Here is a 51,959-nt window from a genome sequence, read left to right as displayed (position 1 = left end):
CGTCTCGGCGTGCCGCTGTCCGAACTGTTCGGCGGCCGCAGGACCGATGCGGTGGACGTCGCATGGACGCTCGCGAGCGGCGCGCACAGGTCGGCGAGCAGTGCCGCGCGGATCACGGCCGGCACGGCCGGGTCGGCCGCGTCGCCGAGCCATTCCGTTTCCGCGATCGGATCGATCCATAGCGTGCCGGTGGCCGGGCCGACGACGAAGCGATAGGCGTGCGCATCCGCGGCCGGCTCGGCATCGATGCGCCAGCGCACCTCGTACGCATGCTCGCCGAGCGTGACCGGAACGGCGCCGGTCGCGCAGTACGCGTGCGACAGCCCGCGCGCGGCGGCGGCGGACAGGCGCGGCAGGTAGGGCGACGCGTCGAGCGCGACCGCGGCCGGCGCAGCGGCGGGCGGCACGGAAGCGGCGGGCATGGCCCGGTTCGCGGCGTCGCCGGCGTCGGCATTCGTCAGGAACTGCGCAGGCACGGCGGGATCGGGGCGGATTCGGCGTCGGTTCGACGGGTTGTTATGGGGCCGGTGGCGCGGACGGGCACGCGGCTGCTGCGTCGATTGTAGGGACGGCCATGGCCGCGTGCCGCGCCGGAATCCGTAGTCGCGTGCATCGCGCGGCGACGGCGAGCGCAGGGCGCTACGAAGCGTGACGCCGCGTGATGGAATGCCGCGCAGCGCGATGCGCGGCGGCGGGCGGCCAAAAGCAACCGCCGCCCGGAGGCGGCGGTCGGGTCGCGACTGGCTGGCGGGCCGGGCGGCGTGCAGGCCGCATCCGGCTGGCGGGACGCGAAGCGCTGCGAACCTGCACAGCGCGGTGGGGGGAGTGTTGCTGGCGCGCCGCGAGCGGGCGGCGCGCGGGTGAATCGTCAGGCGTAGTCGGCGGCCATCATGGCCGGCGGCGCGGCACGCAGGATCGGCGCCGCATCGTGGCGCTCGACGTGCGTCATTGCCGCACCGAACAGCACGAGGCGATAGCCCACCGCATAGATCGGGATGATCCGCAGGTTCTTGTCGTGCTCGAGCTGCAATTTCGATCGGATCCGCGAGATATGGGTATCGAGCGTGCGCGACGACACGGCGAGTTCACGGCCCCATACGGCTTCCTGGATTGCCTGCCGCGGCACGACCTTGTTCATGTTGTCGAGCAGGAATTCGACGACGTCGAATTCGCGCGGCGTAACGTCAATGACCTTGTTGTCGATTTCGATCGTGCGGCGCACGAAATTGATTTTTATGTTGTCGATGTACAGGTATTTGCAATCCATGGTGGCCCTCGCATGTCCATAAAGGAGTGTTTTGCGGGTCATGTACTGCAACTTCCGGGCCAAGGGGCGGAAGGTCAGGTGTCGACGGGGGGCGTGCCGGGTGCAGGCGGCGTGGAGCCTTGAATTTAAAAGAATTTTTAACGCGGGGCGCGGGGCGGGTGCTGAAGCGGGCGGAGCAATTTTGAAGAATTGTTACGTAGCATCGAGGGGCGACGTTACGGGCGTTACGTCTGGCGTAACGTGTGGGGAGGCGGGAAATGGCGGGGGTAATGCACTCGCCATCCGAATAAGGGGCGGACAAGACAAACCCTACATGGAACCCTACATTCAAATCTACATGGATCGATCAAAAGTCGATATAAATCAGTTAGATAAGTGGCTATAATTGCCGACATCAAACCCTACATGGAACCCGACAGCGAAGCATGACGACCGTCGCTACCTTCGAACCGTTGTTTCCCGAGGATCGCGTACTCGATCCGCTGCTTGAGCAGGCCGCCGAGCTCGTCGACTCTTCGCAGCGGTTGCTGGCCGTACGCGATACCCCGCTGGCCAGCGCGCTCGTGCCGCAGTTGCGCGCCATGAATTCGTACTACACGAACAAGATCGAAGGTCAGCATACGACGCCCGCAAAGATCGCGGCTGCGCTGCATCGGGATTATTCAACCGATATGGCCGAACGCAAGAAGCAACGCTTCGCGGTCGCGCATATCTCAACGGAAGCGGCGCTAGAGGAAGAGTGGCATGCGCTTCCGGTTGCCGCGCTATTCGAACCGGCACGAATTTCGGCCATTCACGATCGCTTCTTTTCCTGCTTGCCTGCCGAGGAGCGACTCGCCGGTGAGGGGGATGTCATCGTTCCAGGCGAATTTCGTCGGGCGGATGTCATGGTTGGGCGTCATCTGGCACCGGAGCCGGAGATGATCGACCCGTTGCTTCAGGCCTGGGCAGCACGTTATGCCCGCATTCGCGCCAAGGAATATCAACTGATCGGTATCGCCTGTTCGCATCATCGTCTGACCTGGGTGCACCCGTTCATGGACGGTAACGGCCGGGTGGCACGTCTGCATTCGCATCTCGGATTACGCGCTGCCGATCTGACTCATGGTCTCTGGTCGCCGCTTCGGGGGCTGGCGCGAGAGCATGAGCAGTATTACGCCCGGCTGAACGAGGCCGACCAGACGCGGCGTAACGATCTGGACGGTCGGGGCAATCTATCCCAGGAGGGGCTGGTCAAGTTCGCGCGGTTTTTTCTCGACTGCTGCCAGGACCAGGTTGGTTTCATGGTGCATATGACGGAGTTCGACGGGGTGACGGGGCGTTTGCTGGATTTGCTGCGATACCTGGAGGCCAATCCGTGGACCATCCGTTCGGAAAAATCGGTCATCAAACCGGAAGCCGCGGCGCTGGCCATGGAGTTTGTGGCACTGCGCCGAACCGTAACGCGGGCGGAATTTGCACAGATGCTGGGCGTAAGCGACGTACTGGCGCGCCGAATCGTTCGGTCGCTGCTGGATTGCGGGCTGCTGACTTCGCCTTCGCATCGAGGCGAGCTTTCCTTTGGATTGCCGCTGAGTGGCCTCCGGTTTCTCTTTCCGAGGCTTTGGCCAGAGGTCGAGCAGGAGTGAGTGCGGCTGGCGGGGCGTGCCGTGAGGCCTTGGCTCGAATGAGCATGATGTCTTCGGCGAGGCGCTGAAAAGCGCTGGCCGCAGGGCAACTTTCGCTCTGCGGCCAGCGTCGCTACCCACCCATCAAGCCTTCGCGCTATCCGCCGAATCGAACGGCAGCACGTAATGCCGCTTGCCCGTCGCCGCGAAGATCGCGTTCGCGACCGCCGGCCCGATCGGCGCGACGCCCGGCTCGCCGACCCCGGTCGGCGCTTCGGCCGACGGCACGATATACACCTCGACCTTCGGCATCTCGGCCATCCGCAGCACGTTGTAGCCGTCGAAGTTGCGCTGTTCGACCTGGCCGTCCTTCAGCGTGATCGCGCTGTGCAGCGCCGCACCGAGCCCGAAGCCGATGCCGCCTTCCATCTGCGCGGCGACGATGTCGGGATTGATCGCGATCCCGCAATCCACCGCGCACACCACGCGCTCGACCTTCACCTTGCCGTCCGCGTCGACCGACACCTCGGCCACCTGCGCGACATAGCTCTTGAACGCCTCGGCGACCGCGATCCCGCGCCCGCGGCCCTTCGGCAGCGGCTTGGCCGGATCCCAGCCGGCCTTCTGCGCGGCCAGTTCCAGCACCGCGCGCATGCGCGGCTCCTTCGCGAGCAGGTTGCGGCGGAACGCGTATGGATCCTTGCCGGCGGTGTGCGCGGCTTCGTCGATGAACGCCTCGACCGCGTAGGCCGTGTGCGAGCTGCCGACCACGCGCCACCACAGCACGGGCACGCCCGTCTTCGCGGTGGTGAGCTCGACCGACACGTTCGGCACTGCGTACGGCAGGTTCGCCGCGCCCTCGACCGACGTCGCGTCGATGCCGTTCTTGACCATGAACGCCTCGAACGGCGTGCCGGCAAGGATCGACTGGCCGACGATCCGGTGGCGCCAGCCGACCAGCTTGCCGTCCGCGGTCAGGCCCGCGTCGAGCTTGTGGAAGTACATCGGCCGATAGAGGCCGCCCTGGATGTCGTCCTCGCGGGTCCATTGCAGCTTGACGGGCTTGCCGTCCGCGCCGAGCGCCTTCGCGATCGACACGGCCTCGACCACATAGTCCGACCACGCGTTCGCGCGCCGGCCGAAGCTGCCGCCCGCGTACAACGTATGGATCTTCACCTGATCGGGCTTAAGGCCCGCGACCTTGGCGGCGTTCGCCTGGTCGATCGTCTGGAACTGGTCGCCGGCCCAGATCTCGCAGCCGTCGCGCGTCAGCTTGACGACCGCGTCGAGCGGCTCCATCGGCGCGTGCGCGAGATACGGGAATTCGTATGTCGCGCTGAGCTTGCGCGCGGCGCCGGCGATCGCCGCGTCGGCATCGCCGTCCTTGCGCGCCGACGTGCCCGGTTTCTCCGCGAGCTGCCGGTATTCGCGCATGATCTCGGCCGAGCCGCGCTTTTCGGCGTTGCTTTCGTCCCATTCGACCTTCAGCGCGTCGCGGCCCTGCTTCGCGGCCCAGAAGCCCGTCGCGACGACCGCGACGCCGCGCGGCACCTGCACGACCGACACGACGCCCGGCACCGCCTTCGCGGCCGTCGCGTCGAACGACTTGACCGTCGCGCCGAAGCGCGGCGGGCGCTGCAGCAGCGCGACGCGCATGCCGGGGAAGGTCGTGTCGAGCGTGAAAGGCGCGGTGCCGTTCGATTTCGCCGGTGCATCGACGCGCGGAATCCGCCGGCCGATCAGCTTGAAATCGGCTGGCTGCTTCAGCACGACCTTGTCCGGCACGGGCAGCTTCGATGCGTCGGCGACGAGCGTGCCGTAGGCGGCCGTCTTGCCGCTCTTCGCATGCGTGACGACGCCATCGGCCGTCGTCAGCTCGCCGGCGGGCACCTTCCAGCGGGCCGCGGCGGCCGACACGAGCATCGCGCGGGCCTTGCCGCCCGCTTCGCGCAGCTGCTGCCACGAGTTCGCCATCGCCGAGCTGCCGCCCGTGCCCTGCATCGTGCCGAACGCGAGGTTCGCATAGCGCTTCGCGTCGGCCGGTGCGCTTTCGACGCGCACGCTCGACCAGTCGGCGTCGAGCTCCTCGGCGACGATCGTCGCGATGCCCGTATACGCGCCCTGGCCCATTTCGACGTGCTTCGCGATGACGGTGACGGCGCCGTCGGGCGTGATACGCAGGAACGCGTTCGGCGCGAAATCGGCGGCCGGTGCGGTTGCGGCGAGCGCGCGGCGGCCGAGGCCGGCCCATTCGAAGCCGATGGTCAGGCTGACGGCTGCCGCGGCGCCCGCGGCCTTCAGGAACGTTCGGCGCGACGGACGCACCGAATCGCGGTTGTCGAGTTCGATCGTCATGGTCAGGCTCCCAGCGTCGCGGCCGCGTCGTGGATCGCGGCCCGGATGCGGGCGTAGGTCGCACAGCGGCACAGGTTGCCGTTCATCGCGGCGTCGATGTCCGCGTCGGTCGGCTTCGGGTTCTGTTCGAGAAGTGCGGTGGCCGACATGATCTGGCCGGACTGGCAATAGCCGCATTGCGGAACCTGCTGCTTGACCCACGCGGCCTGCACGGCCTGCGCGGGCTTGCTCTGCAGGCCCTCGATCGTCGTGACGTGCTTGCCGGCGATACCGGCGAGCGGCAGCACGCACGAGCGGACGGCCTGGCCTTCGAGATGCACCGTGCACGCGCCGCACTGCGCCATGCCGCAGCCGAACTTCGTGCCGGTCAGTCCCGCGTGTTCGCGAATCGCCCAGAGGACGGGCATCGACGGATCGGCGTCGAGCGTGACGTTCTTGCCGTTGAGGACAAACGAGGTAGGCATTTTGGTTGTCTCCGTGGGGAAAACCCGGCATGCGCCCGGTTAGCGGGCAGTGTGCGCGAGCAGTCGGTTTTTGCGTCTACCCAATCCTGCAAATTTATTGAACAATCCTGCAAATCCCGGGCGCGGCGCGGGCCGTTTCGCTATGCTCCCGCGACATGGGGAAATCAATCGAGGATTCGTCATGGACATGACCGATATCGCGGCGTCGCGCGAATCCGGGCGGCGCGAGCTGGCGTCGCTGATCGGCCGCTTCGCACCGGCGGATGGCTCGTATTCGACCGCTGTGCCAGGCCTGATGCTGCATCGGCATACGCGTCCGGTCGATCTCGGCTGCGCCGTGTCGTGTGCCGCGCTGGTGATCGCGGGGCAGGGCGCGAAGCGCGTAATCGTGGCCGGCCACGCTTACGAATACGACACGCAGAATTGCCTGATTACGTCGATCGACTTGCCGATCCTGTCGCGCGTGACGCGCGCGTCGCCGGAGGAACCCTACCTGTGCCTGTCGCTGAGGCTCGATCCGCAGCGGATCGTGGAGCTCTCGGCCGAGATGCGGCTGCCCGAGCCCGACGCGGGCCCCGAAGGCGAAGGGATCGCGCTCGCCGAGCTGACGCCGCCGCTGCTCGACGCCGCGCTGCGGCTGTTGCGGCTGCTCGATACGCCGGCCGACATTCCGGTCGTCGCGCCGCTGATCGAAAAGGAACTGCTGTACCGGTTGATGACGAGCGGGCAGGGCACGCGGCTGCGGCATATGGCGATCGCGGGCAGCCAGACGCACCGGATCGCGCGCGCGATCGAATGGATCCGCGATCACTACGCGGAGCCGATGCGCGTCGAGACGCTCGCGCAGGCGGTCAACATGAGCGTGTCGTCGCTGCACCACCATTTCAAGCACGTGACGACGCTAAGCCCGTTGCAGTACCAGAAGCAGCTGCGGCTGCACGAGGCGCGGCGGCTGTTGCTGCGCCAGGGCGGCGACGTCGGGTCGGTGGCTGCCGTGGTCGGCTACGAGAGCGCGTCGCAGTTCAGCCGTGAATACAGCCGGCTGTTCGGCGCGCCGCCGATGCGCGACGTCGTGCACCTGAGAAAGAAGGAACTGCTCGGCTGACGCGGCATCGGCCGGCCCGAATGCGCGGCCGGTGCGTCGCCGGGCCATGGCCGCGGGTCGTCGCTCGGCGGCCATCGGCAATTTCGCGACGACCGGCGCCTGCAGGAACGTCGCTGCCGACGCGCGGTGTGCCGCGGTCGACGTTGCGCGTGACGCGAGCGCCGCTCGATCGGTGGTGATCTTCATCGCCTTTTCCCCGACACGTCGTTTGACGAGCGGCCGCCATCCGCAATCCGTGTGCCGTGGCGTGCCGCTCGGTGAGAACCGGAAATCGGGCAATCGGCACGCCGTGAACGACGCAAACCCGCGGTGCGCGGGCGAGGGAGTGGAATTGCTGCGCGATATGCGCGCTTGTGTTTCACGCGTGAATGATGGGGACAGGAAAATACCTCGAGCGATAGCCGGATCGATGTGGTTCGATACGAATAAAATTGCGATAAATCAGGCGTTTGTGGGATTTTTTGACGCGAAATCGGGCGTTGAATCGGCGTGTTTCAACGATGAGAAAAGCGTAGGTGGCTGCTTGAAAAACGTTTCTTCGATGTATTGCCAGTCGGGTGGCCCAAGGTGTGAAGGGGGCGAATGAAAATGAAAAACTGTTGCGCCGGCTTCGGTCTGGATTGCGCGTTTTAATTTGTTTTAGCTATTACGCCGGTAATGGTCTAGATGACAAAATCATGTCGCATGATCGCGTCGGCATTTTCAAAGTTGAATCGAAATCATTTCGCCGGTCGAGACGAATGCGTGTCGCAGGCACATCGGAGGCGGCCGCACGGGCTTGCAGAACGGGGCGCCGCACGCTTCGATTCCCGTTCGTCCGGGCATTGGAGGCTGGCCGAACGCGTCGCGACGCACGGATCGCAAGCAAAAAAAACGGATGCAGCGGCGATGCGTGACAGCGCGCTTCTCAGGTTTGAAACACTCGTTCGCCTGACGGTTCGGCGAGGGCCGGCGTGCCGGATTCTTCCGTCTAATCGCGGCATTGCTTCGCGACGCTCAACGATCGCCGCGTGTGCCCGACTGTTGCCGCGATACATTCCTGAAACAAAAAATGACGTTTCCGACGATTCGTGCCGGCGCGGAGGCCGTTCGGCGCGCGCAATGAACGGTGGAATAACGCGTGGCATGCTGCTTGCGACATTGGATGCACCGGCGAGCGGTCGACACGATGCAACAACGATGTGGGGGCGGCCAACTCGTCAATAAGCCAGTCGGGGAAACGGCAATGAAGACTATAAGCAATGGCTTGATCGGCGCGTTCTTTGCGCACCATAGGGGGAGTCGGAAAGTTTGGGGTATCGCTTGCGACGCAGTGCCAGCGTCGCGGGTCGCGCCTTGCCGATTTCCCGCCCTCCGCACGCTCCGCGTGCTGGAGCGGTTGTCGCTCCGTGCGGCAACCAGGCGACAGCGGTGCTCGCCTTCATTCAGTTCACCCGGATGGGTCAGCCTGTTCGTGCCGGACAGCGTGACGCCGATTCGTCTTCATCCGTGCAAGGCAGTTTCGATCGCGCCGGGTCAATACCGGTGCCGGCCGGATTAGATCGAACGCCTGTCGGCCGGATTATCCGGAAACCTTTCGGCGCTCCCTCGGGGAGCAGACATGCCGTCTGGCTGCAATGCAGGCCATTTTTCGCTCGGCTAAAGAGCGCATTTTGAGCGGCGCTGCATTTTGCGGTGGTAAATGTATTCGCGCATTTTCGATTCAGGAAGCGGGTGCCGGTGCCGGCATTTGTTTTTGGCGGGGTGTCGAAAATCGCGGGACGGAAATGTATGTTCGTCATTCCGGTTCGTCGAATTAGGGTGTTTTCGTGAAGTATTGGATATTCGTAAAAATAATGTAAAGCACGCTATCATAAATTTTGGACAGCTTAAAAACACAAAACTAAACTTCGTCCGGCCAAAAAATCAAAAATATCTGGATTTAAAAGAAAGCAGGAATCTCGTAATTTGATAGTGATCCTTATTTTTTGGGATTGCTCAAGTCAGGAAGATTGATGGCGTGCAATCTTCCCGGCTCATTTCGTCCACGCCGTTATGGAGTCGACCATGAAGAAGCTTCTGATTGCAGTAGCAGTTCTGGCGGTCTCGGGTGCAGCGTTCGCAGGTAGCGGCACGGTGTCGAGCAGCAGCTCGACGAGTGGTGGTTCGACGATGGCCGTTGTTGCGGGGTTCGGCCACTTCATCGCGATCGATTCCGGCTCGGCACTCGGCCAGGCCGCTGCAGTTGCCGGCGGCCCGAGCAGCTCTTCGATGTCGTTCACCAACCACGAGCAATCGTCGTCGGTCAGCGGCTTTGGCTTCGGCGGTGCACAGGCTGGTGGCACGAGCGGCGCCAATGCCGGCTCGATCGGCTGGACGCTTCACTACTAAGCCGCGGCGCGTAGCGTTCGTCATTGGCTGGCGGTACGGATGCCGGGTTTCGCTCTACGCGGGCAGGCCCGGCTCCGCCACCGCCGAACTTCCTCACAGCAAAGGATTGCTATGAAAGCCAACGTCATATTAGCGACAGCGCTCACCGTCATCTCGTCGGCTGCATTGGCAGCCGGTTCGTCCACGACCAACCAGACGCAATCCGTTGCGGCGGGTGTTTCCGGTTCGGTACTGGTCGGCTCCGGCAGCTATACCAGCAATTCGACTTCGACGGCGGGCGCGAATGCAGGAAGTACCGTCACACCAGCTGGTTCCACCGGCACGGCATCCGCCTTCCACAACTCGACTTCGACGGCCAGCGGTTCGGGCATGAACGGGGGCGCGTTCGCGGCAGGCGGCGGTATCGGTGCCGCAGGCTCGTTCGGCGGAAACGGCAGTACGAACGAGAACGCGAATGCGCTGTCGGGAGGGGTGACCGCCACGATCGTACTCGGCGCGAACCACTACACCGCAACGGGTGCGAACGACCAGGGCATTGCCAACGCGGGTGCCGCCGGGCTCATGGGCAGTGGCGGGTCAGGCGCGATCGCGGGTTCGAATCACTACAACTCGTCGACCGTGTGGAGTACCGGTCCGGCCGGCTCGCCGTCCGCATCGGGCGGAAGCCTGGGCAGTTCCAGCGCGACCGGAAGCAGTCATTAGTCAGGTGTGGGGGGACCAGTTTCCCAGCGACGCTGGTCTCTTTTCCCGCACTGTTGCCACGTAAGGAGTTGGCATGAAGCAGAAACTGATTGCCGCCGCATTGATGCTCGCGTCTCTGACGGCGTATGGCGCTGACCGTGCTGCCGATGGTGTGCAATCGAATATGCAGACGTCAAACAACCCTGACCAGACAATCAAACCGTCAGAACGACAAACGCTTTCGTCGGGCAGTGCCATCGGCGGACCGGGAGCCCAGCAGTGGCAGGGCATGTCGGCCGGCTCGTGGTCCCAGCTGGGCAGCGGCTGGAAGCAGTTTGGGGAAGCAGGAAAAGCTGAAGGGATTCAGGGGAATTAGTACGGTTGCCTGGGTGGGAGGTCAAACCTCGTCCGGAGAGTGAAATGAACAGCAACAGGATCAAGGTGGCATGTGCGGCGATGTTCGCGATGACCACGATCGGCGCCCAGGCGCAAACCGCCGATTCGACTTCGAGCGCGCAGTCCTCGACGTCGTCGACGGCGATCGGCCAGGGCGGTGGCTCGAGCATCAGCACGAATACCAATACCACGAGCTCGCGCGGCGGCAATGCCGCCAGCAGCAGCGGGGTTCGCGGTAGCGGCAATTCGAGCGTGAATGTGAACGTGACGATGCCGTCCAGCACGAGCGGCGGCTCGAACGTGACGCCGCAGAGCGTGAGCTCGCTCCAGGCGCCCGGCTCGCCCGGCACCAACCCGTACAACACCCAGATATCGGAAAACGTCAACTACTCGGGTACGCAGACGATCAAGACGAACCCGGCCATCCAGGCGCCCGGTCTCACGACCACGCTGTCCGACACCTGCATGGGGTCGGTGAGCATCGGCATGTCGTTCCCGGGGTTCGGCATGACGGGCGGCACGACGCTGGTCGACCAGGCCTGCGTCCGTCGTCTCGATGCGCGCGAATTCCGCGCAATGGGCCTGACCGACGTGGCGCTCGCGCTGCTCTGCCAGAGCGACGCGAACCGGCGCGCGGTGGAAGCGACCGGGCACCTGTGCCCGGGCACGACCGCGCCGCTCGCACGTTCGAATGTCGCGCCCAGCGTCGAAGCGACCGTTGCCGATGACGTGAAGTATCACGATCCGATCGTGCGCAACCGCATGGGCCTGCCGCCGCTCGACGCAGCCGCGCAGGCGCAGGCGCAGGCGCAGGCGCAGGCGCGCCCGGTGGCGACGACCGCGGTGCAGGCAGCGCCGATTCCGGTCCCGGTGCCCGTGCCGGCGATCGCCGCTCCGACCGTCGCCAGCAAGGTGCCGGATGCTGCGCAGGCGGCTGCCGCGAAGGCGTCGCAAGCGGCGGCCGTCGTGCCCGCTGCTGCCGCACCGGTTGCCGCGACAGTGCCGGCGGTTGCCGCCGCGCCGGCTGTCGCCCCAGCTGTCGCACCGGCCGCTGCTGCGCCGGCCGCGATGAGTGCGATGCCCGCCGCGGCCATCGTCGCTGCACCGGCTATTGCCGACAAGGTCCCCGAGCCTGCACCGGCTGTCGCCGACAAGGCTCCCGAGCCTGCGCCGGCTATTGCCGACAAGGCCCCCGAGCCTGCGCCGGCTGTCGCCGACAAGGCCTCCGAGCCTGCGCCGGCTGTCGCCGACAAGGCCCCCGAGCCCGTGCAGCCCGTCGCCGACAAGGCGCCGGAGCCGATGCCGGCCGCGACCGACAACGCAGCGCAAGCCGCTGCCGTGCCGGCTGCTGCCGTCGTCGCGGCGCCCGCAGTCGATGCGAAGGTGGCGGACAGCGCGCAAGCCGCACCGGCCGCGGCCGACGCCGCGCCGCAGGCGGCGGATGCTGCGATGGCCGCACCGGCGGCCGACATGCCGGCTGCCGACGCGAAGGTGCCGGGCGCGGTCGAAGCCGCGGCCGCACCGGCGCAGCCTGCCGACATGTCGGCGTTGACCGATCCGGCGAAGGCGTTGCCGCCGGCCACGGTCGACCAGCAGGCCGCACCGGCTGCACCGGCCACGCCGGCGCCGGCGGTCATCTCGACGAGCACGACGTCGTAAGCACGCGGGTCGGGCAGCCGTGCAACTGGAACGCCGGACGCACGGCTGCCGTTCGGACCCGATGCGCGACTGTCGTTGCTGGTTTGACGGGTGTTGGTCAGATCCCCGAGGTCAACACCTCTTTTTGCCTGACGAGGATGCAAGGAGGCCTCAATCATGAGGATCTTTTTGGTCGCGTGGCTGCTGGTCAGCGTGCAAGCCGCTGCGCAGTCGGTTTTTCAGAATCCGGCGGTCTTCGTCATCCTGAGCGAGCAGACCCTCGCGAACGCCGCGAGCGTCCAGCAGGCGCTGACGACGCTCGGCCGACCCGACAACACGGCATGCGTGCCGATGATGATGGTCGGCGACCCGCAGATGATTTACATGATGCCCGAGGAAGGTCACGCGCCGTCGTGGCGATCGCCGGTGTACGGCCGCGGCGCGCCGTTCGAAGCGCAAAACGGGCCGACGCCGACGGGCAAGACGGTCGGCGCGACGCAGCACGCCGAGGACATGCAGACGCAGCCGTGGAGCGACGGCAGCGCGATCACGCAGAAGATCGCCGGCGAGTCGAGCATGTCGGCGGCGGGCAGGGTGAGCGAGTGGCAGCGCAACGAGCTCGACAGGATCGAGACGGCCCGCGCGACGGACGTGACGGTAAACGGCAAGACCTACCGCGCCTATCGCGACGATCTGAACCGGGCGGCGAAGCCGGTCGTCGAGCCGCAGATCTACATGCAGCGTGTCGTTTTCTGCCGATAACGAAACACGAAACATCAATCCGAGGACAGGCCGGCGCCGCGCCGCGGGACTACGAGACCCCGTCACACGCGAACCGGCAACGGCCGTCCCGACATACAACCCCAAGCGGCGAGGCCATCGTGAACTATAGCTGCCAGATCAGGGTGTCAGGCCCGCAGGATGTCGAACGCGAGGCCGGCACGATGCCGTTCCTCGCGATCCGGTGCAACCATGTCGTGCCGTCGCGGCCGCTCGTCTACCTGTCGCAGCGGCACGATGCAGCGCTCGCCGACTGTCTCGCGTTGCGCGGCTGGGACGTGTGGCGCGCGAAAACCGTTGCGGACGCACTGAATCTCGTCAAGGCGAACCGCCCGCACGCGGGCATCGTCGATTTCGGCAGCTTCGCGTCGCCCGACGTCGCGTCGTTCGAGGCGCTGCTGCGCGACCCGCGCGTCGGCTGGGTTGCGCTCGCCGACAGCGAGCGGCTGCGCGACATTTCCATCGCACGCCTGATCCGCCACTGCTGTTTCCACTACATGCGCAACACGACGGCCTACACGACGATCGGCTATCTCGCCGGCCATGCGTACGGGATGCTGAAGCTTGCGGACGGCGACCCGGCCGCGGAGGCGCCGCCGCCCGACGGCACGATGATCGGTTCGTGCGACGCGATGCGCCGGCTGTTCGCGACGATCCGCAAGGTCGCGAACACGGATACCACCGTGTTCATCGCCGGCGAATCGGGCACCGGCAAGGAACTGACGGCGGCGGCGATCCACCGGCAGTCGGCGCGCGCCGCGGCGCCGTTCGTCGCCGTGAACTGCGCGGCCATTCCGTCGACGCTGCTGCAGGCCGAACTGTTCGGTCACGAGCGCGGCGCGTTCACGGGTGCGCACCAGCGCAAGGTCGGCCGCATCGAGGCCGCGCATGGCGGCACGCTGTTTCTCGACGAAATCGGCGACATGCCGTTCGAGAGCCAGGCGAGCCTGCTGCGGTTCCTGCAGGAAGGCAGGATCGAGCGGCTCGGCGGGCACGCGTCGATCCCGGTGGACGTGCGGATCGTGTCGGCGACCCACGTCGATGTCGAGGCCGCGATGCAGGCGGGGCGGTTCCGCGCCGACCTGTACTACCGTCTGTGCGTGCTGCGCATCGACGAGCCGCCGCTGCGCGTGCGCGGCCGCGACATCATGCTGCTCGCCAATGACATGCTGCGCCGCTATCGCGGCGACAGTGCGTACCGGATTCGCGGCTTCATGCCGTGCGCGGTCGAGGCGATCCACAACTATTCGTGGCCCGGGAACGTGCGCGAGCTGATCAACCGGATCCGGTTCGCGGTCGTGATGACGAACGGCCCGATGATCTCGGCCGCCGATCTCGAACTGCACCAGTACACGTCGCGGCAGCTGCCGACGCTCGCCGAAGTGCGCCGGCAGGCCGAGCGGCGCGCGATCGAGGAAACGCTGCTGCGCCACCGCCACCAGCATGCGGACGTCGCGGCGGAACTGGGCATTTCGCGCGCGACGCTGTACCGCCTGATGACCGCGCACGGGCTGCACGGCTGACGCGCGGTGGCGCGCGTGAGCTCAAGACCGTGCGGCGGCGGCCGTTAAAACATGAAATGGCCCGTCCGGACCGCCGACGCATCGATGCGCGCGGCCGGCACGCGGCGTATCACGCTTATCCGGGGTTATCGTGGCAGAGTGCAGTCACTGCGGCAGGACGTTCCTGGTCGGCGGGCAGTCGATCGACGGCCGCCGCTATTGCAGTCCGGCGTGCGCGCACGCGCATCCGATCGTCGTCGAGGCCGAGCGGGTGCCCGACGCGAAGGTCCGGCAGTACGTCGACGACTGGCGGTACGGGCCGTGCCCGATTTGCCTGCGCGAAGGGCATCCGGTCGACGTCCACGCGTCGCATCGCGTCGTATCGCTGGTGTTCGTCACGCGCTGGGCGACGCGGCGCCACGTGTGCTGCCGCCGCTGCGGCCGCAAGAAGCAGGCGATCGCGCTGCTTGCATCGGTCACGCTCGGCTGGTGGGGGCTGCCGTGGGGCATCGTGCTGACGCCGATCCGGCTCGCGCGCAACGCGCTCGGGCTGGCCGCGCGCGATCCGGAGGTCGCGACGCAGCAGTTCGAGCAGCTCGTGCGGCGCAAGCTGGCGGAGCGCCGGCTGCAGCGCGCGCGGCAGGGCGCCGGCGCCTGATCGCGCACCGCCGCCCGGTCAGGCCGGCCGTTCGAAGCCCGATGCGACCCAACGCTCGGCGCTGGCCTTGCTGAGCTTGAACCCGGCCGATACCTTCGCGTCGGCCAGCAGCTCGCCGTACGGATCGAACGCCTTGAGTTGCGCGTACGGCTCGAACTCGTCCGGCACGATGTCGAGCGTCACCGATACATCCTGCCCGTCCTCGCCCTGAACCGTCACTTCCTTGTGCAGCATCGCGCGCCGCTGCTGCTCGTGCCGCATCAGCACCTCGGTCGCGGTCTTCACGAGCGTGCGGAACGCGTTCGCGTCCATCGGCTTCGGGTTCTTCTTGTCGCGGCCCATGGTCCACGGCCCGACGAGCGCGGGTTCGGACTCGCCGTCCTTGATCATCTCGACGGCCCAGCCGTCGTCGTCTTCGTTCTTGATGATGCGGGCGGTCCAGCCGTTGTCGCGCCAGAGGCCGTCTTCGTGGATGGAGGTGTCGTCGGATTGCAGGTCGGATTCGGTCATGGGGAAAGCTGGGAGTACGGGCAGCCGGAGTATGGGCAGCCGGCAAAAGGGCAGTGGTGCGCGGCCGTCGTCGGCGCGTCGCTCACCGCCGGGTGCCCGGAGTGGCATGCAAACGCCGCAATTTTACCTGCTGGCCGGCCGCAAGGGCTCAATGCCGGCCGTCCGGCCGATGCCGGGCATCTGAACCGACGCAAATATCAAACTCGTATTACGTCTCCGGCGGCCAATCCCGATGCCGTCCGATATCCCGCCCGCGCGCGGCTTCATAGAATCGATCGTCGGGATAAAAATATCCCGGACATCCTTTCAACGCCAAACCGACCGCGCGCGTTCCGCGCCGCGCGGCCGGTGAACCACCTGGAACTGCGCATGAGGAAATTCAATGTTCGCATCGTTTTCGCGTACGACTGGCCGTTGACGCTGGCCGGCATCGAGCAGATCGCCGGCAGCGCCTGCGCCATCGAGCTCGTCGCGGTCTACCGGAGTGCGGCCGAGCTGGTCGCGTCGCTCGGCGGCGTCGACTGCGACATCGTGCTGGTCGATTATTCGATCCGCGGCGACGAGCAGATGGACGGCCTCGCGCTGTTCGACTGGCTGCGGCGCACGCGCCCGAACGCCGGAATCGTCGCGCTGGTCGGCAACGAGAACCCGCTGATCTTCCGGTCGATCCTCGCGATCGGCGGCGTGAGCATCGTCAGCAAGTTCGACGAAGTCGGCCATATCGTCACGGCGATCCATTCGAGCTACAGCGGCGGGCGCTACCTGTCGCCGTGCGTCAGGCGCGCGGTCGATGCGATCGGCGAGCGCGGCGAGGCGCCAGTGAAGCTGTCGGCGCGCGAGATCGAGGTGATTCGCCTGTATCTGTCGGGCGTGTCGATCAAGACGATCGCGCAGCGCCTGAGCAAGGGCAAGCAGACGGTCAGCGCGCAGAAGATCAGCGCGATGAAGAAACTCGGCGCGAACAACGACGTCGAGCTGATCCAGCGGGCGGCCGGGCTGGGGCTGGGCATCGGTGCGGCCGCGCCGCGGGCCGGCGGCGCGGTGTGAGCGGGCGCGTGCGGTGCCGTGCCGGCGCCGTCAGGCCGGCAACGCGAACCGCGTGACGGCGTCGCGCAGTGCTTCGGCCTGATCGCGCAGCGAATGCGCGGCGGCCGCAGCCTGTTCGACGAGCGCCGCGTTCTGCTGCGTGACCTGGTCCATCTCGCCCACCGCGCGATTGACCTGCTCGATCCCGGCGCTTTGCTCGCGCGACGCATGGCTGATTTCGTCGAGGATCTCGTTCACGCGCCGCACCGACTGCACGAGCTCGGCCATCGTCTCGCCCGCGTGCGTGACGAGCGTCGCGCCGTGTTCGACGGTCTCGTTCGACGACACGATCAGCGACTTGATCTCCTTGGCGGCCGTCGCCGAGCGTTGCGCGAGCGAGCGCACCTCGGCCGCGACCACCGCGAAGCCGCGGCCCTGTTCGCCCGCGCGCGCGGCTTCGACGGCCGCGTTCAGCGCGAGGATGTTGGTCTGGAACGCGATCCCGTCGATCACGCCGATGATGTCGCCGATCTTGTGCGAGCGGCCGGTGATCTCGTTCATCGTGCGCACGACGTCGTCGACCACCGCGCTGCCGCGCGTCGCGACCTGCGCGGCCTGGCCGGCGAGCGATGCGGCCTGCGCGGCGCTGTCCGCGTTCTGCTTCACGTTCGCGGTCATCTGGTCCATGCTCGACGCGGTCTGCACAAGCGCGGCCGCTTGTTCCTCGGTGCGCTGCGACAGGTCGGTGTTGCCGGACGCGATCTCGCTCGCGCCGACGTTGATGTTCTCGGTGCCCATCCGCACGCGCGACACCATGTCGATCAGCCCGCCCTGCATCGTGTGCAGCGCATGCAGCAGGCTGCCGCGATCGTCCTGCTTCACGGCGACGCGCGCGGTCAGGTCGCCCTGCGCGATGCGCTGCGCGGCGTCGAGCGCAACCTCGAGTTCGCCGCCGAGGCTCGCGCGCACGCTTTTCAGCACCAGCACCATCACGGCGGTCGCGATCGCGCCGAGCGCGGCCGTCATCGCGAGCCAGCGGCCGATGCTCGCGAGCACGGCCGAGTGCACGTCGTTCATGTACATGCCCGTCACCAGATACCAGTCCCACGGCGCGAAACGCTGCACGGCGCTGGTTTTCTCCTGCGGCTTGTCGGCGCCCGGCTTCGGCCACAGATACTCGACGAAGCCCTTGCCGCCTTCCAGGTTGCCGGCCTTCACGATCTCGACGAACAGGTGCTTGCCGTTCGGATCGGTGAAATTCGACACGTCCTTGCCGTTGAGCTCGGCCTTGATCGGATGCATCACGATCGCGGGCTTCGAGTCGTTGACGGAGATGTAGCCGTCGGCGCCGTAGCGCATCGCGGCGATCGCCTCGAGCGCCTTCTGCTTCGCGTCGGCCTCCGGCATCGCGTTCTGCTGCGACAGCTTGTAGTAATGGTCGGTCACGCTCGCGGCCTGCGCGACCAGCGCGGCAAGCTGATCGCGGCGGTCCGCGATCATCGATGTGCGCGTCTGCCACGCGCCGAGCCCGGCGATCACGAGCAGGCCGAGCCACAGGATGACGATCATCGAGGCGAGTTTCTGATTCAGCGAAAGGTTGCGCATGGTATGTGGTCGGTCAGTCGAGGATGCTCGCCGGAACGGCGTGACGGGGTAAGTGTCTTGACGGCAGGCGACGCGCGTCGCCGTAGGCGGGAAATCCCTTAGAAACGGTGCGGCCGCTCATGCCGTCGACGTGGGTACGGGTATCTATGCATATGCATAACGGGGCATCGCTATACTGTCGGAGCGATTGCGCGCGCCGGGCGCCCGGGCGGGCGGCGGCGCGGCGCCGAATGAAACCGAAAGGAGGCAACGATGCGAATTCTGGTGGTAGGGGCCGGCGCGGTCGGCGGATACTTCGGCGGCCGGCTGGCCGCGGCGGGGCGCGACGTGACGTTTCTGGTGCGCGACGGCCGCGCGGCCGCGCTGGCGCGCGACGGGCTGCTGATCCGCAGTCCGCGCGGCGACCTGACGCTCGCGAACGTGCAGACCGTGCGCGCGGGCGATGCGGGCGCCGGGGTCGCACCGTTCGACCTCGTGCTGCTGAGCTGCAAGGCGTACAGCCTCGACGACGCGATCGCGTCGTTCGCGCCGTTCGTCGGCCCGCAAACGCTGATCCTGCCGATGCTCAACGGGATGCGTCACCTCGACGTGCTGCGCGACCGGTTCGGCTCCGCGCAGGTGCTCGGCGGGCTGTGCGTGATCGCGGCCACGCTCGATCGCGAGCAGCGCATCGTGCACCTGAACGACACGCATGGCATGTCGTTCGGCGAACTCGCCGGCGGCGAATCGCCGCGCGTGCGCGCGGTGGCCGACGTGCTCGGCGGCGCGGGCTTCGACGCGACGCTCAGCGACGACATCGCCGCGCGGATGTGGGAGAAGTGGGTATTCCTCGCGACCCTCGCCGCGAGCACGTCGCTGTTCCGCGGCTCGGTCGGCGACATTCTCGCCGTGCCGGACGGCCGTCGCCTGCTCGAGACGATGCTCGGCGAATGCAGCGCGATCGCCGAACACAATGGCCATCGGCCCGACCCGGCGGCGATCGAGCGGATGCAGCGGATGGTACTGACGCCGTCGCCGCTGACCGCATCGATGCTGCGCGACGTCGAGAACCATGCGCGCGTCGAAGCCGATCACGTGATCGGCGACCTGCTCGCGCGCCGCGACCCGCAGGCGGCCGATGCGCTGTCGCTGCTGCGGATCGCATACAACCACCTGAAGGCGTACGAGGTGCGCACGGCGCGCGAGCACGCAGCCGCGTAAACCATCGGCGCGCGCGCATCGCACCGACCCGGCGGCGGCCGCCCGGTGCTGTTGCGCGCTGCACAAATTTGCTGTCCGGCGCCGTTTACGGCCGGAAAGCGCAAAAAAGTATCGGAAATCAGGCGTAAAGTTGGTGGAGCCGCGCGCGCGATCGACCTACATTGCTTCCCATGCGACCGGTCGCGTCGCCGCACGAAATACGAGAAACACGCGGCGCACGAGCGAACAGCCGAACAGGCCGGCAGCGATACATGGGAATGGAGACGCCAACATGATGCATCCCGATCTCGAAGTGGTCGAAGTGCGACGCGACGAGTCGTTCAAGGTCTGGTCGCACGGTTACCCGTATCGCACGATCCGCTGGCATTTCCATCCTGAATTCGAACTGCACCTGATCGTCGCGACGCGCGGCAAGTATTTCGTCGGCGATCACATCGGCTCGTTCGGCCCCGGCCATCTCGTGCTGCTCGGCCCGAACCTGCCGCACAACTGGGTCAGCGACATGGCCGAAGGCGAAACCGTCGAGCGCCGCAACCTCGTGATCCAGTTCGCCCCGGCGTTCGTGCGCCGCTGCATGGATGCGTTTCCCGAATGCCGCGATGCGCAGGCGCTGCTCGACGACGCGCGGCGCGGCGTCGGCTTCGACGATGCGACCAGCGCCGCAATCGCACCGCTGTTCGACGAACTGCTGGCCGCGCGCGGCATGCGCCGCATCGCGCTGTTCATGACGATCCTCGAACGGCTTTGCGGCGCCGACGAGCGCACGCTGCTCGCGAGCCCCGCATACGACCAGGCGGACGTCACGCCGACGCGGCTCAGCCACGCGCTGTCGTATATCGGCAAGAACCTCGCATCCGAGCTGCGCGAGTCCGAACTCGCGCAGCTGACCGGGCAGAGCGTCAGCGCATTCTCGCGCGCGTTCCACCGCCACACGGGCATGCCGTTCGTCCAGTACGTGAACCGGCTGCGGATCGAATCCGCGTGCCAGATGCTGCTTGCCGACGACGCGAACATCACCGATATCTGCTTCCAGGCCGGCTTCAACAACGTATCGAACTTCAACCGCCAGTTCCGCTCGGTGAAGGGGATGGCGCCGTCCGAATTCCGTGCGCTGCAGCGCCTGAACGCGCGCAGCCGCGAGCTTGCGCTGCATGCGGCGCCCACCGGCAATCCGATGCCGCCGCGCGTGCTGACGCCCGGCGCGCCCGAAATCGCGCCGCAGCCCGGATGATCGCCGGGCCGCCGCCCGCCTGAACTTTCCACGCCGTTTCACCCGGCCGATCGCGTCGCTCACGTCGCGAGGGGCTCGTTCAACCTCGAAAAAGCCGCACATAAATGGAGACACCGTCATGACGCACGCATCGCCCGCTTCATCATTCAGCCGCGCCGCCCGGATGGCGGCCCTCGCCGCGTTCGCGGCCTTGCTGCCCGCAGCCGTCGCGCATGCCGCACCGCTGCGGATCGGCATGACGTTCCAGGAACTGAACAACCCGTATTTCGTGACGATGCAGAAGGCGCTGAACGATGCGGCCACGTCGATCGGCGCGCAGGTCGTCGTGACCGACGCGCATCACGACGTCAGCAAGCAGGTGAGCGACGTCGAGGACATGCTGCAGAAGAAGATCGACATCCTGCTCGTGAACCCGACCGATTCGACCGGCATCCAGTCGGCGATCACGCAGGCGAAGAAGGCCGGCGCGGTGGTCGTGGCCGTCGATGCGAATGCGAACGGGCCGGTCGATTCGTTCGTCGGCTCGAAGAACTACGACGCGGGCGTGATGTCGTGCGAATACCTCGCGAAGGCGATCGGCGGCAGCGGCGAGGTCGCGATCCTCGACGGCATTCCGGTCGTGCCGATTCTCGAACGCGTGCGCGGCTGCAAGGCCGGGCTCGCGAAATTCCCGAACGTGAAGCTCGTCGACACGCAGAACGGCAAGCAGGAGCGCGCGACCGCGCTGTCGGTCACCGAAAACATGATTTCCGCACGTCCGAACCTGAAGGGCATCTTCAGCGTGAACGACGGCGGCTCGATGGGCGCGCTCGCGGCGATCGAGGGTTCCGGCAAGGACATCAAGCTGACGAGCGTCGACGGCGCGCCCGAGGCGATTGCCGCGATCCAGAAACCGAACTCGAAGTTCATCGAGACGACCGCGCAGTTCCCGGCCGATCAGGTGCGCATCGCGCTCGGCATCGCGATCGCACGCAAGTGGGGCGCGACGGTGCCGAAGGCGATTCCGGTCGACGTGAAGGTCGTCGATCGCAGCAATGCGAAGGGCTTCAGCTGGTGAACGACGTGCGATGCGACGCGAAGGGTGGCGGCATGGCCGGCGCCCTTCGCACGGAGAAGCCGATGGAAACGATACTCAGGCTCAGCCACATCACGAAAAGCTTTCCGGGCGTGAAGGCGCTGTCCGACATTCACCTGGACATCGCGCGCGGCGAGATCCACGCGCTGCTCGGCGAGAACGGCGCGGGCAAGTCGACGCTGATGAAGATCCTGTGCGGCATCCATCAACCGGATGCCGGCACGATCGAAATCGACGGCACCGCACGTCATTTCTCGAACTATCACGAGGCGGTCGCGGCGGGAGTCGGCATCGTGTTCCAGGAATTCAGCCTGATCCCGCACCTGGATGCCGTCGACAACCTGTTCCTCGGCCGCGAGCTGCGCACGCGCTGGGGCGCACGCGACCGGGCACGGATGCGCCGCGCGGCGGCCGCGATCTTCGCACGGCTCGGCGTATCGATCGATCTCGATGCGCCGATCCGTGCGCTGTCGGTCGCGCAGCAGCAGTTCGTCGAGATCGGCAAGGCGCTGTCGCTCGACGCGCGCATCCTGATCCTCGACGAACCGACCGCCACGCTCACGCCGGCCGAAGCCGAGCACCTGTTCGCGATCATGCGCGAGCTGAAGCGGCAGGGCGTCGCGATGATCTTCATCTCGCATCACCTCGGCGAGATCTTCGCGGTGTGCGACCGCATCACGGTGCTGCGCGACGGCCAGTACGTCGCGACGACCGACGTTGCGCGCACGGATGTCGAACAGCTCGTGCGGATGATGGTCGGCCGCCTGCTCGAGAGCAGCTTTCCGCCGAAGCCTGCTCTGCCGGCCGACGCGCCGGTCGTGCTGGAAGTCGATGCGCTGCAGATCGAGCGCGACAGCCCGGTGAACCGCTTCGCGCTGCGGGCCGGCGAGATCCTCGGCTTCGCCGGGCTCGTCGGTTCGGGCCGCACGGAAACGGCGCTCGCGGTGATCGGCGCGACGCGAGCGCACCGCAAGGACGTGCGCGTGCGCGGCGCGGCGGCGAAGCTCGGCGATCCGGCCGATGCGCTGCGCGCGGGCATTGGCATCCTGCCGGAAAGCCGCAAGACGGAAGGGCTCGTCACGTCGTTCTCGATCCGCGACAACATCTCGCTGAACAACCTCGGCAAGTACCGGTCGATGCGCTGGCTGATCGACCGCCGTAGCGAGGCGCGCGCGACGCACGACGTGATGCGGCGCGTCGGCGTGAAGGCGCCGTCGATTCATACCGAGGTCGCGACGCTGTCCGGCGGCAACCAGCAGAAGGTCGTGATCGCGCGCTGGCTGAACCATCACACGTCGGTGCTGATCTTCGACGAGCCGACACGCGGCATCGACGTCGGCGCGAAAGCGGAAATCTACGGGCTGATGCGCGAACTCACCGCGCGCGGCTACGCCATCATCATGATCTCGTCCGAGCTGCCGGAAATCGTCGGCATGTGCGATCGCGTCGCCGTGTTCCGGCAGGGCCGCATCGAGGCGACGCTCGAAGGCGACGAGATCGATCCCGACACGGTCATGACCCATGCCACGGCCGGCACGCGAGGAGCGACCCATGAACCTGCCTGATTCTTCTTCCACGCCTTCCACCACGCTCGCGGCCAACGCCGGAAACGGCGATGCGCCGCCGCCTCGCGCGATGTGGGCACAGTTGCGGCGCTCGACGCTGTTCTATCCGCTCGTCGGCCTCGTCGTCGTGTGCATCGCGATGATGATCGCGAGCCCGAGCTTCCTGTCCGCCGCGAACCTCGAGAACGTGCTGCGTCAGGTATCGATCAACGCGATCATCGCGGTCGGCATGACCTGTGTGATCCTGACGGGCGGGATCGACCTGTCGGTCGGCTCGGTGATGGCGCTGTCGGGCACGCTTGCGGCCGGGCTGATGGTCGCGGGCGTCAACGCGGTCGCCGCGCTCGCGATCGGCATTGCGGTCGGCTTCGGGTTCGGCTTCCTGAACGGCGTGTTCGTTGCGTTCGCGGGCATGCCGCCGATCATCGTCACGCTCGCGACGATGGGCATCGCGCGCGGTCTCGCGCTGATCTACACGGGCGGCTATCCGATCGACGGGCTGCCCGACTGGGTTGCGTTCTTCGGCAGCGGCAAGGTGCTCGGCATCCAGGCGCCCGTGCTGATCATGCTGGTGGTCTACGCGATCGCGTGGCTGCTGCTCGATCGCATGCCGTTCGGCCGCTACGTGTATGCAATCGGCGGCAACGAGCAGGCGACGCGGCTCACCGGCGTGCGCGTCGCGCGCGTGAAGCTGATCGTCTACACGCTGGCCGGGCTCACGTCGGCGCTCGCCGCGATCGTGCTGACGGGCCGGCTGATGAGCGGGCAGCCGAACGCGGGCGTGGGTTTCGAACTCGACGCGATCGCGGCCGTCGTGATGGGCGGCACGTCGATCTCAGGCGGGCGCGGCGCGATCCTCGGCACGCTGGTCGGTGCGCTGCTGCTCGGCGTGCTCAACAACGGGCTGAACATGATCGGCGTGAACCCGTATGTGCAGAACGTGATCAAGGGCGGAATCATCCTGCTCGCGATCTACATCAGCCGAGAACGATCGCGGTAATGCGAGATCGATCAGATATCCGAATCATCAACGAAAGAGAAAAATCATGACGACACCCGAAGCCCAGCCGCGGATGACCGCGGTCGTCTGCCACGGCCCCGAGGACTATCGCGTCGAACAGGTCGCGAAGCCGCGCCCCGGCGCGAACGAGCTCGTGATCCGCATCGCCGCGTGCGGGATCTGCGCGAGCGACTGCAAGTGCTATACGGGCGCGAAGATGTTCTGGGGCGGCCCGAACCCGTGGGTGAAGGCGCCCGTGATTCCCGGCCATGAATTTTTCGGCTACGTCGAGGCGCTCGGCGACGGCGCGGCCGAGCATTTCGGCGTGGCATTGGGCGACCGCGTGATCGCCGAGCAGATCGTGCCGTGCGGCAAGTGCCGCTATTGCAAGTCGGGGCAGTACTGGATGTGCGAGGTGCACAACATCTTCGGCTTCCAGCGGGAGGTCGCCGACGGCGGGATGGCCGAATACATGCGCATTCCGCCGACCGCGATCGTCCACAGGATTCCGCTCGGCGTATCGCTCGAGGATGCCGCGATCATCGAGCCGCTGTCGTGCGCGATCCATACGGTGAACCGCGGCGACGTCCAGCTCGACGATGTCGTCGTGATCGCGGGCGCGGGCCCGCTCGGGCTGATGATGACGCAGGTCGCGCACCTGAAGACGCCGAAGAAGCTCGTCGTGATCGACCTGATCGACGAACGGCTCGAACTCGCGCGCGAGTACGGCGCCGACGTGACGATCAACCCGCAGCGCGACGATGCGCGCGAGATCGTCCGCGCGCTGACCGACGGCTACGGCTGCGACGTGTACATCGAAACGACCGGCGCGCCGGTCGGCGTGAACCAGGGGCTCGACCTGATCCGCAAGCTTGGCCGCTTCGTCGAATTCAGCGTGTTCGGCGAGGATGCGACCGTCGACTGGTCGATCATCGGCGATCGCAAGGAACTCGACGTGCGCGGCGCGCACCTCGGGCCATACTGCTATCCGGTCGCGATCGACCTGCTTGCGCGCGGGCTCGTCACGTCGAAAGGCATCGTCACGCACGGTTTCGCGCTCGAGGACTGGGACGACGCGATCCGCGTCGCGAAATCGCCCGAATCGATCAAGGTGCTGCTGAAGCCGGCCCGCTGACGGCCGGCGTGCGCCTCACCGGAGACATCATGGAATACGTCATAGGCGTCGACATCGGCACGCAGAGCACCAAGGCGCTGCTCGTCGACCGGCACGGCACGATCGTCGCGCGGCGCTCGGCCGGCTACCAGCCCGATACGCCCCGCCCGCTGTGGGCCGAGCAGTGGCCGCAGGTGTGGTTCGACGCCGTGCTCGAATGTATCGCCGGCTGCGTGAGCGACGCGCGCGCGCAGGGCGTGCCGGCCGATGCGATCCGCGCGGTGTGCGTGAGCAGCCTGTACGGCGGCTCGGGCATTCCGGTCGACAGCGACATGCGGCCGCTCCATCCGTGCCTGATCTGGATGGACCGGCGCGCGACCGCGCAAGTCGACTGGGTCGGCGAGCACGTGAACGTCGAGCGGTTGCGCGTGATCACGGGCAACGGCGTCGACAGCTACTACGGCTTCACGAAGATGCTGTGGCTGCGCGACCAGCGGCCGGACGTGTGGGCGAACGTGCGCTATTTCCTGCCGCCGAACGCGTACGTGATCTACCTGCTGACCGGCGAAGTCGCGGTCGATCACAGCTCGGCCGGCAACATCGGCGGCGTGTACGACGTCGCGCGCCGCGAGTGGTCCGACGACGCGCTCGACATGCTCGGCATTCCGGCGACGATGATGCCGGAGCGGCTCGTCGATTCGACGGAGATCGTCGGCGGGCTGCTGTCGCAATGGACCGAACAGCTCGGGCTGCAGGCCGGCACGCCCGTCGTCGCGGGCGGCGTCGATGCGGCCGTTGCAACCTTCGCGGCCGGCGCAACGCGTACCGGGCAGCATGTCGCGATGATCGGCACCAGCATGTGCTGGGGTTACGTGAACCGGCACGTCGATGCGCGGCACGGGCTCGTCAGCATGCCGCACGTGTTCGACGGGCAGCGCGACCTGTACGTGTTCGGCGGTGCGATCACGGCCGGCGCATCGGTCGCGTGGTTTCGCGACCAGTTCTGTCATGCCGAAATCGATGCGGCACGCCTGCTGCCGCACGGCGATCCGCACGTGCTGCTCGAGGAAGCGGCCGAAAGCGTGCCGGCCGGTGCCGACGGCGTGCTGTTCCTGCCGTACCTGATGGGCGAGCGCAGCCCGGTGTGGGATGCGAAGGCGAGCGGCGCGTTCGTCGGGCTGAGTCTCGCACATACGCGGGCGCATCTTTATCGCGCGGTGCTCGAAGGCGTCGCGTTCGCGTTGCGGCACAACATCGAGGCCGGCCGCCGCGGCGCGGTGGTGCTGGACGACCGGCTGATCGTCGTCGGCGGTGCCGCGCATTCGGCGCTGTGGATGCAGATCATCGCGGACGTGACGGGCTTTCCGGTGTGGACGATCGAGCAGGACGTCGAAGCCGCGATGGGGGCGGCATTGCTCGCGGGTGTCGGGGCGGGGCTCGTGTCGCACGACGACGCGCAGGGCGGTTGGGTCACGCTCGTCGAGCGCGCGCGACCCGATGCCGAACGTGCGCGAGCGTATGCGGTGCGCTTCGGGCTTTACACGGCGCTGTATCCGGCACTCAAGCCGATCATGCACGAACTGCACACGCCATCATGAAGACACGATTCGATTTCAGCGGTTCGCGGATGCTCGTCACGGGCGCATCGAGCGGCATCGGGCGCGCATGCGCGGTTGCGCTGGCGCAGGCAGGCGCGCAGGTCGTCGCGACAGCGCGCGACATGGCCGCGCTCGAGGCGCTCGCCGGTGAGACTGGGTGCGATACGTTGCGCATCGATGTCGGTGGCGACGAACACGCGATCGATGCCGCGCTCGCCGCGCACGATGCGTTCGACGGCCTCGTCAATTGCGCGGGGATCGCGTCGCTCGAACCGGCGCTCGACGTCAGCGCCGGGCACTTCGACCGCGTGATGGCCGTCAATGCGCGCGGCGCGGCGCTCGTGGCGCGGGCGGTTGCACGGAAGATGATCGTGCGCGACGGGCGCGGTGCCGTGCATGCGCGGGGCAGCATCGTCAACGTATCGAGCCAGGCCGCGCTCGTCGGCTTGCCCGCGCATCTGAGCTATTGCGCGTCGAAGGCGGCGATGGACGCGATCACGCGCGTGCTGTGCATCGAGCTCGGCCCGCACGGCATTCGTGTGAACAGCGTGAACCCGACCGTCACGCTCACGCCGATGGCGCAGTTCGCGTGGAGCGAACCGGAGAAGCGCGCGCCGATGCTGGCGGCGATTCCGCTCGGGCGATTTGCGGAGCCGGACGAGGTCGTCGAGCCGATCCTGTTTTTGCTGAGCGACGCGGCGTCGATGATCAGCGGCGTGTCGCTGCCGGTCGACGGCGGGTATACGGCGCGATAGGTCACGTCATGCGGTGACGGGTGACGGGCGACGGGCGGCCGGTTGCCGTCGACCGCGCATGACGGGAAATAGGGGCGAATGTGCGGAGCGGACGACGCGCGACTAGACCGGGTCTTTGCTCGGCGGTCCGTCCGGTTGCTGCGGGTTGTCGTGGTGATGACCCGGCGGCGACGACAGCGGGTCGTCTTCCGGATCGCGGTTCGGGTCGGCCGGTGGTTCGGGCGTCGGGGTCGTGTGATCGGTCATGGAGAGCTCGCGCGATGCGTGATGACGGCGGCGCGGTGGGCGCGCCTCGTCTTCGTTATAGGCAATCGGGCGAGTGTTTGCTGCGGGATTCTTGCGGCGGGTTGTCGATCGTCGGCGAAATCCGTGAATTCGCGATTGTCGATCGTCGGGCGGGATCTTGTAGTGCCATGCATTGCGTGGTCTGCGCGATCATGCTCAGCGCAGATCCTGCGGCGTGTCGACATCGCGCAGGATGCCGGGATCGTCGACGTCGAGCAGTTTCACCGGCGCGCTGGCGAACAGCGCGCGCGCGCCCGTGTCGCCGTCGAGGGCGGCGAGCGCATCGAAGTGGTGCGCGGCGAAGCCGACCGGATGGCCGCGCATGCCGCGATGCGCAGGCGCGACGATCGACGCATCGTCGGCGTCGAGCGCGCGCGTGACGGCTTCATAGGTCGATGCCGCGATCCACGGCATGTCGCCGAGCGCGACGAGCCAGCCGTTCGAATCGGGCGTGGCGCGCACGCCGGCTGCGAGGCTCGCGCCCATGCCGCGCAACGCATCGGGCGCATAGACGACCTGGCAACCGGCTTCGTTCAGCAGAATCGCGAGTTTTTCGGCGCCGGGACGCACGACGGCGATCACGTCGGCCGTGGCCGCCGCGAGACGGTGGGCGGCCGCGACCGCGACCGGCGTGCCGTCGGGAAGCAGCGCGAGCAGTTTGCTGTGCAGGCCGCTTGGGTCGAAGCGTTGACCGAGACCGCCGGCGAGCAGGACGCCGGTGACGAGTGACGCATAGGACATCGGCGCGGGGGGAATGAGACAGGTGCTGCGATTGTGCGGGAGCGGGCGGGGATCGGCAAGTGAGGGTGTTACCGAGTCGCGCCCATCAGGTCGGAAAGACTGTCATCGCGCACCTTCGTCGAGCATGTTTTCCTCGACGGGGCCGTAAATCGCGTGCGATTCCCGCTGCATGACGGCCCAATAGCGGTCGCCGAACGACCAGTGCCACCATTCGGACGGGTAATTCGTGAAGCCGGCGCCGGTCAGGGCGGCGATCAGTACGTGGCGGTTGCGCGCGGCAGTGCGGGCGTGCCCGGTTGTACCTGCAAGTTATGGTCGATCTGGTCAGACGAATCGCCAACACGTCGGAGTTGGCGTGGGCGTGCGGTGTGGATTGGCCTGCGGCTGCGCGACGCTTACCAGAGCGTCTTTACGTGCGCGTAAGCGCGGATTTTTTCGTCGCGGGTGACGAGCGGTGCGCCGAGCCGCCGCGCGGTGGCGACGATCATCCGGTCGGCCGGATCCTTGTGGAACGTGCCGGGCAGCGCAGTGGATTTCGCGGCGATGTCGGCATCGACGGGCACGAAGCGCATGCCGTCGATCTGCGCGACGGTGGCGAGCCACGCGTCGACATCCATCGTCAGTGCGAGGCGTTCGTTGCGCACCAGCATCGCAATCTCCCACGCGGAGATCGCGGATGCCGCGAGTGCGCCTTCGCCCCGCGCGCGGTCGATCGCACTTCGCGCTTTCTTGCTGAGCGAAGGATCGCCCGCCACCCACCACACCAATGCATGCGTATCCAGCACGATCACCGCGACGCCTCCCAATCATCTTCCGCAATCGGATCGACAGGATTGTCGTAGCGCATGACCGAGCCGCGCAATATGTCCAACGGCTGAGCCTCGCGTGTGTGATACGGCCGGATCTCGAGCGTCGGCTTGCCGTGATCGGTGACGATCAGGCTTTCGCCCGACGACTCGACGAGCCGGAAGTATTCGAGTGCGCGAGCCTTGAATTCGGATTTCGAAACGGGAGCGTGCGGCATCATGATATGAGCATGGTCATTTGACGATGGTCATTTTATGGCGGTGCGGCGGAGGAAGGCAAGTCGCGAAGGTCAGGCGTCACCCGATGCATGCAAAGCGCGACAGGGTGCGTCGCTGCCGGGGGCCGGAAGACGCTGCGCGCCTTGCTCGCGCGCTTGCTGTGACCTAGATTTTTTCTATCGGGGTTCTCAGGCGGGAGGGACTGCCATGGAACTGAGCGTAGAACGTGTCGATGTCTGGGCGGCGACCATCGAGGACAAGCCGGGCGGCCTCGCGACAGTATTAAGCGCGCTGCGGACTGCCGGCGCAGACTTGCAGTTCATCGTTGCACGCCGCACATCGGAGACGCCGGGCAAGGGCGTCGTGTTTGTCGCGCCACTGCAGGGAGACGCGGTGATTCGCGCGGCCACGCAGGTGGGGTTCAGCGTCACCCCGAGCGTTCACTCCGTCCGCGTAATGGGTTTGGATCAAATGGGCATCATCGGGCAACTGGCCCAGATGCTCGCGGACGGCGCGATCAATCTCCGTGGCGTCTCGGCCGCCGTGCTGGGTTCCCAGTTCATTGCCTATTTCGCGGTCGATTCGGCGGACGATGCAGACAAGGCGATCGATCTCCTGCAGCGGGCATAAGGCGGCTGTGTTGGACGGTGGACTGGCTTGGCCGGAAGGGGGCACGCGTTTCAGGACCTTGTGGGCCCCGCCAGATGGCTCAGGCATCCGCCCACCGTCTCAGCAGGTTGTGATAGATCCCGGTGAGCGCGATCACGCCCCGGTCGTGCGCACCTTTGTCCGCGGAGAGCTGCTGAATCTGCGTATCGAGTTGAAACAGCAGCGTGCGGTCGGCATCGTCGCGCACCATGCTTTGAATCCAGAAGAACGACGCGACGCGTTCGCCGCGCGTAACGGGCGTCACGTGATGCAGGCTCGACGCCGGATACAGCACGAGATCGCCGGCCGGCAGCTTCGCGCGATGCACGCCGTAGGTATCCTCGACACACAGCTCGCCGCCGTCGTATGCATCGGGTTCCTCGAGAAACAGCGTCGCCGACAGATCGCTGCGCACGCGGAAATCCGTGCCGCGCAGCAGCCGGATCGCATTGTCGACGTGCGTGCCGAACGTCTCGCCGCCTTCATAGCGGTTGAACAGCGGCGGAAACACCTTGAGCGGCAGTGCCGCCGAAAAGAACAGCGGATGGCGCGCGAGCGCATCCTGGATCGCGTCGCCGACCGCACGCGCGGCCGGCGAGCCTTCCGGCAATTGCCGGTTGCGTTTGGCAAGCGCCGACTGTGCGCCGGACGTCGCGTTGCCGTCGACCCATTCGGCCGCATCGAGCAGGTCGCGGCATTGCGCGACCTGCGGCTTGGTCAATACGCCGGGGATATGAAGCATCATGATGCGGATTCCATTGCGTGCGGCGCCAGTCGCGGCGCCGCCGAGCGAAATGCGTCGATCGGCGACGACGCGAGATACGCGCGCATCTTCGCGATGAACGCGGGCGTTGCGGTGGCCGGCACGCGCGCGAGCCAGACGAGCGCTTCGTCGATGCGCCCGCGCTCGGCGAGCAGCCGCGCAAAGTTGAACTGGCCGCGGAAGTCGCCGGCAACGGCTGCGCGGCGATAGTGGTCGAACGCGGCGTCGTGGTCGACCGGCACAGCCCAACCGTCCTCGTAGAAGCCGCCGATCAGGTTGATCGATTTCGCATGGCCGAGCCCGGCCGCGCGGCGGAACCAGTCGAGCGCGTCGGCGCGGTTCTCGTCGACGCCGTTGCCGAGCGCGAGCGCCGTCGCGTAGTTGTACATGCCCCAGTCGAGCCCCGCCTGCGCGGCGAGCCGGTACCAGTACACGGCGACCGGCGCGCACGCGGCCGTGCCCCAGCCGAACTCGTAGCAGCGGCCGAGCATGTTCATCGCCATCGGGTGGCCGGCCCGCGCGGCGTGCCGGAACCAGCCGAACGCGGCAGCCGGATCGCGCGCGACGCCATGGCCGTCGAGCAGGTACTGCCCGTAGACGGCCTGCGCATCGACGATGCCGTTGTCGGCCGCCGCCGCGACCCACGCGGCGGCGCGCTCGGGCGGCCCGGCCAGGATGTCGGCGAACTCGCGCGGCGATACCGACGCGAGCGCTTTCAGCGACACGGACTCCATCGATCAGTAGCGCGCGTTCAGCGTGACGAACGCCGAGCGGCCCGGTGCGATCGACGCGTAGTGCGCCGGATACGCCTGGTCGAAGTACGTGCGGTTGAACAGGTTGTTCACGTTCAGCTGCAGGTCGAGCTTCTTGTTGATCCGGTACTGCGCCATCGCATCGAAGCGCCAGTACGACGGCACGGCGCGCTGGTTTGCGGGGTCGCCGAATACTTCCGACATGTAAAACGCGCCGCCGCCGACCGTGAACTTCGGCGTCACGTCGTAGTTCGACCACATCGTGAGGCTGTGCTTCGGCGTGTTCGGGAAGCGGTTGCCGTTGTTCGCCGCATCCTTGCCGTTGTCGCGCAGCGCGCTCTTCATGTACGTATAGCCGCCGAACACCTGCCACTGCTTCGTGATCTGCCCTGCGACGCCGAGCTCGAGACCCTGCACGCGCTTGTTGCCGACCATCGCGTACTGGTTGTTCGGCAGCGTCACGCGCGCGTTCGTCGTGTCGATCTGGAACAGCGCGGCGGTCAGCGCGAGCTTGTCGTTCAGCACGTTCCACTTCGTGCCGAGCTCGATGCTGCGGTTCTTTTCCGGCGCCATCTGGTCGGCGTTCGGGCCGACGCCGCCGCGGCCCGGCGTGAGCGACTGTGTTTCGCTGCCTTCGCCGAGCAGCATGCCCGCCGGCGTCGACGAAGTCGCATACGACGCGTAGATGCTGCCGTTCTGCGCGGGCTTGAACACGAGGCCGGCCTGCCAGTTCACGAGCGTGTCGTCGCGCGTATAGGTTTTGCTGCCGTTGGCCTTGGTGTCGGTGAAGCGGGTCGAGTAGTCGTCGACGCGCACGCCGGCATTGACCTGCCAGCGCGGCGTGATCTCGATCGTGTCGAATCCGTAGATCGATTTCGTCGTGGTGCGCGCATGCGCGTAGTCGTTGTTGCGCGTGATCGAGCCGGCCCACGGATCGTTCGGGTTCGGCGACCAGAGGCTCGTGCAGTTGTAGCCCGACGCCGCGCCGATGCCTTTCTGGCAGATCTTGCCGTTATCCGTCGCGACGTTGTACGTGTCGCGCTTGCCCCATTCGCGTGTCAGCTCGATGCCGGTCGTGAAGCTGTGCTTGAACGGGCCGGTGCGGAATTCGCCGAACAGCTCGGTCAGGTTCGCGATGCTGTTGATCGAGCTGTTGCGGTTGTTGTTGCGGCGCCAGACCTTGCCGTTCACCACGTTGCCCTGGCTGTCGTCGGGCTGCGTCCAGATGTAGTCCTGCGTCGATTCCGTGTAACGCGTGGTGTTGCGGATCGTCAGCGACGACGTGATGTCGTGCTCGATCTTGATCGTGCTGATGTCCGACGTGGTCTTGCGGAAGTCGCGGTCGATCAGCCCGTAGAAGTTGTGGCGATCGACGTTTGCCGGGCCGTCGGTGACGCCCTTCGGGATGTTGAAGCCGTAGACGTACGGAATGCCGCCGTCCGGCATGTCGTCGGTCGACAGGTGGTAGTAGCTCGCGGTCACGCGCGTCGGCGTGCCGAGGCCGAACGCGATCGACGGCGCGACGCCCCAGCGCTCGTTGTTGACGGCGTCGCGGCCGGCGACGTCGTTGTTGTGGCTCATCAGGTTCAGGCGGAATGCGGCGTGATCGGCGAACTGCCAGTTGCCGTCGGCGGTGAAGCGGCGATAGCGGTCGGTGCCGAGGCCGGCGCTCGCACTGGCCGTCGTGCCGAGGTGCGGGGCCTTCGTGATCAGGTTGATGCTGCCGCCGGCGCCGCCGCGGCCGCCGTACGCGCCGTCGGAACCCTTGGTGATCTCGACGCGTTCGGTGTTGAAGATCTCGCGCGTCGTGGCACCCGTGTCGCGCATGCCGTCGACGAACATGCTGCCCTGCGTGTCGTAGCCGCGGATGAACGGACGGTCGCCGAGCGGGTTGCCGCCTTCGCCGGCGCCGAACGTAATGCCGGGCACGGTGCGCAGCGCTTCGGTCAGCGTCGACGCGCCGCTGTTCCGGATCAGTTCCTGCGGAATCACGGTGACGGATTTCGGCGTGTCGACGAGCGGCGCGGTGAATTTCGCGGAAGCGGAAAAGTCGGCCTTGTAGCTGTGCTCGGTCTTGCCCTGGATCTCGATCGGTGCGAGATGGCCTTCGGTGCTGGACGGGGCCGGCGGCGGCGCGCCGTCTGCGAATGCAGGGCTCGCGGCGAGCACGCTGCACAGGGTGGTGAATTTGCCGAGCTTCAACTCGTCGGAACGGGACTTCATGGTGCGCTTGGACCTCGCGATATGGCCCCGGGGGAGGTGTGCTACGGAAATGTGCATGCCGCCGGGAATTATTACGATTTGTTTTCAGCCGGCATTCTATGTAATTTTTTGTTGAATGAGAAGCGTTCTTGTTTGTGTTTGTAAGGAGATTGTTGACGAATGTTACGGGGTGGTTGGGGCGTGAGTAGTGGCCGAATAGCTAGATATGACGGGCTCGTCGGGCCGGGTAGAGTGGCTGTGTCGTGATTGACTTGGTGTGACAGCAAGGTGCTAATATGACTGCATTGAAAGCAATTCAAGCGAGGCGCATCATGCCGGTGATCACCGTTCGAAATTTGCCCGATGAAGTGCATCGCGCGCTTCGGGTTCGCGCGGCCCAGCACGGGCGCAGCACCGAAGCTGAGGTACGTGACATTCTCGAGCAGGCCGTCCTGCCGGGTGGGCGGCTCAAGCTGGGAACGTTGCTGGCGGAAATCGGGCGGGAGGCTGGAGGAGTCGATTTCGACGTCCAGCGCGACAAGACGTCAACCGATCCGATGAGCTTCGAATGATCCTTGTTGATACGAATGTCATTTCCGAACCGCTGCGACGCGAGCCGAGCGCGACCGTGATCGAGTGGCTCGATGCCCAGAACGTCGAGACGCTGTTTCTGGCTGCAATCAGTCTCGCGGAGATGCGATTCGGCGTGGCTGTATTGCCGGAAGGGCGCAGGCGCGAGTGGCTGCATCAAAGCATCGAGCGACGTGTCGTGCCGCTGTTTCGAGGCCGAATCCTGCCGTTCGACGATGCGGAGAGCAAAGCGTATGCGAGCCTTCGGGCTCGGGCCCGCGTCGCAGGTAGCGCGATCGCGCCTGTCGATTGTTTTATCGCCGCCACGGCCGAGGCGAACGGCCTGATCGTGGCCACGCGCGATGTCGCGCCGTTCGAGGCGGTGGGGCTTCGCGTGATCGATCCGTGGGCGCGGTAGCGCCCGGTTTCTGGCACCCATCACCTGCGCTGGAATTGAAAACGCGCCGTGCAACACGGCGCGTTCTGCGTCAGGCAAGCGCGCCCGGCCCATGAGGCGATGGCAGGCGGGCGCGAGACCCCGGCGTGACTTAATCGACTCCGTGAAACACCGCGTCCTCCGGCCCGAGGTATGCCGGCGGGCGCCACGTCGCGTCGCGCATCGAATGCTGCACAAGATTCTCGACGCCGAGCAGCACCGCGAAGATCGCCATCCGCACCGGAATGCCGTTGTCGGTCTGCCGGAAGATCGCGAGGCGCGGATCGCGGTTCAGGTCGACCGACAGGTCGTTCGCGCCCGGCCGGCTGTCGCGCGGCAGCGGGTGCATGATCAGCGTGTCGGGCTTGCAGACCGAGTCGACGAGCGCCTGGTTGATCTGGAAATCCGGCGTATAGCCTTCGAACGATTCGTCGGTGAAGCGCTCCTTCTGGATCCGCGTCGCGTAGACGACGTCCGCGCCGCGCAGTCCGGCCGCGAGGTCGGTCGTCTGTTCGACCACATGGCCGTTCGTCGAGATCTGGTCGACGATGTAGGCCGGCATCTCGAGCATCGGCGGCGACACGAGCGTGAACTTGAGCCCGCGGTACAGCGCGAGCAGCTTGACGAGCGAGTGCACGGTGCGGCCGTACTTGAGATCGCCGACCAGCGCGATGTGCGCGCCGTCGACGATCTTGCCGAGCCGCGAGAACTCGCGCTGGATCGTATAGAGATCGAGCAGCGCCTGGCTCGGGTGCTCGCCGGGGCCGTCGCCGCCGTTGATCACGGGCAGGTTGGTCGCGCGCGCGAACTCGGCCACCGAGCCTTTCTCCGGGTGGCGGATCACGAGCGCGTCGACGTAGCCGGCCATCACGCGGCTCGTGTCGTAGATCGATTCGCCCTTGGCCATCGACGAGAACGTGAAGCCCGTCGTGTCGCACACCGAGCCGCCGAGCCGGCAGAACGCCGCGCCGAACGACACGCGCGTGCGCGTGCTCGCCTCGAAGAACAGGTTGCCGAGCACGGCGCCTTCCAGCACGCGCGAAATCTTGTGGCGCCGCGCGATCGGCTGCATCACGTCAGCCACGCGAAACAGTGCCTCGACCGATTCCCGTGAGAACTGGTCGACCGACAGCAGTTGCGGCTTGCCTTCGAACAGGAACTGCTTCGCGAGCCCCTGATTATCTACGCTTTGCGTATAGGCGCCGCTTTCCGGTGCCGAACGTTCGACGATTTCCGACACGAAGCGCTCGACGATCTCGGGCATCCCGCGCGATTCCTGCGAATCGTCGGGCAGCAGCCAGGTATCCAGTGCGCGCCGGCTGACGCCGATTCGATTGGCGAACGCTTCGCGAGTCATGTTGAGGCGGCGCATCGCGTCGCGGAGGAAGGCTTGCTGGGGAACGGTCATCGGCGGCTCCTGGCGGAAAATATACGCGATGCGTATATTAGTTCCTGGCGCACTGAAGTCAAGGAAAATCTGCGCGATCGGGCAGTGCGGTGCGTGTGACACTCGACGGGCTCGTACTGGCGCGCGGCGTCCGCCTCCGTATAATCAGGTCAGGCCCCGTGCCCTGCATCGGCAGGGCGCCATGCCGCAAACGATTCGCCCGGTCGGGCTTGTTGATTCGAAGGAGAATGAGAATGACGCGTACGATTGCTGCAATGTTGCTGGTTGTGACCGCCGCGCTCGCCGGCTGCAATACGGTCGCCGGCGTGGGCCAGGACATTTCGAAGGGCGGCCAGGCGATCAGCGATACGGCCGAAAAGGCCAAGTAAGCCGACCGGTTCCGGAATGCAGAAAGCGCCGGGCCGTCCCGCGATTGCGGGGCGGCCCGGCGCTTTTTTTGGGGCGGCGTGGCGTTGACGCCGGCGGCGTCACGCGCGTTCCACGAACGCGTAGCGGCCTTCGACCTTGCGCGGTGTAAACCAGCCGTAGTCGGGGAACATCCGGTTGCGCACGAACCAGACGTAGCCCACCAGCACCAGCGTGACCGCGAGGCCCGGCAGCGCGGTCGACGGATCGCGTCCGAGCTCGGCGACGGTCTTCGGCAACTGCAGCAGCGACAGCAGGATGAACGCGTGATACGCGCCGACGCGATGGGTCGCGAAGCCCCAGATGAACAGCAGCGACAGCGGCACGGTCAGCGCGAGGAACACCACGACGAGGCCATTGCCGAGCGCGCCCGACACGCCTAGATCGCCGGCAGCGGCGGAGAAGTAATACGCGAGCATCAGGCTGATCGCCAGCTGGAGGGTGCCGAGCGCGACCAGGATCCAGGTGTGCACCTTGTTCTTGCGACAGCGTTCCGGATCGGGGCGCGACGCGATCAGGCTTGCGATCACGCGATCCTTGAGCCCCTGTCCGGACAGCTCGGCCAGTACGTCGGCCTTCCTCGTTCCCGCGGACAGCAGCACCGCGATTCTTGTTTTGGCGTCCTTCCTGTTCATTGCTTGGCGGCTTGTTGTTAGATGGTTGTCAAAGGTTCCGGCCACGCGAATATTGCATCTTGCGCGGTGGTGCGCAACGGTTTTGCCGCGCGCGGACACATTCCTACAGTTGCCGGCGGCGTCGCGCGAATGCGGGGATCGACCGGCCTGGATTTCTTCAACAACGAGATGAGTACGGATTCGGATCAGTCAGCGACGGTTTGCGCCGACGGCGCGGGACTGGCCGGCTGTACCGAGTTCGCCGGTTGCGCATCGCGTGCACGCGCGGGCGGTTCGCGCCGCCGCGTCGCGCCGACGAGCATGCCCGCGACGACGAGCGCGATGCCGGCGACACGCGTGCCGGTCAGCGTTTCGCCGAACAGCGCGACCGCGAACAGCACGGCCGAGACCGGCGCGACCGCCGTGAACAGCGCGGCCTCGGTGCCGCTCGTGCGTGCGGAGCCCGCATACCAGCACAGGTAGCCGAGCACGGTCGGCACCAGCGCGTAGTAGGCAATTGCCGACACGGCGCCGACGGTCCAGCCGGTCGCCGCCGCGCGCCATTCGAACGCGGCCGGCACGACGGCGAGCACGAAGCCGAGGCCCGACATCGCGGTGGACAGCGCGAGCGGCGGCAACGGTGCGGCAAGCCGCCGGTTCAGCAGGATGAAGACGGCTTCGCACGCGACGGCGGCCAGCACCAGCGCATCGCCGGCAAGCGTCTGGAGCGACGGCATCGTCTGGCCGGGCGCGAACGTGACGAACAGCACGCCGGCCGTGGCGAGCGCGGCGGCCACCCAGTCGCGCGGCGTCTGCCGCTCGCGCAGCACGACAGCCGCGATCAGCGTCGACATCGCCGGCAGCGTGCCGAGCATCACGCCCGCATCGAGCGGCGACGACAGCTTCGTGCCGCTGATCAGCAGCACCGTATAGCCGACGCCGCCCGCCGCGGCCTGGATGACGAGCAGCACGGCGTCGCGTGGGGAAATGCGCGGCCAGCGCATTCGCTGCGCGCGCATCAGCGCGAACAGCAGCGGCGTCGCGATCAGGAAGCGCAGCGCCGTGGCCGCGAACGGCGGCAGGCCGCCGGCCGCGAGACGGCTCGCGATGACGGTGCTGCCGACGCCCGCCATCGCGGCGGCGAGATAGAGATAGCCAATCAGTCGTGTTTTCATGCGCGCATCGTCGCGTACGGCGGCGGTGCGCGTCTTGAATGAAATTGCAGCGGGCGGGAGGGCGTGGCGAGTGCGGTGCGTGGGGCCGCCTTGCGAGCGTGCGTCAGTGTTAGCGTCAGCCACCATCGTCGACGCGGGGCCCGCCTTCGATCGCGTTGCGCGCGGACGCCAGCGGCGTCAACCGGCCTGCGTAAACCGCCCCGGCGTGATTCCGAACTGGCGCGCGAATGCGCGCGTCAGGTGGCTCTGATCGGCAAAGCCGGCTTCGGCCGCGGCATCCGCGATCGGCAGGCCGTTGGCGAGCAGCGCGCGCGCCAGCCGCGCGCGCGACTGGATCAGGTACGCGTGCGGCGTGATACCGAGTTCGCGTGCAAACCCGCGCAGCAACTGGAAGCGGCTCACGCCGCTCAGGTCGGCCAGTTCGGCGAGCGAAACGGGCGTGGCCGGCGCCGCGTCGAGCCGTTCGCGGGCGACACGGATCGCCGGTGCGACGCCGGCCGCCGGAAGCGTGCGGTTCGCGTGCCGGGCGAGCAACCCGGCGACGAGCATCACCAGCGCCTCGTCGCGGGCGAGCGGCTGGGTTTCCCCGGCGACGATGCGCGCATGCAACCGGCCGACGGCGGCCGTGAGCCGCGCGTCGCGCACCGCCGGATGCGCAAGCTCGACGCCGCCGAGGCCTTCTTCCGCCGCGACGCCCGCGACCAGCGCGGGCGCGAGGTACAGCATCCGCCAGCGCCGGCCCGTGCCGGCATCGATCGGCGAGCCGTCGTGCATTTCGCCCGGGTTGACCATGATCGCGTCGCCGGCCAGCGCGTCGACCTGCCCGCGGCCGCTCCACGACCGGTGCGCGCCGCTCACGATCACGCCGACCCCGAATTCGTCGTGCGCGTGGCGCGGAAACGCGCGGTCGGATTCGAGGCTGATCGCCTCGATGCCTTCGCCGGTCCGTCGGTAGTGGGTGACACGGTGCATGTGCGCTCCTCGCGCCGGGTGCGGCGCGGATCACGTGCACTTTAGCGCGTTCCGGCGCCGCGCGCCCTTCATCCTTTTGGCCGATACCGCGCGCCGCGCGCAGCCCGCACCATGTGCACATGAGCAGCGTACACGGCCCGCCGGGCCTGAAGCTGCGCGGGAGGCGGCAGGTGGAACGACAGGATCCGGTATTCATTCAGGTTGGCGCGCTCGCGGACGGCTTCGCGCCGGAAGCGAACATCCTCGCGCCCGTCGACGCGCTCGCCGGGCGTACGCTGGCGCTCGGCGATGCATCGGGCGCGTGGCGCGTCTATACGTTCGAGCAGGGCGCGCTGCAGTGGCGCGACGCGGCGACCGACGCGGGCGGCCGCGAGCCGTGCCGCGTGACGCGGCTGCGCGACGCGCTGTACTTCGTCGACTACATCGACACGGCCGCCCGTGCGACGTCGGTCAGTCTCGTGATCGATCTCGACAGCGGCGTATGGACGTCGGTCGTCGGCGTGCTGCCGACCGAAGCCGACACGTGCATCGACGCGCTCACGCGCGTCGCGCGCGGGCTGCCGCTGACGGCGGTCGACGCGGCGTTCCGGCACGGCACGCTCGGCGGTCACGCACGGCCGGGGCCGCTGCACGGGCCGACGCGCGAACTGATCGGCAAGCGGACGATGTACCGCTACAGCCCGACCGAATGCTACGAGCACATCTACCTGAACGAGAACTTCTACGCGTGGCAGTGCCTGCAGGGCGTCGAAGGCGGGCTGGCCGATGTCGACCGCTGCCATTACTTCCGGATCGACGACGAGCTGTATCTGTTCGTGTGGCGCGAAAAGGTGGTGCCGACGCTCGGCGTCGTGCTGATCGATCTTGCTCAGCGCAAGACCGACGGCAAGATCTTCGGCTACCAGGGCGGCGATTTCGGCACGCTGTCGAACTTCCAGATCGGCGCCCATGCGCAGGTGCTGAACGAAACCGCGCATCCGCTCGGCGGCGAGGCGCAGCGATGAATGCCGTGCCGGGCAGCGGCCGACTGCGTGCGGATTTCAGCGGGCGCGTCGTGATCGTCACGGGCGCCGCGCAAGGGATCGGCGCGGCGATCGCACGCCGTTTCGCGGAATCCGGCGCGTTCGTCGCGCTTGCCGACCTGAACGGCGAGGTCGCCGCCGCGCAGGCCGATGCGCTCGCCGGCGCGGGCGGCGCTGCGCGCGCGTATCGGGTGGACGCCGCCAGCCGCGACGAACTGGGCGCGCTGGTCGCAGCGGTCGAGCGCGACGGCGGCCGGCTCGATGTCGTCGTCCACAACGCCGCGTATTTTCCGCTGACGCCGTTCACGCAGATCGACGAGCCGACGCTCGAGCGGACGCTGTCGGTCAACCTGTCGGCGCTGTTCTGGCTCGCGCAGGCCGCGCTGCCCGCATTCGAGCGCGCGGGGGCCGGGCGGCTGCTCGTCACGTCGTCGGTGACGGGGCCGCGCGTCGCCTATCCGGGGCTCGCGCACTACGCGGCGTCGAAGGCCGGCGTGAACGGCTTCGTTCGCGCGGCGGCGCTGGAGCTTGCGCGCCGCAACGTGACGGTCAACGGTGTCGAGCCGGGGATGATCCGCACGCCGGCGGCCGGCAATCTCGGCGACGCGTCGGTCGCGGCGCAGATCGCGCGCGACATTCCGCTCGCGCGGATGGGCGAGCCGGAGGACATCGCGAACGCGATGCTGTTTCTCGCCTCGGACGATGCTGCGTACATCACGGGGCAGACGATCGTCGTCGACGGCGGTGCGACCTTGCCGGAGAGCGGCGCGGTGCTGGGAGACGTGTGACGGCGGTGTCGAACCGGCATCCGTCGTGGCCGTGGCGGGACCGCGGCCGGCAGGTTCCGGTGGCGGCACCGTCGCAGGTCCGCCGCACGTCGCCGCGACTACAACCAGCCGTTGCGGATGAACTCGACGATCGAATAGCGGCGGTTTTCGAGATCGTGCTGGCGGACGGCTTCGACGATGCGCGACACGCCATCCGCATAGGGCGTCGCACCGTACACGCGCGATTCGAACTGCAGGCTGCACGCGCCGTCGTCGATGCGTATCCGGTGAACCGCATGGCGACCGAGCTGATCGTCGGGGATCGCGAATTCGCTGCGCTGCACGTCCGGGTCGCGCACGGAGCGGATGTCTTCCGGCCGCACGCCGAGCGACTGGCCGATGCCGACGGCCGTGCCGGGGACGGACGTCTTGCCTGCCTGATGCGACTCCGTCAGGCTGATCTCGCAGTCGCGAAACAGGTGGCCGCTGGTTTCCAGCATGCTCATGAACTTGAGCATCAGGATGTTCGTGTTCGGACACAGCACGACCGGGAAGCCGTGCGTTCCGGTTTCGAGGTCGGAGCCGGTGGACAGTTCGACGAGCGGCGACGCGGTGGCCTCGCAAAACGCGATCGCGGCGGGGAGTTCGCGGCCGGAGCCGGCATGCACGACGATCGATCGGGCGTCGCTACGTCGGGCGTCGCTACGTCGGGCGTCGCTATGCCGCTCGTCGGTTCGTGCACGGTCCGACCAGGACATCACGCGACAGGTTGCCGGGTCGAGCTTGTGCGAGCCGAGCAGCTCATTGGCCAGCTTGCCGGTTCCAACGACGAGTACTTGCATGGGATTGACGGGTTGAGGTTCAGTATTTGATACGGGATCGGCGTAGGCGTCGGGTAGCCCGGCACGGCCCGGTCGCGGCTCGCGCCACGCCGAACGGGCCTCGTGCATTATGCCCGGCTGTCCGCATGCGTGCGTGTCGGGCCTCGCCTGCGGAGTCGCGGCGCATCGGCTCGCCGACGCCGTCGGCAGCCACGCGGTCGCCGTGTGTAGCCGAACGAGCCGTGCCGCTACGGCGTTGTCACGCCGGCCCCCTCGCGCAATCCGTTCGTCGTCGAGCGCGAGCACCGGGCGAGCCTCGCCTGCGGCGTCGCGGCGGCCCGCGACGTGTGGACCGCGCTTCGCATCGTGATGCCGCCGCCGGGCTGGCGTCCGGGCAACCAGTGTGAAACAACGGAGGAACTGCGCCGCAGCGTCGTCGCCGCGCGCACGCAGGTGTGAACGGCGCTACGCTGTCGAAGCGCCGGCCGCGCACGTCCGTGCCGCGGCCGGCATGACTCATGCATCATGCATCAACCACCCATCTTCGATCCAGGAGAGCACATCGATGGAACACGACCTGAAAGGCAAGGCAGTCGCGATCACCGGCGGATTCGGTCATCTGGGCGTCGCGACGGCCGCATGGCTGGGCCAGCGCGGCGCACGCGTCGCACTGATCGGCCGCGGTGCCGCGCCGGCTGCGCAGACGCTGCCCGGCGTGCCGGCCGACGCGCTGCGCATCGGCGGCATCGACCTTGTCGACCCGCAGGCCGCCGCACGGGCACTCGAATCGGTAAACCGCGAATTCGGCCGGGTCGACGCGCTGCTGAACATCGCCGGCGCGTTCGTATGGCAGACGATCGCCGACGGCGACGCCGCCACGTGGGACCGCATGTACGAGTTGAACGTAAAGACCGCGCTGAACGCGTCGAAGGCCGCGCTGCCGTACCTGGTCGCGAGCCCGGCCGGACGTATCGTCAACATCGGCGCCGGCGCGGCGTTCAAGGCCGGCTCGGGCATGGGCGCTTATGCGGCCGCGAAGGCCGGCGTCGCGCGTCTCACCGAGGCGCTGGCGGCCGAACTGCTCGACCGCGGCGTGACGGTGAACGCGATCCTGCCGAGCATCATCGATACGCCGCCGAACCGCGCGGACATGCCCGACGCGGATTACACGCGCTGGGTCCGGCCTGAACAGATCGCGGCGACGATCGGGTTCCTGCTGTCGGCCGACGCACAGGCGATCACCGGCGCGTCGATTCCGGTGAGCGGCCGCGTGGCGTAGCGCGCGCGGGTGGGGCTCGCCGCATTGAGGCTCGCGCCGCGGCCGGCCGTGCGTACAATGTCGCACCGGAAACGCGCGAGCCCAGCCTGAGACCATGAATCAGCCCAAGATCCTGATCGTCGAAGATGAAACGGCGATCGCGGACACGATCGTCTATGCCCTCGGCACCGACGGCATGCAGACCGTCCACTGCACGCTCGGGCAGGCGGCGCTCGACCAGCTGCGCGAGTCGCGCTTCGACCTGGTCGTGCTCGACGTCGGCCTGCCGGACCTCAGCGGCTTCGAAGTGTGCCGGCGGCTGCGCACGTTCACCGACGTGCCGGTGATCTTCCTGACCGCGCGGCACGACGAGATCGACCGGATCGTCGGGCTCGAAATCGGCGCCGACGATTATGTGGTCAAGCCGTTTTCGCCGCGCGAGCTGGCCGCGCGGGTGCGCGTGATCCTGCGGCGCTTCTACCGGACAGCCAGGCCGCAAACGACGCCCGCGCCGGCAGATGCGCAGGCCGCGACAACCGCGCCGGGCTTCGTGCTCGATACCGCCGGCGCGCGCGTGTCGTGGCTCGGCCACGCGCTGGACCTCACGCGCTATGAATTCGGCCTGCTGGCGCTGCTTGTCCGGCATCCGGGGCGCATCTATTCGCGCGAGCAGTTGATGGACCTCGTATGGCACGAGGCGCTCGATTCGGCCGACCGCACGGTCGACACGCACATCAAGACGCTGCGCGCGAAACTGCGTGCGATCGATCCCGAGCGCGACCCGATCCGCACGCATCGCGGGATGGGTTATTCGCTGCAACCGTAACGACCTGCACCGCCATGCATATCGGCCTGCGCATCTTCTTCGGTTTTTTCCTGATCGTCGGTCTTGCCGCGCTGATCACGCTGCGCGTGTTCGTGCAGGAAGTGAAGCCCGGTGTGCGCGAAGCGATGGAGGACACGCTCGTCGACACCGCGCAGGTGCTGGCGACGCTGGCCGCCGACGACATGGCGAACGGGCATATCGCCGACGGCGCCTTCGCGCGGCAACTCCAAAAGCTGCACGAGAGCCCGGTCAGCGCGAACGTGTGGGGCATGCACAAGAATACGATCAGCTACCGCATCTACATCACCGACGCGCACGGTATCGTGCGCTACGACTCGACCGGCAGCGCAGTGGGGCAGGACTATTCGCGCTGGAACGACGTGTACCGGACGCTGCGCGGCGAATACGGCGCACGCAGCACGCGCGCCGATCCGAACGACGACAGCAGCACCGTGATGCACGTCGCGGCGCCGATCCGGCGCGGGAACGAGATCGTCGGCGTGCTGACGATCGCGAAGCCGAACCAGACGGTCGCGCCGTTCATCGCGCGCAGCCAGCGCAAGATCATGCTGTACGGCGCGTTGCTGATGGGCGGCGCGATCTTGATCGGCGCCGCCTGCACATGGTGGCTGGTGCTCGGGCTACGGCGGCTGCAACGCTATGCGCGCGCGATCGCGGCCGGCGAGCGCGCGGCGATGCCGCTGCAGGGCGCGAACGAGCTGGCCGAGCTCGGGCGCGCTGTGGAGAGCATGCATCAGCGGCTGGAGGACCGGCAGTACGTCGAAACCTACATCCACACGCTCACGCACGAGATGAAAAGCCCGCTGGCCGCGATCAGCGGCGCGGCGGAACTGCTGCAGGAGGAGATGCCGGTCGCGAACCGCCGGCGCTTCACCGAAAACATCCGCCGCCAGGCCGGCCGACTCGAACAGATGATCCGCAAGCTGCTCGCGCTGGCCGAAGTCGAGCAGAAGCAGCGCCTGTCGGTACACGAGCCGGTCGCGCTGCTGCCGGTGCTCGAACAGCTCGTCGAGGATATCGAGCCGCGCGCGCGCCAGCGCGGCGTGAGCCTGCGGATCGACGCAAACGACGCTTCCGATCCGGCAGTCGTCGAAGGCGATCCGTTCCTGCTGCGCCAGGCGCTCGGCAACCTGCTCGACAACGCGCTGGATTTCGCGCCGCAACGCAGCACGATCCGGGTCGCGCTCGAACGGCAGCCGGCGGGCAGGGCGCATGTCGCGGTCGTGCGTGTTATCGATGACGGCCCCGGCGTGCCCGACTACGCGCTGTCGCGGGTATTCGAACGCTTCTATTCGCTGCCGCGCCCCGACGGGCAGGATCGCAGCACGGGCCTCGGGCTGTGTTTCGTCCGCGAAGTCGCGATGCTGCATCGTGGCCAGGTCGCGCTCGCGAATCGCGACGAAGGCGGCGCGTGCGCGACGCTCACGCTGCCGTCGCCGGGCTGAGCGCGCTTCACGCTCGCCACACATTCGCTTCACACCGGCTTCAATCGGCCTTCACCGGGCCCGCTCATGCTGACCGCATCTTCCACTCCGGTATCCGTCAGCAATGAATCGAGTCCTGTTGTTCAAGTCCGTGATCACCGCGTTTCTCGCGCTGGCGATCCTGATCCCGCTGCAGATGGTCCAAAGCATCGTGCAGGAACGCGCCGAGTATCGCCGGAGCGCATTGCAGAGCATCTGGGCCAGCTACGCGGGGCCACAGACGGTGACGGGGCCGGTGCTCGTCGTGCATTACACGGAAGTCACGCGTGTGCGCGACGACACGCCGGCCGGCGGCGCGGCGAAAACGAGCCTGAGAAGCGAGACGAAGCGCCTGCTCGTGTTTCCGAAGACGCTGAACGTCGACGGCACGCTCAAGGTCGAGGTGCGCTATCGCGGCATCCACAAGGCGCTCGTGTACGGGCTGGATAGCCGGCTGACGGGCACGCTGATGCTGCCGGACCTGAAGAAGCTGCCGCAGGCCGACGGCCACGTGAGCTTCGCGGTCGACAGTGCGTATGTCGCGATCGGCATCGGCGACATTCGCGGGCTGAAGGCGCAGCCCGACCTGCGCCTTGGCGGCAAGCGGTTCGACGTGGAGCAGGGCACGCGGCTGGACAGCCTGCGCCAGGGCGTGCACGCGACTATCGATCTCGCGGCGCTGGCGGACGCAAATGCAGGGGCTGTCGTGCCGTTCAGCATCGGCCTGCCGCTGGCGGGCGCGGAATCCGTCGCGTTCGCGCCGGTGGCCGACCAGAACGATTTTTCGCTGAAATCGACGTGGCCGCATCCGAGCTTCGGCGGCGCGTTCCTGCCGGGCGAGCGCACGATCGATGCGCATGGTTTCGCCGGCAACTGGCACGTGACGTCGTTCAACACGAAGGCGCGCGAGCAGGTCGCGACCGGCAACGGGGAGGGTGCGATCGAGATGGCATCGGTATCGGTGATCGAACCCGTGAACGTCTATCTGCAGGCCGAACGCGCGACGAAGTACGGCGCGCTGTTCGTGATGCTCACGTTCGCGAGCTTCTTCATGTACGAACTCGCGAAGCGGCTGCGTATTCACCCGATCCAGTACCTGCTGGTCGGCCTGTCGCTCGCGCTGTTCTTCCTGCTGCTGCTGAGCCTGTCCGAGCACATCGCGTTCGGTCATGCGTATCTCGCGGCGAGCGGCGCATGCATCGGGCTGCTCGGCTTCTACCTGTCGTTCGTGCTGCACAGCGTGAAGCGCGGCGCGACGTTCGCGGCGCTGCTCGCGATGCTGTACGCGGCGCTCTACGGGCTGCTGCTGTCGGAGGACAACGCGCTGATGCTCGGTTCGCTGCTGCTGTTCGCGATCCTCGCCGGCATCATGACACTCACGCGCCGCATCGACTGGTATGCGCTCGGCGCCGCGTGGCAGCCGCTGGGCGACAAGTCGGGCGCGGATGCCGTGAAGCCGGGTGCGCAGGCGAAGTAAGCGCGGATCTTGCATGCGCGTCGGCCGGTGGTACCCCGTCCGGCGCGCACTGTGGCGCGGGACGGCCGTGATTCACGCGTGAGGCGAAGGCCTCCGAAATCGCGTCAGCGGAATTTCGGCAACGGCCGCGATCTCGATCAGCAAATCCGGATGGTAGAGACGCTCGACCTGAACGGTCGTCGTCACGGGATAGGGTTCGGCAAAGCAGGTCTTGCGGATATCGCCGGCCTGCATGAATGCATCGATGTCGGTCGCGTAGTGGACGAGCGAGATCACATCGCGCATTTGCCCGCCCATCGCGGCCAGCACGTCGCGGATGTTGTCGAGCGTCTGCCGCACCTGCATGCGCATGTCGCCGTGGCCGACCAGTTGTCCGTCGCGGTCGAGCGCGACTTGCCCCTTCAGATGCACGATCCGGCCGTCTCCCTGGATCACGGCCATCGAGAACGCGCCGAACGGCGCCCAGACTTCCGGCGGATTCACTGCTTCAGCCATGACTCGACTCCTGGCGATCGGTGGGAAAGACGCGGCTGCACGGAGGGCGGCATTCAGGAGCGCAACGAAAAGCGCGTTGTCGGCGCGCACCGCCTGCTTCGTCGGCAGTCGCGCCATTATGGATGAACGCATGACCACCGCCGCACGACGACCACGACGACATCGCCAGAACGCTGTCCGGTGCGTCAGGGGCCTCGCGGCACCCGACGGGATCGCGTGCATCGAACTAACGAGCGGGCAGTGTGCACGCGTCTGCGGACGGACGTGACGCTGCCGGCAGGCCGGGCGGCATACACTTATACTGGTGAACGTTCCTCGTCATTCGATCTTCGCCGTGCCCACGCCTGCCCCTACCGATCCATCCGATCCGTCCGAGGACGATCCCCGTCCGACCCCGCCCGAACAGCCTGAACTGGAAGACTGCTGCAACAGCGGCTGCTCGCCGTGCGTCTTCGACCTGTACGACGAAGCGCTGGCGCGCTATCGCATCGAGCTGGCCGAGTGGGAAGCGCGGCAGGCGCAACGCAAAAAACACCGATGAGCCGGATACCGGCGATCGGCTGTGCATTCACCTTTCCGCCGCAGATCCAGCCGGCGGTGCGATCCACGCCCCGCGTCACGCACCTGCATGCAGCCGCCGATGCAGCGGCCCGAGTGCCGTCGACAGTGCGATGCACGCAAGCAATACGGCGGTCAGCGTGAACATCGACGTCCGGAACCCCTGCACGTAATCGACCGCGGCCGGATGCACGCCGAGCCGCGCGAAGAACACGCCGCCGATCGTTGCGGCGCCGACGGCCGCGCCGATCTGCAGCATCGCGCTGACCATCCCTGACGCGACGCCCGCGCGGGCCGCGTCGACTTCCGCAAGCACGATCCGCACGACCGACGGCAGTACGAGCCCTTGCCCGATGCCGATCGCCGCGATGCCCGCGTAGAAGCCTGGCCCCGGCGCGCCTTCGCGGGCGAGCGCGGCGGCGGTCGCGACGCCTGCGGCGAGCATGACGAAGCCGAGCGTGAGCACGCGATAACCGCCGAACCGGCCGACGAGGCGCGGCATCAGCAGCGGGCTCGCGAGGAAGCCGAGCCCGAGCGGCAGGATCGCGAACCCGGACGCGAGCGGCGACCAGTTCAGGCAGCCCTGCAGATAGATCCCGTAGCTCAGGAAGAACGCGCTCAGCATGTAGAACAGGAACGCGAGCAAGAGCCCGAGCGCGACGACCGGGTTGCGGAACAGGCGCACGTCGAGCAGCGGATCGCGGCCGCGCGCGAGCCGGCCCGCCTCGACCGCCAGCAGCGCCCCGAGCATCGGCAGCGCGCCGACGACGCACACGATCATCCACAGCGGCCAGCCGGCCTCGCGGCCCTGCGTGAGCGGATACACGAGCATCAGCAGGAACAGCGACATCAGCACCGTGCCCGGCACGTCGATGCGCTGGCCGCGCGGCGGCCGGTTTTCCGGGATGAAGCGCCAACTGCCGATCAGCGCAAGGATGCCGATCGGCAGATTGACGAGGAAGATCGCGCGCCAGCCGAGCCCGAACGGATGCAGGCTGATCAGCGCGCCGCCGCCGAGCTGGCCGATCACGGCCGCGAGGCCGAACGCGAAACCGTAGAAGCCCATCACGCGCACCTGTTCCTGCGGGCTGAACACGCTGCGGATCGTCGCGAGCACCTGCGGCGCGAGGATCGCAGCGAACAGGCCCTGCAGCACGCGGCCGCCGACGAGCACCGCGCCGCTGCCGGCGAGCCCGCACAGCGTCGACGCGAGCACGAAGCCGGCCATGCCCAGCATGAACATGCGCTTGCGGCCGTACAGGTCGCCGAGGCGGCCGCCCGTGATCTGCACGACCGCGCTCGCGCACGCATAGGCCGACACGACGAGCTGGAGCTCGGCCGGGCGCGCGCCGATGCCGTCGCGGATGGCCGGCAGCGCGAGATTCACGATGAAGTAGTCGAGCGGCGGCAAAATGGCGCCGACCAGCAGGACCACGAGTGCCCAGCCATGATGGCTGCGCGGTGTCGCCGCGGCAGCCGCGCCGGCCGGCGCGCAAGGGGCAAGAGTGTGGTTCGTCATGAACGAAGGGTCCGAAAAGAATGAGGGCCGTATGCGCGCGCGGCGCAGGCCGGCCATTGACCCCGTATTCTGGGTGCGGTCGACGAATCGGAAAAGCGGGAAAGGGTGGTAGCATCCATCGGGCTAATCGATGGATGGAGAATGGCGATGCGCGGTTTCGATCTGGACCAGTTGCGCACTTTCGCGACGGTCGCGGACGCCGGCAGCCTGACGGCCGCCGCGCCGCTGCTGCACTTGTCGCAGTCGACGGTCAGCGAGCAGGTGCGCAAGCTCGAATTGCGCGCCGGCGTGCCGCTGTTCGTGCGCAGCAAGCGCGGCGTCGAGCCGACGCCGGCCGGCACGCGGCTGCTGCAGCACGCACGGCGGATCGTCGCGCTGAACGAGGCCGCGTTCGACGAGCTGCGCGGGCAGGCGATCAAGGGCGAGCTGCGCGTCGCGATCACCGACTACTACCGGACGAATGAAGTCGCGGGCCTGCTGGCGCGGCTGCGGGAGTGCTACCCGCAACTGAGCCTGCACGTGAGCGCGATGAAGAGCGCGGACATCGAGGCGGCGCACGCGAGAGGGCAGGTCGATCTCGGCGTCGTGATGAACCTGTCGAGCGGGCCGTTCCGGCCGGCGTCGGCCGATACGCGCTGGGTGTTGCGGCGCGAGCCGCTGTCGTGGGTCGCGTCGCCCGCGCTCGCGGAGCAATTGCCCGAGCCGCTGCCGCTCGTGCTGCTGCCGGACGACTGCATGATGCATCAGATCGCGGTGCGCTCGCTCGACGAGCAGCACACGCCGTACGTGCTCGTGCACAGCGCGTCGGGTGTCGCGGGGCTGCAGTCGATGCTCGCGGCGGGGCTCGGTGTCAGCTGCCTGTGCGCGTCGGCGATCGGCGACGGCATGATGCGGCTCGGCGCGAAATACCGGCTGCCGCCGCTGCCCGACGCGGTGTTTTCGCTGACGCCGCCGATGCCGGGCGAACGCGAAACCGTCACGCAGGCGCGCGAGGTGCTGTCGCGGCAATTGCTGATGTAAACACGCGCCGCGCACATGCAGCGGCGCGTATTCGAGAGACGCGGGAGAGGGCCTACGCATGAGCATGAACGACGAACTGAAAAGCCAGATGGCCGACAGGCTGCAGGACGCGCTGGAGCGTGTGGTCGACGAGCGCTCGCTGATCCATTTCCTGCGCGTACTCGGCCATGACTGGAACACGGAGCGGCAACTCGAAGCCGACGTGCCGCCGTCGCCATACGCGCATGCCGCGCTTGGCTGGGAAAACCGCTCGATCGGCGAGTACCTGGAGGCGATGGTCGACTGGGCCTAAGCGTCGGAGGAAGGATTGCGCTTCTACGACGTGCCTGACAATCCATGGCGGCGCATAGCGGACATCCTGTTCGCCGGGAAAATCCACGAGTAGTACCGTCCGGGCAATTCGAGCCTTTTACTCGGCGGCTTCTCCGTCGGCATACGCGCGCAACCCGTCCGCCAGCGCCTCGAACACGGCCCGGCAGCGCGGGCTCGTCCGCAGGTCCTCGTGCATCACGACCCAGGTTTCCAGCTTCATCGCGGGCCCGTCCGGCAGCACGCGCACGAGCCGCACGTCGCGCTTCGCGAGCCCCGTCTGGCAGAAACCGACGCCGTAGCCGGCGCGGATCATCGCGAGCTGCGCGAGGTTGCTGTCGGTGCGCAGCGCGAACGCATCGCGCTTCCATAGCGGCATCCCGCGCCCTGCCGAGCGGATGAACGGCGTGATGGTATCGAAGCCGATCAGCGCGTGATGCGCGAGTTCGTCGATCGTCGCGGGCACGCCGTTGCGCGCCACGTAGTCGTCGCGCGCATACAGCCCGACCTCGATCGCGCCGACGCGCCGCGCGACGAGCGCGTCCTGCGCGGGAGGCGCCATCCGCACCGCGATGTCGGCCTCGCGGTTCAGCACGTCCTGGATGCGGTCGGTCGGCACCAGTTCGATGACGAGCCCCGGATGATCGCGCCGCAATTGCGCGAGCATGGGCGGCAGCACCTCGACGGCGATCACGTCGCTGGCCGAGATCCGTACGGTGCCGCGCACGCCGGCGCCGTGGCTCGCGGCCGCGCGCTCGAACGCGGCCGCCGCGCTGCGCAGCGCCTCCGCATGGCCGCGCAACAACGGCGTCTATGCGCTCGAAATGAGCAAGGGCTGGTTCGCCGCGAAGGGCATCAAGCCCGGCATGAAGCTCGAAGGCCTGCCGAAGGCCCAGTAACGGCGG

At 67.3% G+C, this 51,959-nt stretch carries 50 protein-coding genes and 5 pseudogenes; 33 read left to right on the top strand and 22 right to left on the bottom strand.

The genetic code is table 11. The features are described from left to right. Positions 1–476: pseudogene (locus tag ACNQQL_RS30215) on the bottom strand (YscQ/HrcQ family type III secretion apparatus protein); the annotation flags it as partial. Positions 477–868: 392 nt separating this feature from the next. Continuing rightward, complete coding sequence (locus ACNQQL_RS30210; RefSeq protein ID WP_072442338.1) at positions 869–1,267, bottom strand: winged helix-turn-helix domain-containing protein; 399 nt, start codon at positions 1,265–1,267, stop codon at positions 869–871. A 425-nt stretch (positions 1,268–1,692) separates the two neighbouring features. Here ACNQQL_RS30210 and ACNQQL_RS30205 point away from each other — a divergent pair, with 425 nt between their 5' ends. After that, positions 1,693–2,895, top strand: coding sequence for a Fic family protein (locus ACNQQL_RS30205; RefSeq protein ID WP_347067803.1), 1,203 nt, complete (start codon positions 1,693–1,695; stop codon positions 2,893–2,895). A gap of 123 nt (positions 2,896–3,018) precedes the next feature. Here the strand turns inward: ACNQQL_RS30205 and ACNQQL_RS30200 are convergent, their stop codons facing one another. Further along, positions 3,019–5,229, bottom strand: coding sequence for a xanthine dehydrogenase family protein molybdopterin-binding subunit (locus ACNQQL_RS30200; RefSeq protein WP_347067802.1), 2,211 nt, complete (start codon positions 5,227–5,229; stop codon positions 3,019–3,021). A gap of 2 nt (positions 5,230–5,231) precedes the next feature. After that, positions 5,232–5,693 carry a (2Fe-2S)-binding protein gene (locus ACNQQL_RS30195; RefSeq protein ID WP_034180497.1) on the bottom strand — a complete coding sequence of 154 codons (462 nt, stop codon included), beginning with the start codon at positions 5,691–5,693 and terminating at the stop codon, positions 5,232–5,234. A gap of 181 nt (positions 5,694–5,874) precedes the next feature. Here ACNQQL_RS30195 and ACNQQL_RS30190 point away from each other — a divergent pair, with 181 nt between their 5' ends. From ACNQQL_RS30190 to ACNQQL_RS30150, 9 genes are all read left to right on the top strand, one after another. Continuing rightward, positions 5,875–6,798 (top strand): AraC family transcriptional regulator, encoded by a 924-nt coding sequence (locus tag ACNQQL_RS30190; RefSeq protein ID WP_347067800.1) that lies wholly within the window; start codon positions 5,875–5,877, stop codon positions 6,796–6,798. Between the two features lie 46 nt (positions 6,799–6,844). Further along, positions 6,845–7,384 carry a hypothetical protein gene (locus ACNQQL_RS30185; protein ID WP_347067798.1) on the top strand — a complete coding sequence of 180 codons (540 nt, stop codon included), beginning with the start codon at positions 6,845–6,847 and terminating at the stop codon, positions 7,382–7,384. 1,460 nt (positions 7,385–8,844) lie between these two features. After that, positions 8,845–9,168 (top strand): hypothetical protein, encoded by a 324-nt coding sequence (locus ACNQQL_RS30180; RefSeq protein ID WP_347067796.1) that lies wholly within the window; start codon positions 8,845–8,847, stop codon positions 9,166–9,168. Positions 9,169–9,279: 111 nt separating this feature from the next. Then, a complete protein-coding gene (locus ACNQQL_RS30175) occupies positions 9,280–9,870 on the top strand; it encodes a hypothetical protein (protein WP_347067794.1) in 591 nt (196 codons plus the stop codon). 73 nt (positions 9,871–9,943) lie between these two features. After that, on the top strand, positions 9,944–10,225 hold the full coding sequence (locus ACNQQL_RS30170) for a hypothetical protein (RefSeq protein WP_347067792.1): 282 nt from the start codon (positions 9,944–9,946) through the stop codon (positions 10,223–10,225). 44 nt (positions 10,226–10,269) lie between these two features. Then, on the top strand, positions 10,270–11,904 hold the full coding sequence (locus tag ACNQQL_RS30165; protein WP_347067790.1) for a chemotaxis protein CheA: 1,635 nt from the start codon (positions 10,270–10,272) through the stop codon (positions 11,902–11,904). Between the two features lie 156 nt (positions 11,905–12,060). After that, complete coding sequence (locus tag ACNQQL_RS30160; RefSeq protein ID WP_347067788.1) at positions 12,061–12,645, top strand: hypothetical protein; 585 nt, start codon at positions 12,061–12,063, stop codon at positions 12,643–12,645. Positions 12,646–12,827: 182 nt separating this feature from the next. Beyond that, positions 12,828–14,186: a sigma 54-interacting transcriptional regulator gene (locus ACNQQL_RS30155; protein WP_416392784.1), complete on the top strand. Its 1,359-nt coding sequence runs from the start codon at positions 12,828–12,830 to the stop codon at positions 14,184–14,186. 130 nt (positions 14,187–14,316) lie between these two features. Next, positions 14,317–14,823, top strand: a complete 507-nt coding sequence (locus ACNQQL_RS30150; protein ID WP_347067785.1) for a hypothetical protein — start codon at positions 14,317–14,319, stop codon at positions 14,821–14,823. Positions 14,824–14,841: 18 nt separating this feature from the next. Here ACNQQL_RS30150 and ACNQQL_RS30145 read toward each other — a convergent pair whose 3' ends face one another. Beyond that, positions 14,842–15,333: a hypothetical protein gene (locus tag ACNQQL_RS30145; protein ID WP_072442345.1), complete on the bottom strand. Its 492-nt coding sequence runs from the start codon at positions 15,331–15,333 to the stop codon at positions 14,842–14,844. A gap of 369 nt (positions 15,334–15,702) precedes the next feature. On the opposite strand from ACNQQL_RS30145, the gene ACNQQL_RS30140 reads away from it, so the two are divergent. Continuing rightward, positions 15,703–16,380, top strand: coding sequence for a response regulator transcription factor (locus ACNQQL_RS30140; protein WP_204423195.1), 678 nt, complete (start codon positions 15,703–15,705; stop codon positions 16,378–16,380). Positions 16,381–16,410: 30 nt separating this feature from the next. Here ACNQQL_RS30140 and ACNQQL_RS30135 read toward each other — a convergent pair whose 3' ends face one another. Beyond that, complete coding sequence (locus ACNQQL_RS30135) at positions 16,411–17,964, bottom strand: methyl-accepting chemotaxis protein (protein ID WP_347067782.1); 1,554 nt, start codon at positions 17,962–17,964, stop codon at positions 16,411–16,413. Positions 17,965–18,216: 252 nt separating this feature from the next. Between ACNQQL_RS30135 and panE the strand changes: the two genes are divergently transcribed. From panE to ACNQQL_RS30095, 8 genes are all read left to right on the top strand, one after another. Next, positions 18,217–19,164 (top strand): 2-dehydropantoate 2-reductase, encoded by a 948-nt coding sequence (gene panE, locus ACNQQL_RS30130; RefSeq protein ID WP_347067780.1) that lies wholly within the window; start codon positions 18,217–18,219, stop codon positions 19,162–19,164. Between the two features lie 271 nt (positions 19,165–19,435). Then, positions 19,436–20,395, top strand: a complete 960-nt coding sequence (locus ACNQQL_RS30125) for an AraC family transcriptional regulator (protein WP_347067779.1) — start codon at positions 19,436–19,438, stop codon at positions 20,393–20,395. Positions 20,396–20,513: 118 nt separating this feature from the next. Continuing rightward, positions 20,514–21,452 (top strand): substrate-binding domain-containing protein, encoded by a 939-nt coding sequence (locus ACNQQL_RS30120; protein ID WP_347067777.1) that lies wholly within the window; start codon positions 20,514–20,516, stop codon positions 21,450–21,452. Between the two features lie 62 nt (positions 21,453–21,514). Then, the gene (locus ACNQQL_RS30115; RefSeq protein WP_347067775.1) at positions 21,515–23,035 is read left to right on the top strand and encodes a sugar ABC transporter ATP-binding protein; all 1,521 of its coding nucleotides are present in this window, start codon (positions 21,515–21,517) and stop codon (positions 23,033–23,035) included. After that, complete coding sequence (locus ACNQQL_RS30110; protein ID WP_027789502.1) at positions 23,022–24,035, top strand: ABC transporter permease; 1,014 nt, start codon at positions 23,022–23,024, stop codon at positions 24,033–24,035. The genes ACNQQL_RS30115 and ACNQQL_RS30110 overlap by 14 nt, the downstream gene beginning before the upstream one ends. A gap of 46 nt (positions 24,036–24,081) precedes the next feature. Further along, entirely contained in the window at positions 24,082–25,170 is a 1,089-nt protein-coding gene (locus ACNQQL_RS30105; RefSeq protein WP_347067772.1) for an alcohol dehydrogenase catalytic domain-containing protein, read from the top strand. A 29-nt stretch (positions 25,171–25,199) separates the two neighbouring features. Further along, positions 25,200–26,747 (top strand): FGGY-family carbohydrate kinase, encoded by a 1,548-nt coding sequence (locus tag ACNQQL_RS30100; protein ID WP_347067770.1) that lies wholly within the window; start codon positions 25,200–25,202, stop codon positions 26,745–26,747. Further along, a complete protein-coding gene (locus ACNQQL_RS30095) occupies positions 26,744–27,502 on the top strand; it encodes an SDR family oxidoreductase (protein WP_347067768.1) in 759 nt (252 codons plus the stop codon). Before ACNQQL_RS30100 ends, ACNQQL_RS30095 begins: the two co-directional genes overlap by 4 nt. Positions 27,503–27,604: 102 nt before the next feature. Here ACNQQL_RS30095 and ACNQQL_RS30090 read toward each other — a convergent pair whose 3' ends face one another. The 5 genes and pseudogenes from ACNQQL_RS30090 to ACNQQL_RS30070 form a co-directional block, all read right to left on the bottom strand. Then, positions 27,605–27,748, bottom strand: coding sequence for a hypothetical protein (locus ACNQQL_RS30090; protein WP_165948077.1), 144 nt, complete (start codon positions 27,746–27,748; stop codon positions 27,605–27,607). A 195-nt stretch (positions 27,749–27,943) separates the two neighbouring features. Continuing rightward, the gene (locus ACNQQL_RS30085) at positions 27,944–28,528 is read right to left on the bottom strand and encodes a nucleotidyltransferase family protein (RefSeq protein WP_347067765.1); all 585 of its coding nucleotides are present in this window, start codon (positions 28,526–28,528) and stop codon (positions 27,944–27,946) included. 102 nt (positions 28,529–28,630) lie between these two features. Continuing rightward, positions 28,631–28,798 (bottom strand): annotated as a pseudogene (locus tag ACNQQL_RS30080) (M15 family metallopeptidase); the annotation flags it as partial. Positions 28,799–28,923: 125 nt separating this feature from the next. Beyond that, the gene (locus ACNQQL_RS30075) at positions 28,924–29,319 is read right to left on the bottom strand and encodes a type II toxin-antitoxin system VapC family toxin (RefSeq protein WP_012366464.1); all 396 of its coding nucleotides are present in this window, start codon (positions 29,317–29,319) and stop codon (positions 28,924–28,926) included. Next, complete coding sequence (locus tag ACNQQL_RS30070) at positions 29,316–29,555, bottom strand: type II toxin-antitoxin system Phd/YefM family antitoxin (RefSeq protein ID WP_347067763.1); 240 nt, start codon at positions 29,553–29,555, stop codon at positions 29,316–29,318. Before ACNQQL_RS30070 ends, ACNQQL_RS30075 begins: the two co-directional genes overlap by 4 nt. A gap of 205 nt (positions 29,556–29,760) precedes the next feature. On the opposite strand from ACNQQL_RS30070, the gene ACNQQL_RS30065 reads away from it, so the two are divergent. Continuing rightward, positions 29,761–30,183 carry an amino acid-binding protein gene (locus tag ACNQQL_RS30065; protein ID WP_034180480.1) on the top strand — a complete coding sequence of 141 codons (423 nt, stop codon included), beginning with the start codon at positions 29,761–29,763 and terminating at the stop codon, positions 30,181–30,183. A gap of 79 nt (positions 30,184–30,262) precedes the next feature. On the opposite strand, the gene ACNQQL_RS30060 is transcribed toward ACNQQL_RS30065, so the two are convergent. From ACNQQL_RS30060 to ACNQQL_RS30050, 3 genes are read right to left on the bottom strand one after another with little or no spacing between them, the layout of a single operon-like run. Continuing rightward, positions 30,263–30,946 carry a Fe2+-dependent dioxygenase gene (locus tag ACNQQL_RS30060; protein WP_152864511.1) on the bottom strand — a complete coding sequence of 228 codons (684 nt, stop codon included), beginning with the start codon at positions 30,944–30,946 and terminating at the stop codon, positions 30,263–30,265. After that, a complete protein-coding gene (locus tag ACNQQL_RS30055) occupies positions 30,943–31,698 on the bottom strand; it encodes a tetratricopeptide repeat protein (RefSeq protein WP_347067760.1) in 756 nt (251 codons plus the stop codon). Before ACNQQL_RS30055 ends, ACNQQL_RS30060 begins: the two co-directional genes overlap by 4 nt. 3 nt (positions 31,699–31,701) lie before the next feature. Then, complete coding sequence (locus ACNQQL_RS30050) at positions 31,702–33,939, bottom strand: TonB-dependent siderophore receptor (protein WP_347067758.1); 2,238 nt, start codon at positions 33,937–33,939, stop codon at positions 31,702–31,704. A 311-nt stretch (positions 33,940–34,250) separates the two neighbouring features. On the opposite strand from ACNQQL_RS30050, the gene ACNQQL_RS30045 reads away from it, so the two are divergent. Together ACNQQL_RS30045 and ACNQQL_RS30040 are read left to right on the top strand one after the other, a co-directional pair. After that, positions 34,251–34,490: a FitA-like ribbon-helix-helix domain-containing protein gene (locus ACNQQL_RS30045; protein ID WP_072442370.1), complete on the top strand. Its 240-nt coding sequence runs from the start codon at positions 34,251–34,253 to the stop codon at positions 34,488–34,490. Continuing rightward, on the top strand, positions 34,487–34,906 hold the full coding sequence (locus tag ACNQQL_RS30040) for a type II toxin-antitoxin system VapC family toxin (RefSeq protein WP_347067756.1): 420 nt from the start codon (positions 34,487–34,489) through the stop codon (positions 34,904–34,906). The genes ACNQQL_RS30045 and ACNQQL_RS30040 overlap by 4 nt, the downstream gene beginning before the upstream one ends. A gap of 130 nt (positions 34,907–35,036) precedes the next feature. On the opposite strand, the gene ACNQQL_RS30035 is transcribed toward ACNQQL_RS30040, so the two are convergent. Beyond that, positions 35,037–36,332 (bottom strand): aspartate carbamoyltransferase, encoded by a 1,296-nt coding sequence (locus ACNQQL_RS30035; protein ID WP_347067754.1) that lies wholly within the window; start codon positions 36,330–36,332, stop codon positions 35,037–35,039. Between the two features lie 233 nt (positions 36,333–36,565). On the opposite strand from ACNQQL_RS30035, the gene ACNQQL_RS30030 reads away from it, so the two are divergent. Then, positions 36,566–36,700, top strand: a complete 135-nt coding sequence (locus ACNQQL_RS30030) for an entericidin A/B family lipoprotein (protein ID WP_021158165.1) — start codon at positions 36,566–36,568, stop codon at positions 36,698–36,700. Between the two features lie 99 nt (positions 36,701–36,799). Here the strand turns inward: ACNQQL_RS30030 and ACNQQL_RS30025 are convergent, their stop codons facing one another. The 3 genes from ACNQQL_RS30025 to ACNQQL_RS30015 form a co-directional block, all read right to left on the bottom strand. Next, complete coding sequence (locus ACNQQL_RS30025; protein WP_034180472.1) at positions 36,800–37,372, bottom strand: hypothetical protein; 573 nt, start codon at positions 37,370–37,372, stop codon at positions 36,800–36,802. A 185-nt stretch (positions 37,373–37,557) separates the two neighbouring features. Beyond that, a complete protein-coding gene (locus tag ACNQQL_RS30020) occupies positions 37,558–38,526 on the bottom strand; it encodes a DMT family transporter (protein WP_347067751.1) in 969 nt (322 codons plus the stop codon). A gap of 177 nt (positions 38,527–38,703) precedes the next feature. Next, positions 38,704–39,498: an AraC family transcriptional regulator gene (locus tag ACNQQL_RS30015; RefSeq protein ID WP_347067749.1), complete on the bottom strand. Its 795-nt coding sequence runs from the start codon at positions 39,496–39,498 to the stop codon at positions 38,704–38,706. A gap of 170 nt (positions 39,499–39,668) precedes the next feature. Between ACNQQL_RS30015 and ACNQQL_RS30010 the strand changes: the two genes are divergently transcribed. Beyond that, positions 39,669–40,502: a molybdenum cofactor biosynthesis F family protein gene (locus ACNQQL_RS30010; protein WP_347067806.1), complete on the top strand. Its 834-nt coding sequence runs from the start codon at positions 39,669–39,671 to the stop codon at positions 40,500–40,502. Next, positions 40,499–41,308, top strand: coding sequence for an SDR family oxidoreductase (locus ACNQQL_RS30005; protein ID WP_347067747.1), 810 nt, complete (start codon positions 40,499–40,501; stop codon positions 41,306–41,308). The genes ACNQQL_RS30010 and ACNQQL_RS30005 overlap by 4 nt, the downstream gene beginning before the upstream one ends. Positions 41,309–41,406: 98 nt before the next feature. Here ACNQQL_RS30005 and ACNQQL_RS30000 read toward each other — a convergent pair whose 3' ends face one another. Continuing rightward, a complete protein-coding gene (locus tag ACNQQL_RS30000) occupies positions 41,407–42,129 on the bottom strand; it encodes a dihydrodipicolinate reductase (RefSeq protein ID WP_347067746.1) in 723 nt (240 codons plus the stop codon). A 544-nt stretch (positions 42,130–42,673) separates the two neighbouring features. Between ACNQQL_RS30000 and ACNQQL_RS29995 the strand changes: the two genes are divergently transcribed. From ACNQQL_RS29995 to creD, 4 genes are all read left to right on the top strand, one after another. Then, positions 42,674–43,387, top strand: coding sequence for an SDR family NAD(P)-dependent oxidoreductase (locus ACNQQL_RS29995; RefSeq protein WP_347067744.1), 714 nt, complete (start codon positions 42,674–42,676; stop codon positions 43,385–43,387). A gap of 94 nt (positions 43,388–43,481) precedes the next feature. Next, positions 43,482–44,192: a two-component system response regulator CreB gene (gene creB, locus ACNQQL_RS29990; RefSeq protein WP_204421461.1), complete on the top strand. Its 711-nt coding sequence runs from the start codon at positions 43,482–43,484 to the stop codon at positions 44,190–44,192. Between the two features lie 14 nt (positions 44,193–44,206). Then, on the top strand, positions 44,207–45,658 hold the full coding sequence (creC, locus tag ACNQQL_RS29985; protein WP_204421460.1) for a two-component system sensor histidine kinase CreC: 1,452 nt from the start codon (positions 44,207–44,209) through the stop codon (positions 45,656–45,658). A gap of 103 nt (positions 45,659–45,761) precedes the next feature. Then, on the top strand, positions 45,762–47,153 hold the full coding sequence (gene creD, locus ACNQQL_RS29980) for a cell envelope integrity protein CreD (RefSeq protein ID WP_347067741.1): 1,392 nt from the start codon (positions 45,762–45,764) through the stop codon (positions 47,151–47,153). Between the two features lie 72 nt (positions 47,154–47,225). Here the strand turns inward: creD and ACNQQL_RS29975 are convergent, their stop codons facing one another. Next, the gene (locus ACNQQL_RS29975; RefSeq protein WP_072442396.1) at positions 47,226–47,648 is read right to left on the bottom strand and encodes a RidA family protein; all 423 of its coding nucleotides are present in this window, start codon (positions 47,646–47,648) and stop codon (positions 47,226–47,228) included. A gap of 334 nt (positions 47,649–47,982) precedes the next feature. On the opposite strand from ACNQQL_RS29975, the gene ACNQQL_RS29970 reads away from it, so the two are divergent. Continuing rightward, the gene (locus ACNQQL_RS29970) at positions 47,983–48,189 is read left to right on the top strand and encodes an oxidoreductase-like domain-containing protein (RefSeq protein ID WP_072442398.1); all 207 of its coding nucleotides are present in this window, start codon (positions 47,983–47,985) and stop codon (positions 48,187–48,189) included. A gap of 75 nt (positions 48,190–48,264) precedes the next feature. Here ACNQQL_RS29970 and ACNQQL_RS29965 read toward each other — a convergent pair whose 3' ends face one another. Continuing rightward, positions 48,265–49,725, bottom strand: coding sequence for an MFS transporter (locus ACNQQL_RS29965; protein ID WP_347067739.1), 1,461 nt, complete (start codon positions 49,723–49,725; stop codon positions 48,265–48,267). Between the two features lie 147 nt (positions 49,726–49,872). On the opposite strand from ACNQQL_RS29965, the gene ACNQQL_RS29960 reads away from it, so the two are divergent. Beyond that, a complete protein-coding gene (locus tag ACNQQL_RS29960) occupies positions 49,873–50,745 on the top strand; it encodes a LysR family transcriptional regulator (protein ID WP_347067737.1) in 873 nt (290 codons plus the stop codon). Positions 50,746–50,809: 64 nt separating this feature from the next. Then, positions 50,810–51,130: pseudogene (locus ACNQQL_RS29955) on the top strand (hypothetical protein). 24 nt (positions 51,131–51,154) lie between these two features. On the opposite strand, the pseudogene ACNQQL_RS29950 reads toward ACNQQL_RS29955, so the two are convergent. Then, positions 51,155–51,856 (bottom strand): annotated as a pseudogene (locus ACNQQL_RS29950) (LysR substrate-binding domain-containing protein); the annotation flags it as partial. On the opposite strand from ACNQQL_RS29950, the pseudogene ACNQQL_RS29945 reads away from it, so the two are divergent. After that, positions 51,849–51,953 (top strand): annotated as a pseudogene (locus ACNQQL_RS29945) (DUF192 domain-containing protein); the annotation flags it as partial. The pseudogenes ACNQQL_RS29950 and ACNQQL_RS29945 sit on opposite strands and share 8 nt — an antisense overlap. Between the last annotated feature and the right edge of the window lie 6 nt (positions 51,954–51,959).

The organism is Burkholderia sp. LFS061 (assembly GCF_047978125.1).
In the GTDB taxonomy this organism is placed as follows: Bacteria; Pseudomonadota; Gammaproteobacteria; order Burkholderiales; family Burkholderiaceae; genus Burkholderia; species Burkholderia pyrrocinia_C.
The sequence above is the reverse complement of the archived record's forward strand: the minus strand, read 5'-3'. Positions and strand labels throughout refer to the sequence as shown.

Excerpts from the sequence above, each read along its gene's own strand:
- ACNQQL_RS30210 (WP_072442338.1), bottom strand. The coding sequence starts at position 1,267 with ATGGATTGCAAATACCTGTACATCGACAACATAAAAATCAATTTCGTG.
- ACNQQL_RS30205 (WP_347067803.1), top strand. The coding sequence starts at position 1,693 with ATGACGACCGTCGCTACCTTCGAACCGTTGTTTCCCGAGGATCGCGTA.
- ACNQQL_RS30200 (WP_347067802.1), bottom strand. The coding sequence starts at position 5,229 with ATGACGATCGAACTCGACAACCGCGATTCGGTGCGTCCGTCGCGCCGA.
- ACNQQL_RS30195 (WP_034180497.1), bottom strand. The coding sequence starts at position 5,693 with ATGCCTACCTCGTTTGTCCTCAACGGCAAGAACGTCACGCTCGACGCC.
- ACNQQL_RS30190 (WP_347067800.1), top strand. The coding sequence starts at position 5,875 with ATGGACATGACCGATATCGCGGCGTCGCGCGAATCCGGGCGGCGCGAG.
- ACNQQL_RS30185 (WP_347067798.1), top strand. The coding sequence starts at position 6,845 with ATGGCCGCGGGTCGTCGCTCGGCGGCCATCGGCAATTTCGCGACGACC.
- ACNQQL_RS30180 (WP_347067796.1), top strand. The coding sequence starts at position 8,845 with ATGAAGAAGCTTCTGATTGCAGTAGCAGTTCTGGCGGTCTCGGGTGCA.
- ACNQQL_RS30175 (WP_347067794.1), top strand. The coding sequence starts at position 9,280 with ATGAAAGCCAACGTCATATTAGCGACAGCGCTCACCGTCATCTCGTCG.
- ACNQQL_RS30170 (WP_347067792.1), top strand. The coding sequence starts at position 9,944 with ATGAAGCAGAAACTGATTGCCGCCGCATTGATGCTCGCGTCTCTGACG.
- ACNQQL_RS30165 (WP_347067790.1), top strand. The coding sequence starts at position 10,270 with ATGAACAGCAACAGGATCAAGGTGGCATGTGCGGCGATGTTCGCGATG.
- ACNQQL_RS30160 (WP_347067788.1), top strand. The coding sequence starts at position 12,061 with ATGAGGATCTTTTTGGTCGCGTGGCTGCTGGTCAGCGTGCAAGCCGCT.
- ACNQQL_RS30155 (WP_416392784.1), top strand. The coding sequence starts at position 12,828 with ATGCCGTTCCTCGCGATCCGGTGCAACCATGTCGTGCCGTCGCGGCCG.
- ACNQQL_RS30145 (WP_072442345.1), bottom strand. The coding sequence starts at position 15,333 with ATGACCGAATCCGACCTGCAATCCGACGACACCTCCATCCACGAAGAC.
- ACNQQL_RS30140 (WP_204423195.1), top strand. The coding sequence starts at position 15,703 with ATGAGGAAATTCAATGTTCGCATCGTTTTCGCGTACGACTGGCCGTTG.
- ACNQQL_RS30135 (WP_347067782.1), bottom strand. The coding sequence starts at position 17,964 with ATGCGCAACCTTTCGCTGAATCAGAAACTCGCCTCGATGATCGTCATC.
- panE (WP_347067780.1), top strand. The coding sequence starts at position 18,217 with ATGCGAATTCTGGTGGTAGGGGCCGGCGCGGTCGGCGGATACTTCGGC.
- ACNQQL_RS30125 (WP_347067779.1), top strand. The coding sequence starts at position 19,436 with ATGATGCATCCCGATCTCGAAGTGGTCGAAGTGCGACGCGACGAGTCG.
- ACNQQL_RS30120 (WP_347067777.1), top strand. The coding sequence starts at position 20,514 with ATGACGCACGCATCGCCCGCTTCATCATTCAGCCGCGCCGCCCGGATG.
- ACNQQL_RS30115 (WP_347067775.1), top strand. The coding sequence starts at position 21,515 with ATGGAAACGATACTCAGGCTCAGCCACATCACGAAAAGCTTTCCGGGC.
- ACNQQL_RS30110 (WP_027789502.1), top strand. The coding sequence starts at position 23,022 with ATGAACCTGCCTGATTCTTCTTCCACGCCTTCCACCACGCTCGCGGCC.
- ACNQQL_RS30105 (WP_347067772.1), top strand. The coding sequence starts at position 24,082 with ATGACGACACCCGAAGCCCAGCCGCGGATGACCGCGGTCGTCTGCCAC.
- ACNQQL_RS30100 (WP_347067770.1), top strand. The coding sequence starts at position 25,200 with ATGGAATACGTCATAGGCGTCGACATCGGCACGCAGAGCACCAAGGCG.
- ACNQQL_RS30095 (WP_347067768.1), top strand. The coding sequence starts at position 26,744 with ATGAAGACACGATTCGATTTCAGCGGTTCGCGGATGCTCGTCACGGGC.
- ACNQQL_RS30090 (WP_165948077.1), bottom strand. The coding sequence starts at position 27,748 with ATGACCGATCACACGACCCCGACGCCCGAACCACCGGCCGACCCGAAC.
- ACNQQL_RS30085 (WP_347067765.1), bottom strand. The coding sequence starts at position 28,528 with ATGTCCTATGCGTCACTCGTCACCGGCGTCCTGCTCGCCGGCGGTCTC.
- ACNQQL_RS30070 (WP_347067763.1), bottom strand. The coding sequence starts at position 29,555 with ATGATGCCGCACGCTCCCGTTTCGAAATCCGAATTCAAGGCTCGCGCA.
- ACNQQL_RS30065 (WP_034180480.1), top strand. The coding sequence starts at position 29,761 with ATGGAACTGAGCGTAGAACGTGTCGATGTCTGGGCGGCGACCATCGAG.
- ACNQQL_RS30060 (WP_152864511.1), bottom strand. The coding sequence starts at position 30,946 with ATGATGCTTCATATCCCCGGCGTATTGACCAAGCCGCAGGTCGCGCAA.
- ACNQQL_RS30055 (WP_347067760.1), bottom strand. The coding sequence starts at position 31,698 with ATGGAGTCCGTGTCGCTGAAAGCGCTCGCGTCGGTATCGCCGCGCGAG.
- ACNQQL_RS30050 (WP_347067758.1), bottom strand. The coding sequence starts at position 33,939 with ATGAAGTCCCGTTCCGACGAGTTGAAGCTCGGCAAATTCACCACCCTG.
- ACNQQL_RS30045 (WP_072442370.1), top strand. The coding sequence starts at position 34,251 with ATGCCGGTGATCACCGTTCGAAATTTGCCCGATGAAGTGCATCGCGCG.
- ACNQQL_RS30040 (WP_347067756.1), top strand. The coding sequence starts at position 34,487 with ATGATCCTTGTTGATACGAATGTCATTTCCGAACCGCTGCGACGCGAG.
- ACNQQL_RS30035 (WP_347067754.1), bottom strand. The coding sequence starts at position 36,332 with ATGACCGTTCCCCAGCAAGCCTTCCTCCGCGACGCGATGCGCCGCCTC.
- ACNQQL_RS30030 (WP_021158165.1), top strand. The coding sequence starts at position 36,566 with ATGACGCGTACGATTGCTGCAATGTTGCTGGTTGTGACCGCCGCGCTC.
- ACNQQL_RS30025 (WP_034180472.1), bottom strand. The coding sequence starts at position 37,372 with ATGAACAGGAAGGACGCCAAAACAAGAATCGCGGTGCTGCTGTCCGCG.
- ACNQQL_RS30020 (WP_347067751.1), bottom strand. The coding sequence starts at position 38,526 with ATGAAAACACGACTGATTGGCTATCTCTATCTCGCCGCCGCGATGGCG.
- ACNQQL_RS30015 (WP_347067749.1), bottom strand. The coding sequence starts at position 39,498 with ATGCACCGTGTCACCCACTACCGACGGACCGGCGAAGGCATCGAGGCG.
- ACNQQL_RS30005 (WP_347067747.1), top strand. The coding sequence starts at position 40,499 with ATGAATGCCGTGCCGGGCAGCGGCCGACTGCGTGCGGATTTCAGCGGG.
- ACNQQL_RS30000 (WP_347067746.1), bottom strand. The coding sequence starts at position 42,129 with ATGCAAGTACTCGTCGTTGGAACCGGCAAGCTGGCCAATGAGCTGCTC.
- ACNQQL_RS29995 (WP_347067744.1), top strand. The coding sequence starts at position 42,674 with ATGGAACACGACCTGAAAGGCAAGGCAGTCGCGATCACCGGCGGATTC.
- creB (WP_204421461.1), top strand. The coding sequence starts at position 43,482 with ATGAATCAGCCCAAGATCCTGATCGTCGAAGATGAAACGGCGATCGCG.
- creC (WP_204421460.1), top strand. The coding sequence starts at position 44,207 with ATGCATATCGGCCTGCGCATCTTCTTCGGTTTTTTCCTGATCGTCGGT.
- creD (WP_347067741.1), top strand. The coding sequence starts at position 45,762 with ATGAATCGAGTCCTGTTGTTCAAGTCCGTGATCACCGCGTTTCTCGCG.
- ACNQQL_RS29975 (WP_072442396.1), bottom strand. The coding sequence starts at position 47,648 with ATGGCTGAAGCAGTGAATCCGCCGGAAGTCTGGGCGCCGTTCGGCGCG.
- ACNQQL_RS29965 (WP_347067739.1), bottom strand. The coding sequence starts at position 49,725 with ATGACGAACCACACTCTTGCCCCTTGCGCGCCGGCCGGCGCGGCTGCC.
- ACNQQL_RS29960 (WP_347067737.1), top strand. The coding sequence starts at position 49,873 with ATGCGCGGTTTCGATCTGGACCAGTTGCGCACTTTCGCGACGGTCGCG.